Below are 57,671 nucleotides of genomic sequence, written 5' to 3'. Positions count from 1 at the left end.
CGGAAGCATCTAGGTCAAAACCTGTGCCTGTGCTACTGTTGTTTGTGTCCCATCCTAAACCAATTGTAAATTTTGGCGCATTGATGTTTTCTCTTTGTCCTTTTTGTAAATTGATAGCCATAGTTTAATCTATTTTTATTACGTTAATATTTTTTTTATATTCTAAAATTTGATGGTAATTATTGCTAATCGCAAGATGAAATAATTCGTCACACTTTTTGGCAGGTATGTTTGCAACTAAAAATTTAAACTGATCTTCATTTAAGCCTAAAATATATTTTACGATTCTAGTATTATACTGAAAATGATCACTGTTGATTATAGAAACGATATCTTCTACATTGTGCACAGCAAAATAGTTGTAATGATTTTCAATTTTTGGATGAATGTCTTTGTTCATTAATTCAGCGAAATAAACAAAGATAAAATCTCCTTTTACATCGTATTGGTTCAGAATTTTATTTACGGTATGCTCATGACTACCGGTTATTTTAATGTCATCAACAAAAATGCAAAGTTTTCCGTCAATAAAATTGCGGTCTATGTAATACGTATCATTAGAAATTAATTTTACTCTTTCTTCAAAATCCAAATTTCCATAATCGGTAACGTAAGTTTGATTTCTGTAAATTTTGGATTCGATGCAGGCTTTTTTACCATTTTTAAATAAAAATCCATTTAGCTCTTTTTTAAAATAATAACATAGGAAGTTAGAGGCAGTTTGAATTGATAAATAAGGACTTGGCAAAATAACAATCTCAGTTTGAGATAAGATAAGATCTCTAAATTCAGTAACAAATCCGTCAAACAAAACCTTTGCAAATTTCTCGGCATAGAATTTATCTCCAAATTTGAATCGGCTGTATTCTTCTTCTTTAAAAGGGCAAGCGTCTTTATCTAAGATTTTATGTAAACTATAATTTTTATTCACGTTTAAATTTTTAATAGATGTGCATTAAAGCCAAATTTCTGAGCTCCGTTGTAATCGGCAAAAGCATTGTCGCCAATATGCAAAACATCTTTTTTTTCTACTTTTTTATATTTATTTATTTCATCAAATACCAATTGAAAAATTTTCGAATTTGGTTTTGAGAATCCTACTTCGTCAGAATAAATCTGAAATGTAAAATACTGACTCAACTTATAATATTCTAACAGCTTTCTTAATGTTCTGCCTTTTATAAATCCTGTATTGCTCAAAATATTTATTGACATTCCTTGATTCGTAATTTCTTCAAACATTTTTTGAATATTAGAAAAAAGTAATACTGGTTTATATTCCAAAAATAATTCCTCAGTATGATTGTAAAATTGAAATAGTCGGTCTGCCCCATTTTTATCAATATTCACATTCAAAGCGCTTAAAATTAGATAATAAATTTCGTACGTGTCAATATTTAGCCCATTTTTTTCATTAATAGCATTACACAGTACATCATAATAGCGAACAACTTCATTTACTTTTTCAATTCCATGATCAATTTCAAAGAAGTCTTTAAATAATAAATTCCTTTTTTGCTTAAATTCTGGATGTGATTTTATTAGTGTAAGCCATAAATCAAAAGAAAGATGGCTGTAGTTTTCATAATTTATTTTCAAAAGTTTGTATTTTAAAAAATGTATAAAATTTAGGTTAAATAAAAGGCTTCACATTTGTGTGCGAAGCCATATTTTATAAAATTTAAATTTTAGTTTATTTGATAATCTCGCCTGAATAATATTTTTCTAAGAAAAAGCCTAAATCTGCTCTATAGCCTATTCCAGAAGCTTCAAATTTCCATTGATTATTTCTTTTGTATAATCTTCCAAATTCTACACCGGTTTCAATAGAAAAGTCTTCGTCTAATTCATATTTGGCAATTTCCTGACCATTTGAATCGTCAACAATTCTAATATATGAATTTCTAACTTGTCCAAAATTCTGTTTTCTTCTTTCGAAGTCTTCAATTGTTACTACAAAAAGGATTTCCTGAACGCTAGCGTCAATTTTACTTAAATCAACCTTTATAGCTTCATCATCATCTCCATCACTATTTCCACCAGTTGGATCATCTCCAGTATGCTCTAAAGATCCGTCGGGAGATTTTAGGTTGTTGTAAAATATAAAGTAATTCTCTCCAAGTAGTTTACGATCAGAATTAATCATTATTGCTGAAGCATCTAAATCGAAATCTTGTCCAGTTCCTTCATTTGGATCCCAACCTAATCCTATACTTATTTTGGATAAACCAATATCAATTTTTTGTCCTTTCTGTAAGTTAATTGCCATTTAATTCTGCTTGAGTTTAATTATTTTATAATCATACAATAATAATGAATTTTAATACAAATTACAAAATAATGTTAAAGAAGAGTGATAGTCCGGAAATCCAAAAAAGTAAGAAAGGTATTTATTATTTTTAACGGAATTAAAAACTTTTTTAAATAGTTATTTAGGTGAAGTTTTAAACAAAACATTGTAATATGAATTTGGACTTAATGAAACTATGCCAAATAAAACAATAGCTGTAAAAATGCAAAACGTACCTTAAAAATTTACAATACACTAAGACCATATAAAAGCTTAAAAGTAAGAACACCTAATAGTGTCCTTTTAAAGGCTAATCTACCCAATAAATCATAACGTAGGAATAAATAAATTATTTATGTAAATTTTAATTGAAAACACAATAAAAATTTGTCAACCTATTTCAGGACGTTACAAGCTACATTAGTACTTTTAATTATTAACCAAAAAGACCAACTGTTGCATTAAGTTCTTAAATCCACAATTAAATGGAAGCTTAATCATCAGTTAACACACATCAAAGATGATTATGATAAATTTACGGCTCAATAAATAAGTCATAAGAAATGAAAAAATCTTTAATTCTATCAATATCTCTAATGTCTTTATTTAATGCCTGCAACCAAAAGGAAAACAAAGAGAACTCCCAAGAGCAACAAACAGAAGCTACCTCGAAAAAGACAAAAAGATTCGAAAACACAGAAGTAATTACAACTTTCGACATCAACAAAATCCCTGTATCTAAACAAGAAATAGGCACTTTTCCGTATTTGTCTTCACCCGAAGGTTATGTATACAATAATGAAAAGAGTAAAAATTATGAAGAAAAATATTTCTGTTTTAATGATAGCTTAGTAACCAAAATAGGTGGAAAATATTTTTTTAGTAAGATTTTAAAAAAAGAGGACAATAAAAATGAGTATGAAAAGTCATTTGTAATAAAAAGTTATGAGAATGCTATTAAAAAATTGGGAGGTATTCAAATTTATGAAGGAGTATATAATAAGAAAGCCCAGGATTTGATTAGCAAAGAAAACCCAGCTTCTTTTGAAGATTTAAACAATGACCTTTCACGAAAAAACATACAATTCTTACTTAAGGTTCCAAGTGGAAACATTTGGTTTGAATTAAGTATTCACGATAGAGACAATGAAATATTTTTTACTGTTATCCAAGAAGAAGGATTTAAACAGACTATTTCGATTCTAAAAGCCGATGAAATTAAAAAGCAATTAGACAAAACAGGAAAAGCAATATTGTATATTAATTTTGACACCGACAAAGCTACCTTAAAAGATGATGGAAACACGGCAGTATCCGAAATTGCGAAAGTAATGCAAAACGATATAAATCTCAAAGTTTCAATTTAAGGACATACCGATAATACGGGCGATGCCAGCCACAACAAAATCCTATCCACTGACCGAGCAAATACAGTATTTAAAAAATTGGTAGCATTAAAAATTAATGCCAAAAGGCTAAAAAGTATTGGCTATGGTGCACAAAAGCCTTTAATAGCGAATGACACAGAAGAAAGCAAAGCAAAAAACAGAAGAGTTGAAATTGTTAAAATATAGTACTGCCACCACCCTGCGTATGTTGATATGGCGGATTTTGTGTTAAATTCAAGTTCAGTTTTTCAATTGAACTTCGGTATAAAGATGAAGTTTTGAACTTCTATTTTCATCACATCGCCAAGCCGAAAACTATTGGTTGCAATTTAACTAGAAAATCACGAATATAATACTAATAGAATATATTAAAAATGCATATAATCAATTCAAAATTAATTATTTGTATAAATTAATAAATCGTGATTTTCTATTAAGTAAAAATTAAAAATTTTTCAATATCCTTTTTATATAGCGGTTGTTTTATTATTTTAAACTTAATTATTAATAATATTTCATATAAATTGATTCCAATTATATTATTTTACTCTGTAGCAATTTTAATTTTGAACTTACGAGTAATCAAATTAATATTATAAATAATAACTCAAGGGTTTCAAAATCAACGAAAGTAAAATTACTAAAACTAAAACAATATGGAGCTAAAGTCAATAGATTTGATTTTCAGACTTAAAGCCTGCATGTTTATTAGTGCTCAATTATGAAAACATCAATATTTTTATAGCTGTTTTTTGGAAGAATAAAAGCTGAAACAACATAAATGTAATTCAGCTTTTTTAAATAAAATCAATGAGAATTAAATTTTAATACTTTCGCTCCAATCGATATTCTTTTCTGCCCATTCCTTAGCAGAAGTCGTTTTAATTCCTTTTTTAGCATTAAAACTAGTGTTGTAATCCCAAGACACACCTCTTCCCTCTCCAAAAATAGATCTGTACTTGTATACAAAATTTGTTGGGTCATTTTTTAAATCTTTTGCTAATTCATCTAAATCAGAAACAGTACGCTCAAATTTTTGTCCTGACAATGACTCTATAACATCGCCTAATTGTCCGTAAGTAATGGTATCACCAGCGATGTAAACAATACTATTTTCGATTTCTGGTTTTTCAAAAAATATTTCAGCAGTTAACATTCCGATATCATCCGGAGTGGTAACCGTTACTGCAGTATCTAAACTTCCTAGTGCATTCACGACTTTTTTATCGAGATCTACCACACCAAAAAACGGTTGAAACAAATAACTGGTAAACAATCCTGTTGAAATAACAACCCATTTTGTACCCGTTTGCGCTCTAAGAATTTCCCTTACATCTAACTGTTCATCAAATAAGTCTTGTGCACTTCCACGTCCGATAATTTCAAAATCAACGCCAAATTGCCAAGGAAAATATCGTTTTACTCCAGCTTCCAATACAGCATTGGCTAATTTTATCTGAAATCCACCCGCACCGGCTCCGTATCCTGTACAGGAAACAATAGCATCGTAATTTTTAAAAATAGCTACTAATTCTGATGAAGGGGCTGTAAGATCTGCAGCTAGCAATGTTACCTCCATCGTTTTCAATTCGTCAACATCTTTTTTCTTTTCAACCTCTTCTATATCAATAGTTGATTGGCGAAGCAGCACAGTAATGCTTGTATTATAATTTTTTGCTTTTTTTGCCATATTACGGATTACAGGTAAACCTAGTTCACCAGCTCCCAAAATTAAAACTGATTTATTTTCCATCTCTTTATAAAATTTATTAGTTGGAATACATTATTTTTTTGCAAATTTTATACTTTACAAATAAAATTCCTCAACTTCAAAGGTATCAAAAACAAGATGTTAAGACAATAAGGCACCGAAAAGTGTGTTAGTAACCAATAGGTTAGTATTTTGAATACCAATCTCAAAATTAAAAAGTTTAGATATTAATTAACAGCCGTACTTTATATTTAAAACTTACAATTATAAATATCTGTAATAAAATTCCAGAAAATAACATTCTAGCTATATTAAGTTACCTTTATACCAGAGATAAAATTATTGCGAAAAGTAATACATAAAACAGATGAATAATCAAATGAATGATGATGAAATAGAAATTGCTTGGGGTTCTATTTGTAAAGTTTTGAATAAAGATACTGATGATATTAAGAGTGCTATATTAAATCATGTTGGAAACAAATGGTCACTTTACATTATACACGCTTTAGGAATAGATGGGCGAATGCGATTTTCTAATTTGCAAAAACATATTAATGGAATAAGTCAAAAGATGTTGACAAAATCGCTTCGTGAACTCGAACGCGATGGATTAATTTCAAGAACTTTTTATCCAGAAGTTCCGCCAAGAGTTGAATATGAATTGAATTCTCTAGGACGTGGCTTATTAGTTCTGGTTACTCCGCTTTGGTTTTGGATTGCAAATTCCGTCAACGAATTCAAAGAAGCAAGAGCGAATTACGATAAAACAGAATAATTGTTGAAATAATAAAATTGGAATGGTAAAAAATAATTTGCTAAACACTTGAAACCTTTTTGTCGAGATTGAGGATTTAATGAAATTAAAGTTTTTATTCCTATCTTCGTTTTTGTAATAAATAGTAGGATAAAAATTACCCAAAAGCTAAAAACCTTACTAATTTATGTGAAGTTTAATCTTAAAATGAAAATTAAACACAAAATAAGGAATAATTAAATTCAAAAATTAAATTTATGAGCAAAGTGAAAATACAATGTTTAATTGGTTTATTCTTTTTCCTTTCGAGCTACATATTTTTCTCGCAAATCTCTTTAAATACACAAAAATACGTTGACTGGGCACATTGGTTTAATCTAGTTGGAGCTGTATTTTTACTATCTTTTAATTCTATTTTTCCTAGAAATAATATTAGTAAAGTAGCTTCTTTTTTTACATCTTTAGGAGTTATAGCGCATATTGGACTTTGTACAATTGATTTTATTTTATGGAGTTTTGGAGACAACGATACTGCAAGAAATGAGTTAAAACAACATATAAGCAATACTCCTTTAATTTTATATCCTTTTATTATAATTGGACCTTCTTTACTTTTCATAGGACTAGCAACTCATGCTTTAAATTTTATTAAAACAAACACAATTAGCTCACTAATGGTTATTGTAGGTGCGCCACTTGTTGGCATTTCTTTTTTCTTATTAAAAAATGGTAATTTAATGTTAGTAAGTTGTTTTATGTTTACAATAGGATTAGCGCTACTCCTTTTCAGGAAAGGAAATCACAAGGGGCAAATTGAAATTGTCGAAAAAATTGGTCCAAACTAAAAAATAAATATTAAAGCTGAAAATGAAAAATTCCTGATAAAAATTATAATTTCAGATGACTTTTAATTCAAAAAATCCTCAAAATATTGACTTTTAAAACTACTAAATTTTGGGATTCCTATGACGTTTTATCCAAATCAGAAAGTAATAAACATCAATTGTAGAAAATGTTTTTTGGTTAAAAAATAGATGGTCGAAAAGCATTTATAACAATAAAGAAATGTGACAATAAAAATTTAAAATATCGCTTAAAAATAAAAACTTCTATTTAAGACTACTTTAAAAAAAGTGATTACAGTAAAAACAAATAATTATTCTTGTTAGAGTTCAATTATGATTTTAATGTAATTTTAATTTTGAAAATAAGAACATTCTCAAAACAATATTTCATATAAAAAATAAATGAACGAGCAGAATAATTTGAAAGAACTAGCTAAATTATTTTTAAAAATTGGTATTATTGGTTTTGGAGGTCCCGCAGCACATATTGCCATGATGCAAAATGAAGTAGTTGTTAAAAAAAAGTGGTTAAGCGAACAGCATTTTCTTGACTTAATTGGGGCAACAAACTTAATTCCGGGACCAAATAGCACTGAAATGGCGATACATATCGGACATGAAAGAGCAGGTTGGAAAGGATTACTTGTTGCCGGATTTTGTTTTATATTTCCTGCAGTCATTATTACTTTGCTTTTTGCAGTTTTGTACAAAGAATATGGACAGTTACCTGAAATAAAACCATTTTTATATGGAATAAAACCTGCTATTATAGCCATTATCCTTTCGGCTATTTTTCCATTGGCAAAAAAATCCTTAAAGACGATTCAATTAACTATTATTGGAGGATTTGTATTGTTTTTTTCATTATTACAATACAATGAACTAATTTTAATGTTTGGTGCTGGAATCGTAGCATTGGTCATTTATCAATTACAAAATAATAAAAATAATAGTGTAAATGCTATTTTACCAATAAGCTTCTTTGAATTTTCAACTACTCATTTAACTCCGATTACTAATTTAAATTTATTCCTGATTTTTATTAAAATAGGTGCGATTTTATACGGAAGTGGTTATGTCCTTTTTGCTTTTCTAGATGCAGAATTGGTAGCTACAGGAATTTTATCACGAACTCAATTGATTGATGCAATTGCTGTGGGACAGTTTACACCTGGTCCAGTATTTTCATCGGTTACTTTTATTGGTTATCAAATTAAAGGCTTCTCTGGTGCGTTACTTTCGACTTTTGCAATATTTTTACCCTCATTCGTTTTTGTAGCTCTTTTAAATCCAATAGTGAAGAAAATGAGAAATTCTAAATTATTTTCAGTCTTTTTGGATGCTGTAAATGTAGCTTCAATAGCATTTATCATTGCTATTTGTTTAGAAATGGGAAAAGAAACAATAGTAGACTGGCGAACAATATTGATTGCTTTAATAAGTATAATAATAACATTTAATTATAGAAATATAAATAGTGCTTTTATAGTTTTAGGAGGTTCTTTGATCGGTTTTCTTTTGACTTTTTTATAAATAGTTTAAAACTCTAAAAAAAATATTTTAAAAGTTATAATTGCGCTATTTTTGAAAACAATAAACTGATAATTCCTACAACTAAATTTTATGGAGCAACCAACAGCAGAGAGAATAAAAGAAATATTTGACCCGTTTTATCCTGCAAATTTAAGTTTATGGACTGAATTTTCTAAATATGTTCAGCCACGTAAGTTTTCGAAAAACGAAATTATCAAACACTTTAATAAAACTGAAAAACATATAAATATTCTTATTTCAGGTTCTGTAGCGCATTTTGTACTTGCAGACGATAAAGAGGTTTGCATTAATTTATATTATGAGAATCAGATTTTTAGTGAATATTTATCCTTTTTATTGCAATCACCAACAATAATCAAAACAGAAGCTTTAGAAGATTCCTTAATTTGGTCTATAAGCCACCAAGATTTAAATTCTTTGTATTTAAAATCGACCAAAGGATTGTTTATTGGAAAGGCAATATCCGATGCGATGTTCATTAGGAAGCAATCAGAACAAATAAATCTACTCACCCTTTCACCATCAGAACGCTATTTAAAATTAATTAAAGAGCGTCCAGAAATTTTTCAGCGAACTTCTTTAAAGATAATCGCTTCCTATCTTGGAGTAACCGCAGAAAGTTTAAGTAGAATAAGAAAAAAATTATCTTAATTTTTAATTTCTTACCCAAAGTCAATTTTTTAGAAAAATGGAATTTTTAATTTTGAAATGTAATTAAAACTTTAACTTATGAAAACCAAAATTAACTATTTCGCTATTATCACTTTCTATACAATCGCCATAGGTTTGCGTTATTTATCTAATAAAACGACAATATTAGACAACGTTAATAGTGAATTTATAAAAGTAATTTTACAGGCTTTTGGTCCAGCTATTGGTGCTATTGTTGCTTTTTCAATTTTTAAAATAAAACCAAAATTAACTCTGAAAGGGAATTATAAAAACCTTATTATTCCTTTTATCTTATACTGGATTTTTCCAATTATTTTGATATTGACAGTAGAATATTTTACAAAAGGAACTTTTTCAATTATTCCTATTTTTGCCATTTTAATATACGGTCTTTTAGAAGAAATCGGTTGGAGAGGATTCCTGCAACACGAGCTAAGATCATTACCAAAACTATTAAATATTATAATTGTTGCCATTTTGTGGTTTATTTGGCACCTAAATTTCGAGATGTCTAGTGGCAATATATTATTTTTTGGGATATTAGTTTTAGCCTCTTGGGGAATTGGAAAAGTAGCAGACAGCACACAATCTTTTCTTGCAGTATCGGCTTTTCATTCATTAAATAATTTCTTTCCAGAAATGAACACAACCAAAATAATTATCTTACTAGTTTTAGTTGGTACTTGGGTTATTTTGTTAATCGATAGAAAAAAAAGAAATCAAAAAAAAGAAGCTTCTCTATAAAATTCTATTAGATAGCATCCAAGTATAAATTTCATTTTTTATATTTTCTGATATCATCTTGATTTAAATAAATAGGTTAATTTGTAATTATAACAACTTATAAAACAACAACATATTATTTATTTAAAAAATAACATTGTAAAAAACGTATTATAAAGATTACTTTTTTAGCATTATGATTTTAATAAATTCCTTTTTTATTGTATTTTCGTTAAAATAAATTTAGATTTCCTTTAATGGAATCTTCATTACAATTCCGATTTTTTAAAACTTATTTATAAAATAATAAAAGTACATGAAATTAGCTTCAATCGATAATAACACCAGGGACGGACAATTAGTAGTTGTAAATAAAGAATTGACAAAAGCAGTAAAAGTAACTGAAATTGCAGTGACAATGCAAGCTGCAATTGATAATTGGAACGAAACAGAGTGCAAATTACAAACAGTTTATGAAAATTTGAACGCTGGCAAAATAACTAATAGTTTTGATCTTTCTTCTGTAAGGATACTAGCACCAATTCCTAGAGCCTATCATTGGGCAGATGGAAGCGCTTATGTAACACATGTAGAATTGGTTCGTAAAGCTAGAAATGCAGATTTACCAGAATCATTCTGGTCAGATCCGTTAATGTACATGGGTGCGTCTGATGCTTTTATTGGAGCAAATGATGACATAGAGATTGAGAATGAAGATTGGGGAATTGATTTTGAATCAGAAATAGCAGTTATTACCAACGATGTTCCAGCTGGAACTACTGCAGAAAAAGCATTAAGTCACATCAAATTGATTACAATTATTAATGATGTCTCTTTAAGAAATTTAATTCCAAATGAACTCTCAAAGCAATTTGGATTTTATCAATCTAAACCATGGACATCATTTGCTCCTGTAGTAGTTACGCCTGATGAACTTGGAGATTTTTGGACAAAAGGAAAATTGCATTTACCTCTATATTCTACATTAAACGGAAAATGTATTGGTTCTCCAAATGCAGGAATTGACATGACATTTGATTTTGGTCAATTAATTGCGCATGCTGCAAAAACTCGTTCCTTAATGGCGGGAACTGTAATTGGCTCGGGAACTGTGGCCAATGAAGGAAGTATAAATGGTTCTAGTTGTTTAGCCGAAGTAAGATGCTTAGAAATTATAAAACAGGGACAAGCTATTACTCCATTTATGCGTTTTGGAGATCAAATTGAAATTGAAATGAAAGACGAAGAAGGAAATTCTATTTTTGGAAAAATAAATCAAAAAGTAAAAAAATACATTAAAAAATAATTAAAATTCAATTTCATAAATCCAATTCAATACATTTAAGGTTATTACCGATAGACCTAACATTTAAAATTAGTCCAATAAATTAAAGAAATTTAATGAAAATAAAAATTAGTTTTTTAACCCTAATGCTGCTCTTATGTTTTAGTATTCAAGGCCAAACAGAAAAAAATTTAAGCAGACCTGAAAAAAATTTCGAAAAATTTTGGATCACTTTCAAAGATAATTATGCTTTTTTTAAATTAAAAGGAGTTGATTGGGATGAAACCTATAAAATATTTAGACCACAAGTTAACCGCAAGACCAAGGAAAAGGAATTAATACAATTATTTAGCGAAATGGTTGCTCCATTGAAAGATGGTCATATATCAATCTCCAAAAAAGATCAGATAGTATATAAAGTAAAGAAACCTTCGGTGTTTAAAGAAGAATTTAAAGGTCATGAAAAAGAGCTTTGGGAAACTAGTTTTAAAACGCTAGAAAAAAATGGCTTTTCGGAAATTAAAGGAATCGGACCTATTGTAAATAATGAACATTTGTATTATGTATCACAAAATTCAGACATAGGATTTGTCAGAATTTCACGCTGTTTTGGATCTCTTGAAAGTATTTATGATGATAAAAAAGAGATTGAAGACACCCAACTGATGCTATCCTTATTTGATAGTATTTTAAATTCATTTTCTAAAACTAAAGGAATTATTATAGACATTAGAGCAAATGGTGGTGGTCATGGCGGTTTGGAACTTGCTACTCGCTTGGCGAATGAAAAGAAAATAACCCACTACAAAGCAGTACGAATAAAAGGTAATTATGATGCAATAAGTACATTAGAACCTATTTATATAACACCTAACCAGGGAGTGAATTATGCAAATCCTGTAGTAATTTTAACTAATGATAAAACAGCTAGTTCAGCCGAAGATTTTACCATTGCTCTCTATCAGCAAAAAAACGTAACTACGCTGGGAACAAATACAGCAGGAATGCTATCCGATATGCTTAGCACTGATTTGTATCATAAAATTTCTTTCACTCTTTCCAATCAAATTTATTATTCTATTGATAAAATACCTTTAGAAGGAATTGGAGTTCCTGCAAAAATTAAACTGAAAAATTCAAAAAAAGATATCGAAAATGGAATTGATCCTTTGATAATAAAAGCAATTGAAATATTAAATTAAATCTCACTCTTAATAAATAAATTTTGAATACTAATTAATATAAATTATTGATTTTTAATCATTTTTTTGATCTTATAAAAGTTTAAATAAACCATAATGAAATATATTAAACCAATTATTATATTAGTTCTATTCTTTTTTTTGGGTTGTAAAGACAATAAAAAGTCTGATAATTCAAACCAAATTGAGGAAAATAATTTAGAAAAAACAACCGATGTTGCTGAACTTGAAAAACTAACACGCGATCTTTACAAATGGATAGAAACTGAAAGTTCTATTGAAGATTTTGTTCCTTTACAAAAAGAAAAAACCGACACTATTTACACCAAATTAGATTTAGAACTTAATGAAAAAAGAGTAATTGAATTGATAAATACTAATTTCTTTACGAAGGGTTTTATTGAAAATTATAAAAAAATTGTACTTACAATTGATCAAAAAATGAGCAATAAAACACTTGTTTATTATATAGGCGATCTTCCACCCTATGGTAATGATGCTAATCCTTGGTGCAATTGTCAAGATAATCCAGAAGATTATTGGGGGAAAATATCATTAAAAAATATAAAAATTATTAATAATAAAGCAACTTATAAATGGACTTGGGGAGATCAATTTGAATACAAGGTAGAAGCAGAAAAAGAAAACGGAGTTTGGAAAATTTCCTATTTGCAAGGATTTGACTTTAACCAATTTATACCAAAAGAGTAATTTTATAAAAAATAAAAATTAAGTATATTACTCTAAAACCATAATTATATAGCCTTTATATCAATTTTATTTTATGAGAAAATAAAGATTTTAATTCTGAATTTCATCAATTATAGTAGTAATTTACCTTTTATAAAAAACCTCTTGAAATTAATTTAAAAGAGGTTTTTACAAAATACTTTACCTAAAAAAAAATTCCATCTTTATAAAACCATTTTTCATCTTCGTAAATAAAAGTAGACAGTTCGTGATGCGTTTGTTTTTTAAGATAACTATCTAAAAAATAAGCTTTAAATTCGACTGTGTTTTCAGTGCTTTTTATAATTTCTAATTTTAACCACTTGTTCGTTATTGCCCAATGTAATATCTCAGATTTAGTATAGAAAGCTCTTTGAGAAATATGAGTAGTTAACATCAAATAATTGGCGTCATGAATAACATAAGCCACATATCGAGAACGCATTAATTCCGCTGCCGTTTTTGCTTTTGTAATTCCATGAATAATTGGTTCACAACAATCCTCAAATTTTTTTGAAGAACCACAATAACATAAAACTAAATTCATAGAAAGTTGAAAAATTAATTTAAACTTGTTGTTTGACCATTTAGACCAACAATCTTTTGGTGCAATTGATTAAGTAATACTTGATACCTACTTATTTCCATAAGTTCATCGTCTTCTTCAGCAAAATCTAATAACTCATCTAATTCTTCACTAACTTCAACTAGTTTATTTCCAGCTTCTTTTGCGTTTTTTTCTGCAATAAAATCAATGATACTCTGTACCCCATTTTTTATTTCATTAAACTTACTTTTTTCCATGAGTTTTATTTTTAACTATTTTCAGAAGACTTTTGTTCATTAAATTTTTTAGCAATTTCTTTTAGCTTTTCTTTCCTAAGTATCTCTGCTTGTTTTACTTTATCTTGCGCTTTATGCAATTTATCGTTGTGTTTTTTTATATTTCTATCGTTATTTCTACCCATTGTTCGATTTATTAAATTATAAACTCAGTTATTGTACTGAAATTTTTGGGCAAAGTTCGGCTTAATTATTAAATTTAAATTGGTTTTAATTTGATAAATTTTATTTTTTTTATTCTGTTGCAGTTATTTATGTTAACTTTAAAGAAATAAAGCAGTAAAATAATTATTGTTTTACTAAATGATTAGAAAAGAAGCAAAATAATTATAAATGATATTTTTATTTATTGTATTTTTTTTTATATTTATTTTTTTAACTAAATGTTGAAGTTTCCTAAATCCTACTGCTGCTAAATGGAATACCAAAAAAAACACAACATATTCATCAGATGGTTCTTTGACAGACCAAAAACTACAGGCATTATTACGTTCTTATTTTTGAGTTATATAGTTAGTTTTATTGTATTTCAGCAGTATAAAATAACCAAAGAGGATGATCAACGAGAAATGAATACAATTCTTCATGTTATTCGTCAAAATATAGAACAATCATTAAAAAACTGCTACACTGCAACTTTAACACTGGCGCTAACTATTGATGACCATGGTATTCCTAAGGATTTTGATTCTATAGGAAAATCATTAATTCGATCTAATTCTAATATCAGTACGGTACAATTGGTGCCAAAAGGAATTATAAAATACACTTATCCTATTAAAGGAAATGAGAGTGTAATGAATCTGAATATCTTAAAAGATCCTTATCTAAAAAAAGAGGCTTTAAAATCGATTCAAACTCAGAAAATGTATTTTGCAGGACCTCTAAAGTTAAAACAAGGAGGAATTGGAATTGTAGGAAGATTGCCTATTTTTGAGAACAACAAATTTTGGGGATTTTCAGCTGTGATAATAAAATTAGAGACGCTCTTAAAATCAGCAGGAGTTGATGGTATTGATAATTCTAAATATTACTTTCAATTTTCTAAATATAATACTGTTAACCAAAAAGAAACATTTTACCTTCCAAATGTAAGTGATTTTTCCAATCATTTCAATATTTCCTTAAAAATACCAGATGGCGATTGGAAATTATATATTATATCCAAAAAGCAGAATTACTTTCAGTACCAAATAATTATTCCAGGTATCATTGGATTTTTTTTAGCGGCGTTATTTGCATTTTTAATATTTAAATTATTAAGAGTTCCCCAAGAATTACAATCTTTAGTAAGTTTACAAGCCAATAAATTACTTAATTCTGAAATAAAATTTGAAGCTATTTTTGATCAAGCAGCGATAGGAATAGCTCACATTGACTCGTTTACAGGTAGATTTATCCAAGTAAATAATCAATATTGTCAATTATTAGGATATACGCAAAAAGAGATTAAGGAATTAAATTATCAAACATTGACTCATCCTGATGATTTGAGTGAAGATTTGATAAATATTGATAAACTTAGAGAAGGTATAACTAATAATTATGCAATAGAGAAGCGCTACATTACGAAATCAGGAAATATAATTTGGATTAATCTCACTGTTTCGCCACTTTTAAAGAAAGAAGGTAAAGTAATTAGCCATATTGCAATTATAGAAAATATTTCGTTAAAGAAGGAAGCAGAAGAATTAATTAAAAAAAGTGAAATCCGTTTTAAAAGTTTATTTGAAGAATACCCAATTGCTTTATGGGAAAAAGATTTCTCTGAAGTAAAAAACTATCTTGAAAAATTAAATCTTATTGGTGAAAATCCCGAAACCGTATTTTATTATTTGCAGGAACATCCAGAAGTGGTTAAAAAATGCATTTCATTAGTAAAAATCATTGATGTAAATTCGATGTGCTTAGAACTACATGACGTTAAAACAAAAGATGAGCTAACACAAGGCCTTACAAGTCTTATAGATGAAAAATATATCATTGATTTTAAGAAGCAAATTTTTGCCATAACACAAGGTGAAAATCAATTAATAACAGACACATTAATAAAAACATCAAAAGGAGAACTACGAGATGTAAAATTAAGATGGAGTGTAATTCGTGGTTATGAGGAATCTTTGGCTAGAACGATTGTTTCTACAGAAGATATTACGGTTCAGAAATACAACGAAAATATTATTCAAAAAGCACAACAAAGAATTGAATCATTAATTAACACAATTGATGGAATTGTGTGGGAATTTGACCTTAAAAGTGCTACGTATAATTTTGTAAGTCAAAAAGTAAAAAATCTCTTAGGATATATGCCTGAGGAATGGATTAATAATAAATCTTTTTGGCCTGATCACATACATCCCGATGATAAAGAATGGGTATTGAATTATATAAAAATACAAACAGATGCTAATTTGAATCATGATTTCGAATATAGAATGATTGCCAAAGATGGCTCTATAGTTTGGTTAAGAGATATTGTTCATATTGTTTTTGAAGATGGTAAACCAGTTAGTTTACGCGGTATTATGATTGACGTAACTAAAACAAAAGAAGCAGAAAAAGATTTAAATGCTTCGTTTGATTTAGTTTTAGAACAAAATAAAAGGTTGTTGAATTTTTCTTATATTATTTCGCATAATTTAAGATCACATACCAGCAATATTTCATCTATAGTTTCTTTGATGGAATCATCAGAGTCTGAAAAAGAAAGAAATGACATGATGACTTTACTCAAAACAGTATCCTGTTCGCTTGACGAAACCATGTTGCATCTCAACGAAGTAATAAACATTAGAACTAACATTAGTTTAGTATCAGAACCCCTGAACTTGCAAGATTATATTAATAGAGTTACTACTATATTATCAAAGCAAATTTCAAGTAATGAAGTTATTATTAAAACTAACATTCCTAAAAATACTTTAATCAATTATAATCCTGCTTATTTAGAGAGCATCTTGTACAATATTATTTCAAACTCCATTCGGTACAAACATCCTAATCGAAAACCTATTATTGTTATTAGTTTACTAATGGAAAATAATATAAAAATACTAGAAATTTCGGATAACGGAATAGGAATTGATCTTGATAAAAATGGCGATAAAGTTTTTGGGATGTATAAAACCTTTACTGATAATTTAGATTCAAAAGGTATTGGATTATTTATCACAAAAAATCAAGTGGATGCAATGGGAGGAACAATTACTGTAGAAAGTAAACTAAATATAGGAAGTACATTTAAAATTTATATTCAATGACAAAAAAATCAATTTGGGTAATTGACGATGATGTTATTTACCAAATTATTATCAACAAGATAATTCAACGATCAGAGATGTTTTCTAGTACTTCTTCCTTTAAAAATGGAAAAGAGGCAATTGATAGTTTAAATGATTCATTAAAAAATAATTCTGATTTACCGGATATAATATTATTAGACATAAACATGCCTATAATGGATGGGTGGGAATTTATGGAAGAAATGGGATTAATTAAACCAAAACTAAAAAAAGATATTATTGTTTACATCGTAAGCTCTTCTATAGCTATTGAAGATAAAAACAGATCCAAAACCTATGCAAACATATTGGGATACTTATCTAAACCTGTAACAGTAAACGACTTAGTTCTAATTGCATCCAGTGATTAAAAGTTCGAAGTTATAGTATTTTTTTAGCTGAACTGTTTTTTTATTTCTTCTAAAGTCTTATTGGTATAAATTAGATCATTAATGATTTTTTGTCTTAAAAGATCAATATCATCGCAATCAAAATACTTGGCCCAAGAAGTTAAATTTAATAGATTACGAACTTGTTTAATTCGTTTTGTAGTATCAGAACTAGTTCTTAAAATAGCTTTATTATTGTAAATAGGATTATTTTTATGTTGATAATTTGTCGTTTTTTTTACAAAATTCACTTCTAAATAATACAGTTCATCGATAGCATTATCAGGATAAAAATGATCCCAAGAAGCATATCCTAATTTAAATTTTGATTCCGTTTCTGGTTCTAAAGGCTCTAAACGCCATTTACTATTTGCCAGTCTTCCCCAATGATTAGACAAACGAAACATACCAGATTTAGTGTAATAATACGTACTTCCAGACTTACTGTTATACTGTATTTTTAAATGATTAATGGCATCCAAAGGCATTTCATCAAATACACAAAAAGTATTCTTAAACGAATTAGGACTTGGGCGAAAATCTTTTTCCATGTTACAAAGGTAATCAGAAAGAGTAAATCATAGTTAGACAAACAATATTTCATTAACTTTGCCACCAAGAATTATTTTAAACAAATTGATTATGACTAAAGCTTCTGAAGAAAGAATGTTGCAAAAAGGGGTTTACACCGGAATAATGGAAAAAGATGAAAACAACAACTTTTTTTGTGGTGAATATCTATTAGACTATAGAATGGCTACCAAATATGCTGTTGGAGAATGGATTACAATAAAATCTATCATTGAAAATCCAAGTGACATCAGTTATAATAAATATCCAAAGAAATCAAAAAATTTCGATAAAGCGAATAATAAGCCGCAACAATAAGTTTTATTTAATTTCTTACTTTTAAAATCTTGTAAAATAGACTTTTTTATTAAAAATTATTTGGCATAAACCAAAAAATTAAAAAAAAGTGTACCTTTGCAAAAAATTTGTCGATTTTGAAATCAAATTATATTGATTTTATAGTAAAAGACAAGTAGTTACCTTATTTATGAAAAAAATAGTTGAATACCGCAAACTGCTTAATGTAGACAAAACTGCAGAGCTTAAAGATTTGAAAACCATTTATCGCAATGCGATGAAAGAAGCACATCCTGATAAATTTCAGGGAGATGAAGCTGGATTAAAAGCAGCAGAAGAAAACAGTAAAAAAATTATTGAAGCCTACCACTTTTTAGTAAGCATCAATCCAGAAACTACAAAACTGAACTTACCTGAATATACTGAAACTATATCAACTTCAACTATTTCAGATTATAAGTTTGTTGAAGGTAGATTAATCATTAATTTTTCAAATGGTAGTGTTTATGAATACATTAGTGTTCCTAAAGCAACCTATGTAAAAATGGTTAATGCTGATTCTCCTGGAAGATTTGCAAAAAGACACATTTTAAATTCTTTTACTTGGAGAAAAACAATCAATCAAGATTAATTCTCTTTTAAAAGTATAAAAATAGTAAAGCATCCTTATCGGGATGCTTTTTTTATGTTTGAAATTTACAGATTTAAATTAGTTATAAAAATAGTATCTAAATTAATTCTACTACCCTACTCTATATAAAACTAAATATGAATTGATGTTATTGAATGAATTACAAAAACATTTAACAACTTTAAAAAATCTAATTACAGAATAATGTAAAACCCTAAAAAACAATACTTAAGTCATAGTAAATTATAACAAAATTTTAGGCTCAAAAATCATTTGAATTTTGATAAATTTAAATACTTTTGCACACTTAACTCAATTAACTAATTAATAATGAAAAAAATAATTTTATTGCTTTCGGCAGCTGTAGTTTTAATCGCTTGTAGCAAAGTTGGTAAAGACGAATACATCATTACAGGAACTGCAACAGGAATTGAAAATGGTAAAACAATCATCTTAGAAACACAAGATGAAAGCGGTATGGGATTACTAGCTAAAGATACTGTAAAAGTTGAAAATGGTAAATTTGAAATGAAAGGTAAAATTACTGAGCCTGCATTTTACATGATTCAATTAGAAGGTGCTCAAGCAAAAATTCCTTTGATACTTGAAAATGGTGAGGTAAAAATCACGATTGACAAAGATAGTATTCAAAATTCTAAAGTTACCGGTACCTATAATAATGATGAGTATACTTCATTTGTTGCCGAAACTACTAAGATCCAAAAGAAATTAATGGATTTTCAAAATAAAAACATGCAAGCTATGAATGCTGCTCAACAATCTAAAGATACTGTGGTAATCAATGGTTTGATGAAAGAATTCAATAAACTGCAAGAAGAAGTGAGTGTTACTTCAAAAGCTAAATATGTAACTTATGCTGAAACGCACCCAAAATCTTTTATTTCTGCTTTGATTATTCAAGGGATGTTAAATGATCCAACAGCAGATGTTGCAAAATCTGAAAAATTATACAATAGTTTAGAAGAGTCATTGAAAAATACTAAACCAGGTAAAGCAATAAAAGCAAAATTAACTGAACTAAAAGCACCTACAGGTGTTGGAGCATCTGCACCAACAACTGACGGTAAATGAAGAGCAGATTTTTCAGCTCCTAATCCAGAAGGTAAAGTAATTTCACTTAAGGAAAGTTTAGGGAAAGTAACAATAGTAGATTTTTGGGCATCTTGGTGTGGACCATGTCGTCAAGAAAACCCAAACGTTGTTGCAATTTACAAAGAATTACATGCTAAAGGTCTTAACATTATTGGAGTATCCTTAGATAAAGATGCTGCCAAATGGAAAGAAGCTATCGCTAAAGATGGATTAACTTGGACACAAGTTTCTAATCTAAAATTTTGGGATGAACCAATAGCAAAACAATATCATGTAGAATCTATTCCTGCTACTTTTATTCTTGATGCATCAGGACATGTAGTAGCAAAAGATTTAAGAGGTGATGAATTAAGAGCAAAAATAATCGAACTTTTAGCGAAATAAAAGCTCCATTTAATACAAAAATAAAAAATCTCCCTAGTGGAGATTTTTTTATTTTATTCAATACCAATACGTTAAAAATAATAGTAAAATTAAGTGTAAAATAAGTTTGCAGAAACAAAAACTGTTTCTATATTTGCACCGCTAACAACAAGCAATTGTTGTACTCAAAGGCTTAGGGGAGATACTCAAGCGGCCAACGAGGGCAGACTGTAAATCTGCTGACTACGTCTTCGTAGGTTCGAATCCTACTCTCCCCACAAAATTTATCTTGCCTAAAAATCTTTTGATTTTTAGGCTTTTTTGTTTTTGTACTTTTCTAAGCTTTTATAAAATGTTGAAAATTTTGGATTATACCGAAAACCTGTGAAGTATAAAAAAGAGGCATAGATGTTAGTTAGCCTAAAAAGGAAAAACGCTATGTTGCTTACTCCTCTAAATTGAAATCTAAAAGCTTTTATTTTAGTATTTAAAGATTCCGCTGAAGCATTGGTGCTTTTGTTATCAAAATAGTTTAAGATTGTTTGATAATGATTCTGTATTGATCTAGATATTATATTAAATGATTTAAACTCAGCTTGAGCTACCTTTTAATGCCATTTAGCTAATTTGCTCAGATCGTAAATTTTATCGGTATTATTCTAAATAATATTTCTTAAGTCATAACATAGCTGGTATGTTTTTTTAATATCAAGAAATAATTTAAATAAGAATCTAGCTCTTTTAGTTTGGTTCTATTGCTATTTTATATTTTTATTTGATGCTCATGATATCACTTCGCTAATTTCAGACCATTTTGATTTGTTTTTATATAGTATACAGCCGCTTTTAGCTAGCAGTTTCTTAACGGAATCGCCGTTTGATAGTATTTTGTATTCTAATTTAGTTTTTGTGGATTTAGCTTTTCTAAAGTGTCCTTATATTTGTAGTTTACAATATCAACCTATTTATTTTAAAACAGATGAGTGAACTAACCGATCGTGTTACCAAAATGGAAAATATTCTGGACGAATTGACTTTGCTTGTAGAAAATTCCAACAAAGCACTCAATGATTTAGAAGGAAGCGTGGAAAAGCTCAACGAGCTTAAAGTGTATTACAAAAAACAATATATGTTGGATTTTCAGGTTGATGAACGTGGTGAAATTCCAAAAGATTTAAAACGTGGTGTTTTGAGCGAAGATTTAGTCCACATTCTGCTAACCGATCTTTTTGAACTGTCGCATAAGATGAAAAAATTAAGCAAAGTAATAAGATAGCTTTTATTTTTAAATTTTAAATAATCTAAAATTTTTAGAACAGTTATTGAAATACAACTATCAAAATTAAAACTATATATAAAATGAAAAAACAAATTTTGACTTTCGCAATGTTGACCGCATTAATAGTTACTTCTTGTAAGGAAAAAACTCAAAAAGACGAGAGCGTGGTTACAACAGAAGCGGTAGAAGTTAAAAATGAAGACGTTGTTACATCGACTTTGTCCAACAAAGAAGGCAAACAATTAGAAATGAAATTTGACAATAGCAATGGTACTGCCACAATCAATTTTGACGGTGAGACCAGCGAATTAAAAGCCCAACGATAAGGTTCTGGCATTTAGTATAAAAATGAACAATTCGAACTGAGAGGAAAAGGAAACGATATAGAACTTACAAAAGATGGTAAACTCGTTTTTGAACACAAAGACGAAATGGGTTCACAATCCTTAAAAGATAAAAACGGACAAACTTTAGATTTGACGTTCAACAATACTGAAAATACCGTAAAAGCGTATTTAAACGGTGGTGAACAAATTGATTTGGTTGGCGAAAAACCAGCTTCGGGAATTTGGTATAAAAATGACCAATACGAATTGAGAGGAAAAGGCGATCACCTTACTTTGACAAAAGACGGTAAAACGGTTTTTGAGAATTAAATAAAATAGGATTTGTCTGAAGCCAAGTTTATGGGTAATCAGATGGATGGACTTATAATTTTAGCGGTTAGAAAGACACTTTGTTTTTCTAACCGTTTTTTTATGCACCATCGACATAGATGTTGTTTATAATTCAGAAATTACTAAATTCGCTTTTCTCTTTCACGTAATTTCTTTCTTCAAAATAACAACAAACAGACTAGAAGCTTTTAGCGACGGCGTTTTGGCAATTATCATTACTATTATGGTATTGGAACTCAAAGCTCCTGTTGACACGGATTTGAACTCTTTACTTGCAAAAACGCCTGTTTTTATCAGTTATATTTTCAGTTTCATTTACGTTGGAATTTATTGGAATAACCATCATCACCTCTTTCAAATTACCGAAAAAGTAAACGGTAAAATTCTGTGGGCCAATTTGCATCTCCTCATTTGGCTTTCCCTTATTCCATTTACCACGGCTTGGATTGGAGAAAATTATACAAATCTTTTGCCTGTCATGGCTTATGGCGTAGTATTGCTTTTTTGTGCGATAGCGTACTTTATTTTACAAGCCATAATTATAAAATTCCACGACGACCAATTTGCTTTAAGACAAGTTATTGGTTCAGATCGAAAAGGAAAAATATCAATGGCATTGTACCTCTTGGGAATTGCATCCGCATTTATTTTTCCGTGGGTAGCTTTAATTTTCTACGGAATCGTTGCTATAATGTGGCTGGTTCCCGACCGAAGAATTGAAACAAAAGTATAATTAATACCCACCTCCTTTTAAGATTCTAATTAAAGCTAGTAATGACTGCCGTAAAAACCTATAAAAGCATAAATAGTAACCAAGAAAATCTTCATTTTAGTATTGCTAAAATGCAGGATATTTACAAGCTTCGAAACGGTAAAGTAGATGAACCACATAGGCATAATTTCTATTCTGTTTTAATTATCAATAAAGCAAAAGGTATTCATAAAATAGATTTTAATTCCTATGAATTGTCTGAAAATCAAATCTTTTTTATTGCTCCAGGACAAGTACATCAAGTAATTGAGAAAGAAAAATCTGAGGGGTTTTCGATGACCTTTTCTAACCAGTTTTTAGTTGAAAACTCCATTCCAATCTCATTTATAGAAAGCTTAAACCTATTTCAAAATTACGGACAAAGTCCACCGTTACAACTAGAAAGCAAAGATTTTGAAAGCATCGAAAATTTCGCCAATGAAATAGTCGAACTATTTGATAGTAATGCTGCAATGAAATTTTTATCCATTGGCTCGTTTTTAAAATTAATACTAATTGCATGCAATACTTGTTGTGCAATCAATCCCATGGAATCGGATATTGCTATTTCCGGAGCTTCTTTAATTCGGAATTTTAAAAATGCGGTAAACCAAAATTTCAAAAAAGAACATTCAACCAGCTTTTATGCCAGTCAGCTTTTTATTAGTCCGGATCATTTGAATCGAACATTTAAAGCCAAAGTAGGCAAAACTGCCAAAGAATTTATTCAAGCACGAATCATTACAGAAGCTAAAAGACTCCTCTTTTTCAGCAGTTTAACCAATAAAGAAATTGCCTACCAATTGGGGTTTAACGAACCTGCCAATTTTAGTGCTTTTTTTAAAAAACACACCAAGTTATCTCCTTCTCACTTCAAGAAACGAGAAATTAAATAGGCACATTTCTATAAAAATCGGAAATTCATACGTTTACACTCCATTTTCATATTCCAGACTTGAAATAAGAAAGCCATCTTTGTAGTACTAACAAACGGCAAAATTATGGATCGTAAGAAATTCTTAAAAAATATTCTTCTTACAGGTGTAGCAGGAACCATTGCACCTCAAATCATAAAAAAAGCAGAACAAACAGTTATCGCATCTACTTATGATCGATTGATGGAACAAGTAGGATTCAATCATTTGACCAATAAAAACATAAAAACTATGAATACAGTTATTCACAAAGCAGCTACGAGAGGAAATGCAAATCACGGATGGCTTAACTCTTATCATACTTTTAGCTTTGTCAATTATAACAATCCTGAACGAATGAACTTTGGCTTATTACGGGTTTTGAACGATGATAGTGTACAAGGCGGAATGGGTTTTGGCACACATCCACATGATAATATGGAAATTATTTCAATTCCTTTAGAAGGTGATTTGGAACACAAAGACAGCATGGGAAACATTACAGTAATCAAGCAAGGCGATGTACAAGCTATGAGTGCTGGAACGGGAGTTACCCATTCTGAATACAACAAAAACGGTGATAAAGAGGTAAAATTCTTGCAGATTTGGATTTTCCCAAACAAAAAAAATGTAACACCAAAATACGATCAGATTTCACTAAAAGATATTGCAAAAGAAAATGAGTTCTATCAAATTCTTTCGCCAAATAAAGACGATCAAGGTGTTTGGATACATCAAGATGCTTGGTTTCACCTTGGTCAATTCACAAAAGTAACTAGCGAGACGTATAAGATAAAGAAAGAAGGTAACGGAGTGTATGCTTTTATTTTAGAAGGAGAAGCTACAATTAACGATCAACCACTGTCAAAAAGAGATGGAATGGGGATTTGGAATACCGACTCCATTCAAATTAAGGCAAATCCAGAAGTAAGGATATTGTTGATGGAAGTTCCAATGACCCGATAAGTAGTTTTTATAAAAATTGCGGTAATTGATTTAGTAAATCAATAATTTCGTAAATTAACGTTCTAAATTTCTTTTTAAAAAACAACACAAATTACGGTAGATAAAAAGAAACTTAAAAGACAGTCGTGAGCTCCTGGAGACGACAATCAAAATGTACAAACGGCAGGAACTCGCGGCCCGATGTTAATGCAAGATGCTTGGTTTCTGGAAAAAATGGCCAACTTTGATCGAGAAGTAATCCCAGAGCGAAGAATGCATGCTAAAGGTTCGGGTGCTTTTGGAACATTTACTGTTACGCACGATATTTCGCAGTATACAAGAGCCAAAATATTTAGTGAAATCGGTAAAAAAAACGGAAATGTTCAGTCGGTTTTCAACAGTAGCAGGAGAACGTGGAGCAGCCGATGCCGAACGAGATATTAGAGGTTTTGCATTGAAATTTTACACCGAAGAAGGTATTTGGGATTTAGTAGGAAATAATACGCCAGTGTTTTTCTTTCGCGATCCAATGAAGTTTCCCGATTTGAATCATGCGGTGAAAAGAGATCCTAAAACCAACTTACGAAGTGCAAACAATAACTGGGATTTTTGGACTTTACTGCCTGAATCTTTACACCAAATAACCATCACAATGAGTGATCGTGGGATTCCAAAAGGATATCGTCACATGCACGGTTTTGGAAGTCATACCTATAGTTTCATTAATAAAAATAATGAGAGAAATTGGGTAAAATTTCACTTCGTTACACAGCAAGGCATCGAAAACTTATCGGATGAAGAAGCGATGAAAATAGTAGGTTCGGATAGAGAATCGTCACAACGAGATCTTTTTGATGCTATTGAAAGAAATGATTTTCCAAAATGGAAAATGTTCATTCAGGTTATGACAGAAGATCAAGCTAAAACCTACCGCTTCCACCCATACGATTTAACAAAAGTGTGGTCTAAAAAAGATTTTCCACTAATTCCAGTGGGAGAATTTGAGTTGAATCGAAATCCAGAGAATTATTTCCAAGATGTCGAACAAGCTGCTTTTAATCCAACCAATATTGTTCCTGGGATTGGATTTTCGCCAGACAAAATGCTACAAGGAAGACTCTTTTCTTACGGCGATGCACAACGTTATCGTTTAGGTGTCAACCATTTTCAAATTCCGGTAAATAAACCAACTTGTCCCTACAATTCTTTTCATCGTGATGGTGCCATGAGAGTAGATGGAAATTATGGTGGAGCCAGACATTATGAACCAAACAGTTTTGGCGAATGGCAAGAACAACCCGATGCGAAAGAACCGCCATTAGAATTAAACGGAGATGCTTATGCTCATAATTTTAGAGATGACGACGAAGATTACTTCACGCAACCCGGTAATTTATTCCGAATCATTAAAGCAGATGGAAAAGCAAATTTATTGTTTGCCAATACTGCAGCACAAGTGGGTGGTGCGGAAAAATTTATCCAAATTCGCCACATTAGAAACTGCTTTAAAGCCGATCCGGAATATGGAGAAGGTGTGGCAAAAGCGTTGAATTTGACCATGGAAGAAGTAAATAACTTTGACCTGACGCCATACAATCGTTGGGCACCAAAGCCAACAAACGGATAATATAAATAATGAAAATTAAAAACCAATGCCTTAATGATTAGCAAATTCAATAATTAGTACAAGGTTTCTAAAGTATTTATCCAACCTAGTTCTGCTTGAACTGCGAAAATTTAGAGTTAATTATAAATTCATATAAAATAGTAAAAATGAAAGAAGATAAAAAGTTGATAGTGATAACAGGTGGAGCTGGAGGAATAGGTCAAGCTTGTGCAAGAGCATTTAAAAACCAACCTATAATTATCACCGATTATTCACAAGATCATGTCGATGAAACCGTACAATCTTTTGAAAAAGAAGGATTTGATGTGGCAGGTATTGCTTGTGACATCACCGATAAAAACGACATTGAAAAACTAACCAAATTTGTTTCCCAAAAAGGTCAATTAAAAGCTTTTGTTCATACCGCTGGTGTCAGTGGAACCGTAAAAGATTTGAAAAAAGTGTACAGCATTGACTTAATTGCAACTGAACTTTTAGTAGATGCGTTTTTCGACATTGCGAAAAAAGATTCAGCAGCTATATTACTTTCGTCAATGATGGCGCATTCGGTTCCTCCAAATCCTGAATATGATGACGCTTTGGCTAATCCGCAGTCTTCAGGTTCTTTTGAGACGGTTAGTAAGTTTGTCAAAGATTCCGACACCATGTACAATTTTGCCAAAAGAGGTGTTCAATTGTTGACACACAAACACGCTGATAAGTGGGGACAAAAAGGGGCGCGAATTGTTTCCGTTTCTCCCGGAGTAATTGAAACTCCTATGGCATTAAAAGCCGCAGAAGAGCATCCCGAACGTATGGAAGCGATTTGAAAAGCCACACCGATGCAGCGAAACGGACAAGCAGAAGACGTTGCCAACGTAGTGTATTTCCTAGCCAGTGATGCAGCAAGTTTTATTACAAGCACTGATATTTTAGTGGACGGTGGAGTGATTCACAACATTAAAAAAATGAAATAAAAATTAATTTAAAAAAGAGATATATGAAAAAATTTAAAATTGGCGTACTCGTAGGAAGTCTTCGCAAAGAATCATTCAACTTGAAAACCGCAAAAGTGTTGATGGAAGTTGCCCCACAATCATTAGAATTGGAATTAATTGACATTTCAAATATCCCAATGTTCAACCAAGATTTAGAAGGAACACCGCCAGAAGAATGGACGACTTTAAGAGAAGCTGTAAAAGCGGTTGACGGACTTATTTTTGTAACGCCTGAATACAATCGTTCGGTTCCCGCTGTCTTAAAAAACGCAATTGATGTGGGTTCTCGTCCTTATGGAAAAAATGTTTGGACAGAAAAACCAGGTGCTGTAGTAAGTGTTTCTACAGGAAATATCAGCGGATTTGGAGCTAACCATCATTTGAGACAATCATTGGCTTTTGTCAATGTTCCTACAATGGCTCAACCCGAAGCTTATATTGGTGGAGCAGCAGATCTTTTTGATGAAAAAGGTAATTTAAAAAACGATTCAACTAAAAAGTTTCTAACCACGTTTATGGAAGCTTTTGAAAAATGGGTTCAAACTATTGTAAAGTAATAACTATTATAATGAAAAATTTAACAGGTAAAGTAATAATCGTAACTGGCGGAGCAGCAGGAATTGGAGGAGCTATAACATCTGAATTAACAGAAAGAGGAGCCTTTGTTGTAGCAGTAGATTTAAATGAAGAGGCTGGAAAGAAAAAGGTAGCTTCCAATCCAGATCAGATAGCATTCCTAAATGGCGATATCTCGAAAGAATCCGTAGCAAAAGAGGCGGTGGCATTAGCCATTTCTAAATTTGGCAAATTGACAAGTTTAGTAAATAATGCACACGCTTCACGTCAAAAACCATTATTGGAACTTACCGAAGCTGATTGGGCACTATCCATGGACACTGGTTTAAAAGGTACTTTAAATTTCATGAAGGCGGCTTATTCAGAGCTTAAAAAAAATAATGGAGCAATTGTGAATTTTGGTTCTGGAGCAGGATTATTGGGTCAAAAAAATCAAGGAAGTTACGCTGCAGCAAAAGAAGCTATTAGGGGATTATCTCGTGTGGCAGCAAATGAATGGGCAGGAGATGGCATTCGTGTAAATGTCGTTTGTCCATTAGCATTTACTGAGGGTGTTAAACAATGGAAAGAAAATTTTCCTGAACAATATGAAGAGATTGTTAGTAAAAACCCGATGCAACGTTTTGGAGACCCTCAAAAAGATGTCGCACCAATTGTCGCTTTTTTATTAAGTGATGACAGTCAATATATGACAGGTCAAACACTTATGGCAGATGGTGGAGACATAAAATTAAGATAGATTAAATAGGTAGTAAGATATTGGCAGTAAATCAATTATTAACGTAAAATAAATCAAACATGAAAAAGAAGTTTTTTAATGCAAAAATTTATCGCAACGACACTGCTACTGAAATGATTGTGGAAAACGGAAAAATCATACACATTGGCACTAATTTGCCAAAATGTGACGAAGAAATTGACCTTAACGGGAAGCTTGTGATGCCTCCTTATGTTGATCCGCACTTGCATTTGGATTATGTTTATACTTTATCGGAACTTGGACAAGAAGGAGCTGGTTCTGGAACTCTATTTGAAGCCATTAAACTATGGCCACAATTCAAAAAAACATTAACTGTTGAAAGTGTGAAAAGATTGGCAATGAAGGGAATTAAAGATGAAGTTTCACAAGGTGTACAACACATTCGAACTCACATTGATGTTACTGATCCCAACTTTACGGCACTAAAAGCGATGCTGGAATTGAAAGCAGAATTAAGAGATATTGTTGACATACAAATTGTGGCTTTTCCACAAGAAGGGATGTACATGTATAAAGGGGGACGCGATTTAGTGGAAGAAGCACTCAAAATGGGAGCTGATGTTGTAGGTGGAATTCCGCATTATGAACCTGCAAGGGAATTTGGCGAAAAATCCATTCACGATATCGTAAAAATGGCTATGAAATACGATAAACTGATTGATGTGCATTGTGATGAAACAGATGATCCCCACTCCCGATTTGTAGAATTATTAAATGGACTCGTTTACATGGAAGATTACGGAAGTAAAACTACCGCAAGTCATACGTGTTCCTTTGGTTCGGCAGATGATTCGTATGCGTTTAGAATGTTAGATATATTCCAAAAAACAAAATTAAACTTTATAGCCTGTCCAACCGAGAATGCCTATTTGCAAGGTCGTCAAGACACGTATCCAAAACGCCGTGGACTAACGCGAGTGAAAGAATTTATAGAATACGGAATTAATGTTGCTTTTGCTCAAGATTCCATCAATGACCCTTGGTATCCAATGGGTAATGGTAATATGATGAATATTCTTGATAATGGAATTCACTTGGCTCAAATTATGTCTTCGGAAGACGTAAAAACAAATTTCGACTTAATTACTTACAATGGAGCTCGTTGTTTAAATATTCAAGACAGTTATGGTTTAGAGGTAGGTAAAGCTGCGAATTTCATTGTTTTAAATGAAAGCTCGGTTTATGAAGCAATGCGAAAAAGAGTCGATGTCTTGGCATCTGTACGTAATGGAAATTTCTTATTCCGTCGAAAAGAGATGGCGTACGATATTCCATTAAGTCTTTAATCATAATCAAAGTACTTCACATTGGTTGTTTCAGAACAATTGAACTACTTAATGTGAAATACTTTAAAAACTATAATTACCTAAAATCAAAGTTATGACTAAAGAGTATAGTGTTTAAAAAGCCAAAAGCGTTTTTCCTTGGCTGATTATGATGTCCTCTGTAACTTTCGTAGGAATATTATCAGAGTTGATGCCTTCCGGCGTGTTGCCATTAATCATGGATTATTTGAATATAGTGCAGTGCAGACTGGAAATTTGGTTGAAGTCTGTACTAGTTGAACAACTTAAAAAAACAAAGCCGTTAGAATAAGCACTAAAATAAACATGGAGGAATTTGCTACTTCTGAAAAAGTCAATAAAGAAAAGCATGGTGTTAAAGTAAAATTTCTTTAAATTACAAATAAATTTGTTAAGCTTGACCGCTTTGCAAGATCAATTAAAAACTAAAAATATGAGTACTGAAACGAATAAAGTCAATCCGCTTTTATGCGATATCGAAACCGGTATGTGCGAAATTGGATCAGATACGACCGATAACACAACTAAAAACACACAACAATCGACAGCAAAACGCGTAAAACTGGTTTATTATACCGATCCAATTTGCTCCTCTTGTTGGGGAATTGAACCGCAATTGCGTAAATTGAAATTAGAATACGGCGATGCCATCGATATTGATTACCGCATGGGTGGTTTATTACCCGACTGGAGTTACAACAGCGGCGGTATTGGAAAACCATCAGATGTTGCAACCCATTGGGACGAAGTCAGTGCTTATTATGACATGCCTATTGACGGCGATTTATGGTTGGAAGACCCGCTAGATTCCTCCTATCCGCCATCGATTGCTTTTAAAGCAGCTCAAATGCAAGACGAGGAAAAAGCGGTGCTATTTATGCGTGAAATGAGAGAAATGGTTTTCCTGAATAAGAAAAACATTGCTAAATGGGAACATATTGCAACTGCAGCTCAAAACGTAGGATTGGACGCTGACCAATTAAAATCAGATTTTGAAAATGATGCGAAGAAGCGATTTGAAGAAGACTTGCAATTAGGAAGAACACTTGGAGTTCGAGGGTTTCCTACAATTTTCTTCTTTGACGAAAACGGCACCAAAGAAACGGTTCATGGTTCAAAACCCTATGCTTTTTATGAAATGGCGATTCTGAAGTTAAAACCAAATGCGGTAAAAAAAGAATACCGTAAAGATTGGGAAACGCTTTTTGCAAAATATCCTTCGCTTACAGCAAAAGAATTTTCGGAACTATCTGGAAATCCAAGAGTGGAAAGCGAAAAAATGTTGAATGAACTTTCAAATAAAGCGATATTAGATAAAGTAACCACAAAGAATGGTTCGATGTGGAAAATATTGAAATCTTAAGTTATCGTATCTTTAAGTTTTAAAAATCATTTAGGAAAAATATACCAAATCGGCAGAAGTCATCAACGGTCTTCCTTTGAAGGGTAAACGCACAATTTTAATATTGAACAGTATTGCATCATTTGTCTAGGAAAAAATGTAGAACTAAATCCAGACGATTTTGAAATCGATAAAATTATACGTTTTCAAGAAATGTGAGATGGGAATAACAAAAGTTTAATCTATGCCATTTCTGCGATCCACTAAGATCTAAAAGGCTTTTCAATTAATGCGTACGGAATGTATCTAAATACGGCATTGGTTAAACTAATTACCAAACTAAAAAAACATTAAAAAATATTTAAGCACTATGTCAAATATCCAATTAATAATAGAAGAACGAGCTGCCACGATTGGGAAATTTATGGTGGGACGCTTATTGCCTTTTCGACAAAAAAGGATGGTTGGGCCTTTCATTTACATCGACCACATGGGGCCGGTAAAATTGAATGAAAGAGAAAACTTTGATGTTTTGCCCCATCCACACATTGGATTATCAACATTAACATTTTTATTTGAAGGCAGCATAATGCATCGCGATACTTTAGGAAACAATGTTGAAGTAAAACCAGGAGCTGTAAACTGGATGACTGCGGGAAAAGGGATTGTTCACTCTGAAAGAACGCCAGAATATTTGCGAGAATCAGAATTATTTATGCACGGTTTGCAAATCTGGGTAGCATTACCCAAGCATTTAGAACAGATGGAGCCCGCTTTTTCGCATATTGAAGAAAGCGAAATACCATCATGGACTGAAGGTGATTTACAATTTAAACTGGTAGCCGGTGAAGCTTTTGATAAAAAATCGCCCGTTCCCGTATTTAGTAAATTGTTTATGATTGAAATAAAGAGTAAATCAAAACAATCAGTCAATATTGGTCATCATCTTTACGGAGAGGCTGGTATGTATATTTTAGAAGGAGCTATTGAAAGTGAAGGTAATCTCTACGGTCCAAAACAATTATTAGTGGCAAATGAAAGTACACTTTGCGAATTTACCATTCATGAAAACACTTCGATTTATATTTTTGGTGGTGAAACTTTTGCTGAAGAACGCTTTATCGACTGGAATTTTGTCTCTTCATCTAAAGAGCTAATTGAAATCGCCAAGAACAAATGGAAAGAACAATTGTTTCCAAAAATTCAAGGAGAAGAAGATGAGTTTATTCCTTATCCAAGTTTACCTAGAAAATAAAACCGAAATACTTAGGATTTTTAGGGGATGATGCAAGTTCATCATACATTAAAAAAAATTGATTCAAATGCTGTTGACTGTGATCTATATCAGGTTGCTTCAACAGTATTTATTTTTTTTTCTAAAAAATCAATAATAACATTGTTGTTCCGACTTCATCATTTCGCTTCTAAGTGCTGATGGATATGCAATAAAAGGAAGAGTTTAAATTAAGCGATATTTTTGTAAATATTTGATTGATTTTTTAAATTCATTTTTATCCTATATTTCAAATCCGAATTTTTTATTGTATTCGATTTCAATCTATTCAAAAAACATGAAGTTTCATTTATTCTTTTGGATTCCGATTATACTACAATTAGAAAGAAAAGATCTAATAATACTTGACGATTTTGGAATGCAGTCATTAGATGCACATAACCGAATTACACTTTTATAAATCATTGAACACAGGCATAATAATGGTTCTATAATCTTAATATCACAAATACCACTGCAGGGTTGGTATGATATTATTGGAGAGAAAACCATAGTTCATGCTATTTTAGATAGACTCATTCATCAGTCACACCGGCTTGAACTAATTGGAGAATCCATGAGGAAGAAAAGAGGCATAAGCAAACAATATTATTTAGGTATTTTGCCAATTTAACTTTTACAGTAAATAATTACTACTAGAAATAGTTATTCACTGAACAATTTAGTTTAAAATTTATCATTTAGAAAACAACTTTGAACTATGCTTATAATGAATAATTTTTCCTTTTTTTTATAAAACTTATTACTTTTGTTAACTATATAAACTTTTGAAAGTGAAATAATTAGTGTGCCTGTTCTTAAATAGTATCTTTTACCTCTTGTAAGTACTAGAAAAATAATAAAGTTAACGGTACCTCTTTGTCCGTAATCAAAAATTTGCGAAAAAATTTTTAGGCTTTTTTGTTTTTGTATTCTTCTGAGCTTTTATAATATATTGAAAAATTCTCTAAACACATTTTATATCTGAAATTAAAATTTACTATTCAAATTATCTCTGTAATTCTAAAAGATAATAGAATAATAAAATGTGATAGTAGATTAGCCTGAATTTTTCCAACAATAAAGAAACAATTCTTTTTCTAAAAACGATTTCATAATCCTATAGATTAATAATTCCTCCTTAAAAAATTTATTCAATTTATAAATTAAACAAATCTCATTATCAATTCTTTATTGTAATTTTTTAGAAATATCATATTTTTAAAGAACTAATTTTATGTTTTCTACGTAAATACCTTTAATCACTCATTTATATTGGATTAAAATAGTCCGCAACAACTAAATAAGTTTTAAAACATTTAATAAAGTATTTACCTTTAAAAAAAATAACATGCGAATTTATCTCTCTATTTTTATTTGTATTTTTTCGATAGGAATTCAGGCTCAAGGCAATATTCCTAAAGCGCTTAAAGAACTGAATAAAGAAACAGTTCCATATATCATGGTAAATGAATTAAAAGGGAAAAAAAATATGGTTTTCCTTGATGCAAGAGAAGTAAATGAATTTAAAGTAAGCCATATCAAGGGAGCAATTTGGGTAGGATATGATCGCTTTAAAGCAAAACCTATTGTTAAAAAAATTAGAAATAAGAAAACCAACATAGTCGTATATTGTTCTATTGGGGTTCGGAGTGAGAGAATTGGAGAAAAATTACAAAAATTAGGGTATAAAAATGTATACAATCTTTTTGGTGGAATTTTTGAATACAAGAATTCTGGTGGAAAAGTGGTGAATTCAAAAAACATAGAAACAGATAGTGTGCACACTTACAATAAAGAATGGAGCGCTTATTTAAATAAAGGAATAAAAATATATGAAGACTAATGCCTTACTTATTTTTACTAGAAATCCAGAAATTGGGAAAGTAAAAACAAGACTCGCAAAAACAATTGGTGATCAAAATGCTTTGACTGTGTACAATGATTTGCTCAATCATACTAAAAATGTAACTGAACATGCAGATTGTGATAAATTTGTTTTTTATGACAGTCATGTAAGTAAAAATGATTTGTGGCCGGAATCAATTTATCAAAAAAAGCTACAAATTGAGGGTGATTTAGGCCAACGAATGCAAATTGCTTTTGATAGTCTTTTTGAAATGGGCTACGAAAGATGTATCATTGTAGGCAGTGACTTATTTGACTTAACAAAATCTATCATTGAAAACGCTTTTAAACAACTAAACACTTATGACGTTGCTATAGGACCGGCCGAAGATGGTGGTTATTATTTGTTAGGATTAAAGAAAAAAAATGATACTGTTTTTATAAATAAAAAATGGGGCACTGATAGCGTGTATGAAGCGACAATAAAAGATTTAGAGCATTTTAAAATTGCCATTTTACCAACATTGAATGATATTGATACTTTTGAAGATTTAGAACGGAGCGGATATGATTGTAAAAATATCAAGATTAATACAAATGCAGAAATATCAAGTAAAGAAGTATAAAAATGGATAAATACATTGCTATTTTAATAAATTCCTATAGTGGTTATTTCGATTATCTAAAAAACGAAGTATTGTACTGGAAATGGGATAATTATTTCTACGGATTAATCGCTATTTCTGTTACAGTTTGGTTGCTTGAAATTTTGTTTCCATGGAGAAAAAATCAAGCTATTTTCCGAAAAGATTTTTGGCTGGATTTATTTTACTTGTTTTTTAATTTTTTCTTACTCAATCTCATTTTATTAATAGCGCTATCAAACATCACTGAGCAGTTTATCAATGATTTATTGCATTTCTTTGGATTCGAACTAACATCTATTCGGCTCCTATCAATATCTAAACTTCCTCAACCAATTTCGTTACTATTATTTTTTGTTATTAGTGATTTTATTCAATGGAATGTACACCGCCTTTTGCATACAATTCCGTTCTTGTGGAAAATTCATAAAACTCATCACAGTGTCAAAGAAATGGGTTTTGCTGCTCATTTTAGATACAATTGGATGGAACCACTGGTTTACAAAGTCCTACTTTACATACCCATTATTTTGATAGGTGGAATAAATCTTCAAGATGTGTTTATTGTACATTTTATATCAATTGCAATTGGACATCTAAATCATGCTAATATTGGCTGGGATTATGGTGTTTTTAAATATATTTTTAATAATCCTAAAATGCACATTTGGCATCACAGTAAAAAAATACCAAATAAAAATGGGGTCAATTTTGGAATTTCATTAAGCATTTGGGATTACCTTTTTAAAACCAATTATATTCCGAATGATGGTAGAGATATTGAACTTGGTTTTGATGATGATGATAAATTTCCAGAGGATTTTATAAAGCAAGAACTTTTTCCATTACAATAACAAATTCTAATTGGCACAAGCCTAATTACTAAAAATTAACTTTAAATAAAATATGAAAAAATACCTAATTATACTGATCCTTTTACCAATGATTTCTTGTGGGAAAAATAAAGAGCAGGTAAAACTTACTTCAACTTCTACTGTATCAGAAAAAGTACTTGATGAGGCTACAGATCATAATAAGTGGAATGCACTTTTGCAAAAAAATGTATCAAAAGATGGAACAGTAAATTATAAAGCTTTTCAAAAAGATGGTAAAGAGTTACAATCTTACCTAGATGAATTATCCGCTAGAGTTCCCAATAGATCTTGGTCAAGAAATGCAACTTTGGCTTATTGGATTAACACTTACAATGCTTTTACTGTTAAATTAATTTTAGATAATATGCCCATAAAAAGTATTAAAGAAATCAATAATCCTTGGGGTAAAAAATTCATTTCTTTAGCTAATAAAAAATATAGTTTAGAAGAAATCGAACATGAAATTTTACGAAAAATGGATGAACCTAGAATACATTTCGCTATTAACTGCGCCTCGTTTTCTTGTCCAAACTTGTTGAATAGCGCTTACACGGAAACAAAATTGGAACAACAACTTAATACCGTAGCAAAAAGTTTTATTAATGATAAAAGTAAAAATAGCATCACAGCTAATAAAATTGAAATTTCTAAAATATTTGATTGGTTTGCAGGTGATTTTAAAAAAGAGGGTTCTGTTATTTCATTCTTAAATCAATATTCTTCTATTAAAATAAATCCTAAAGCAAAATTAAATTACAAAGACTACAATTGGAGTTTGAATGATTAAATTATCAATACTAATTCCGTGTTTTAATAAAGTTTATTATAACAATAAATCAGTAGAAGATTTTGAAAGTAAGTCCTTTGATAAAAAATAACTGGAGATAAATATTATACTTCAAGTACAATGTGATTTGATTGTTTAAACTGTACAAAAATTTACAAAATTAATAAGTTTAAAATACTAAAAATCAATACGTTAAAAAATAATTTAAAAAATTTTATATTTTTTTAAAACCATAATTAATCTTTTTTCGTAAATCAATTTAAATTAAACAAAAACACATTATTATCATGATTAAAAAACAATTACTATTCATTTTAGCTGTAACAACATTTGGATATGTTAACACAGCTCATTCTCAGAGTCCAATTAGTGGATTCATGCAAGGAAAAGGCAAGGGAAATGTTTCTCTTTCTTTTAGTTCAGAAAAATATGATGAGGTTTATTTTATTCCAGAAAAAGTAAAAGGCGTTCCTGTTTTTAACGAAACAAAAATCACAAGTACTTCTATTTATGCCACTTATGGAATTAGTGACCAAGTTGATGTAGTTTTAGTATTACCTTACGTAACAGCAAAAGGGAATGCGACGCCAGAAGTTTTAACAAATTTAAATTTAGAAAACGAAAGAAAAGGTTTTCAAGATGTTTCAGTTTTTGTTAAATACAGTCCGTTTTATTTTGATTTTGGTTCTTCTTCGTTACGCTTAATTGGAGCTTTAGGATTAAAAACACCATTAGGCAACTACAAAGTTGAAGAAGGATTCCAATCAATTATTGCCATTGGAAATAGAAGTACAACAGTTAGTACAACTGGTATGGCAATGTACAAAATGAATTCAGGAATTTTTGCATCGGCGCAGTTAGCTGGAAATTACGCTTCAAATGATGTTCCTAACTCTTACGCTACAGAACTTAAAGTAGGTTATGCAGCAAGATTATTTTACGGGGACGCTTTTATAGCGAATCAAAAATCAACTGGTGGTGTAGATATTTTTGGACAAGGTTTTACAGGCTTTTTCCCAATTACAAAAGTAAATTATACCAAAATAGGTTTAAATTTATATACTCCTGTATATAAAGATCTAGGTGTTTCTGTTGGAGCTAGTACATTGGTAGCTGGTAGAAATATTGGTAATTCGACAGGTTATTACGGTGGTATAGTTTACAAATTTTAAAAAAATATAAAATGAAAAATACAAATATAAAAAACGCTTTTTTCGCAGTAGCTTTAATGTTATCTATAGTTTCATGTGATTCTGAGTACAAAGATGAAACACCTAGTATTGCTGGAATTGCAGTAGCTAATCCTAATTTTAGCACACTTGAAGGAGCTGCAGTACAAGGTGGTGTAGTTGGAGTTTTAAGCAACCGTAATCCTAATGATCCTTCTGGACATTACACTGTTTTCGCTCCTACAAATGATGCTTTTGCAAGACTAGGATTAGTTGATGCAGGAACTTTGGGAGGATTACAAAATAGTTTTTTGACCAATACCCTACTGTATCATGTTTCTAACGGGGATTTACTTTCTAATCAAATTATAACTGGTAACACATCAAAATCTGCTTTAGGACCTAACAGACGTTTTATAAGTAGAGGAAAAGATTTATACATCAACGGTTCAAAAATAATATTGACAAATGTAAATGCTAGTAATGGTACCGTTCATGCTATAGATAAAGTGATGATCGCTACTGGTGTAGATATTGTACAATCTGCGATATTATTACAAACTGCTAAAGTATTCAAAGCGCCTGAACTTACTTTTTTAGTGGCAGCGGTTGTAAAGTCGGGTTTAGCACCAGTTTTAGCTGATCCAAATGCTAACTTTACTATTTATGCACCAACAGATGCAGCATTTAAAGCGGCAGGATTTGCAACTGTTCAGGATGTTACCAATGCACCAGCATCAGTTTTAGCACAAGTTTTATTAAACCATGCAATTGCAGGTGGAAAATTTACATCAGAACAAAATAGCACTACAGTTGCTACAGCAGGTGGAGGAACATTGACTTATAGCCCATTTTTAAACGGTACTTTTACTATAAAAAGTAATGGAATTACAACTCCTGCTAATATGGTTATTCCAGATATACAATGTAGTAACGGAATTGTACATGTTATAGACAAAGTTTTATTGCCATAATAATATAAAACAAAAGAAAACAGTTACAAGTTTATAATTGCAACTGTTTTCTTTTAAATTATTGCTTTCTAAAAAAATAAAGATTTTAGTTTTTATAATATTTTATAATTATACTTTCTAATTAATATTTTTTTCTAAAAAGAATTGAAATTTTATGAATTGTTAATCATTATGGTTTTAACTTAAAACTATATTTGCGGTCAGATAAACAAGCACGTAATTCTATTAATAATTAAAAAATACATTTGATTTTATTAAATTGATGTAGATCCAAAGTATTGGTTTTTAAAATGATGATTAAAATAGTATCTTTTTAATCAGCTAACAAATTATTTTTTCAGTAATCGAATACTCAAATATTTTATATGGAACATATTGTAATCATTGGAAATGGAATTGCGGGAGTCACGCTTGCACGACATATCAGAAAGAAATCTGAATCAAAGATTACAATTGTATCAAATGAAAATGAGTTTTTCTTTTCACGAACAGCGTTAATGTATGTTTTCATGGGACACATGAAATTTGAGCACACACAACCTTATGAAAATGATTTTTGGAAAAAAAACAAAATAGAACTTACACTAGGGCAAGTTATACAGGTTGTTCCTTCTGCTAAAGAAATTATTTTGGCAAACGACAAAAAAATAAGCTACGACAAATTAGTATTAGCAACTGGATCAAAACCTAATAAATTTGGCTGGCCTGGCGAAGAACTAAAAGGCGTTACCGGGTTGTATCATAAAAAAGATTTAGAATCATTAGAGAAGTGGTCTGTAAATGCAAATCGAGCTGTCATTGTTGGAGGAGGTTTAATAGGAATCGAATTAGCAGAAATGCTTCGCTCTCGTGACATACAAGTTACTTTACTTGTTAGAGAAAAATCGTTTTGGGCAGGCGTTTTACCTTTTGACGAAAGTCAGATGATTAACCGTCACATAGTAGAACATAATATTGATTTGAGATTAGAAACCAATTTAGTAGAAATTCTTTCAGACGAAAGCGGAAATGCTAAAGGAGTTGTAATGGATAAAGGAGAAATAATACTTTGCGATATAGTAGGTTTGACCGCAGGTGTATCTCCAAACATTGATTTTTTAAAAAATTCAGGAATAGAATTAGGAAAAGGAATAAAAGTAGATCGTTTTTTAGAAACAAATATAAAAGACATTTACGCAATTGGTGATTGTGCTGAACAACGTGTTGCTATTGGAGAAAGAACAGTTGTTGAGGCTGTTTGGTATACGGGTCGAATGATGGGAGAAACTTTATCACAAACATTATCAGGAATACCCACAGCATATAATCCAGGAAATTGGTTCAATTCGGCTAAATTCCTAGATATAGAATACCAAACTTACGGCTGGGTTTGGGCTAAACCTAAAGAATACGAAGCACAGTTTTATTGGGAACATCAGCAAGGAAAGAAAGCAATACGAATTTCTTTTGATAAAAGTAATCGCACTTTTTTAGGTATTAATACTTTTGGTATACGAATGCGTCATGAATTTTTTGATAAGGTTTTGACTGAAAAGAAAACGGTAGAATATGTTATCGAAAATTTACTTAAAGCTAATTTTGATCCGGAATTTTTCACTTCGCATCATAAAGAAATTCAAAAACAATTTTACAAACAATTCGATAGTTTTAAAACCGCATAATTATGACTAAAATAGGTGAAAATATATCGATTGCTTCTCATGAAAATATGCAGATGAATGGCATGCAAAAATTAAGTGTTACTTTAGGCATATTGGGTTTATTTATTTTGGTACTAGCATTATTTAATGTTAATTTTCCAAATAAAGAAATTTGGCTTGCTACCGCTATAGCTTTAATTTTAGTAGGTGTTATTACTTATGCAAATAAAACATATCTCAATCAGCCTGCAGGTATAAAAAACAATGGCGTTTGGCATACAAACTTTACCAACAAAGGTACTTTGGCTTGGATGACTGGTATTGTGTTAACTTCATTTTATGTAGTTTTATATTGGTATCCTCAGTATTTAGGGCTTAATCAAGAAGGTGGAAAAAATAGTGGAATTGTTGCGTTTTTTGATCCACTAAGTCTAATTTTAAACGGAAAATCGGCTACTCAATGGTTTGTTTATGGTACTTTATATACTGTCGCTATTTTAGGGTTAGGTTATAAATTTATTTTAAAATACAGACATAATAAGTACCAATTAGTGCGTACTTTATCAGTAATGTTTTTTCAATTAGGATTTGCTTTTTTAATTCCCGAAATCTTAGAAAAACTGAATCCAGAAAAAGCTTATTTTGCTAAGGATTTAAAAAATATGTGGCCACTAAACTATTATTTTTTTAATGATTGGCACTTAAAAAACATGTTGGAAGGCGGTAATTTAGGCATGTTCATGTTGATCTTTGGTATAGCAATGATTTTTATCATATCCCCTGTCCTTACCTATTTTTATGGTAAAAGATGGTATTGTTCTTGGGTTTGTGGTTGCGGAGGTCTCGCAGAAACTGCTGGTGATAGCTTTAGACATTTGTCAAGTAAATCAACAATATCATGGAAAATTGAACGATGGATGATTCACAGTGTTCTTGTATTTTCATTTATTATGACAATCGCAGTAATATTTACATTTTTATCTGATAATCCTCAAATGAGTTTTATTACAAAAGATCAATTTATTTTTGGTGTAGTAATTTTCTTAGCCTTATTTACAATTGTACTGTATGTTTTTAAAAGAAAAGATATGGATACCGATGCGATTTATACAATGCTTTCATTAGTCGCTATAATTATTATATCTTTGCTGCTCAATTATTTTTCTGGAAAACAAAATATTCTGTTTTTAGATAGTAATTCATTGAGAGAATGGTACGGCTTTGCTATAGGAGCTGCATTTAGTGGCGTCGTGGGAGTTGGGTTTTATCCTATTTTAGGCAATCGTGTTTGGTGTCGTTTTGGATGTCCAATGGCTGCAATATTAGGACTGCAACAACGCTTATTTTCGAGATTTAGAATTACTACAAATGGCGGACAATGTATTTCATGCGGTAATTGTTCTACCTATTGCGAAATGGGAATTGATGTGCGTAGCTACGCTCAAAAAGGAGAAAATATTGTGCGTTCTTCTTGTGTTGGTTGTGGCATATGTTCGGCAGTTTGCCCTCGTGGCGTTCTAAAATTAGAAAATAACTCCGTATCAGGTAGAATAAATGCTAATGAAATTTTACTAGGAAATGATGTTGATTTACTAGATTTAATAAATAATAAATAGAAAATTTTTAAAATGAAAAAAATTATTTTAGCGCTTTGTTTTTTGGCCTTACCCTTATTATCACAAGCTCAAACAACCGAGCAATTTTTTGAGCAAGCAACTGAGTTTCTAAAGAAAAATGTAACTGAAGATGGAAAAGTTGACTATGAAACTATTAAAAAAAGCCCTGGCGAGTTAATATACATATTAAGTAACATTCAAAAACTTGATACTAAATTTAGCGATAAAAAATTAGCAAAAGCATTTTGGATTAACGTATATAATCTTCAAGTAATAAAAGGAGTAATTGATGTATATCCTATTACTTCTGTAGAAAAAATACCAGGTTTCTTTACTGAAAATAATTTTGTTGTAGGTAATCAAGATTTAACACTTGATGATATAGAAAACATTATATTAAGAGACTTGTTCTTTGATCCAGCAATACACTTTACATTATCTAGTGCAGCAAATGGTGGAGCTCCTTTATTGGATACCGCTTATATGCCATTAAGAATTGATGAGCAAATAAAACAAAGAGCTACGTTTGTGATTAACTCTAAAAACTACGTAATAGTTAAGAAAGAACAAAAAGTAGTAGAGTTACCAAAAATATTTGAATGGTATAAAAAAGATTTCGCAGTAAACTATTTTAACGAAATCGATTTTATTAACATCTTTTTAGAAAAAAAACTAGATAGTAAGTTTACAATAAAAACATATAATTTTGATTGGTCTTTGAACCAAAAATAATATCTAAAAAAATAGCCTTTGCTAGACTAATACTTGATAAAAAATGATTAAATCCGTTTTCATATTAATTTTATTTTATGTTTTACCCGTTTCTGGTCAAAAAACGTATTGCAAAAATTATTATGAAAACGGAAATATGAAGTCAGAAGGATGGCTTTCTGATAATAAGAAAGTTGATTATTGGTTTTATTATTACGAGAATGGCATAAAAAAAGAAGAAGGACATTATGCGGATGATAAAAAAACCAAATGGTGGTTGATTTACAACACCAATGGAAAAATCCAAAAGAAAGTCGAATTCAAAAATAATCTCCCCGAAGGGCTTTGTATTTTTTACACGAATGGAAAAATCATAAAAGCCGCCCGATACAATGCAGGAATTAAAACGAATGAATGGAATTCAATCTCAAGTTATCAGAGAGACAATCCGTGATAAATAAAAAATGAATATAATAAAAGTAATTATTCCTGCTTACAATGAGGAAAAAGCGATAGCAAATGTAATTGGTGAAATACCAAGTTTTGTTTCCGAAGTCATCGTAATTAGCAATAATTCTACTGATAACACAGTTCTTGTAGCAACTAACGCTGGTGCTACAGTACTAACCGAAAAAAGAATGGGCTACGGATATGCTTGTTTGAAAGGACTTGAGTACATTTCAAATCAACCAATAAAGCCCGATATCGTAGTTTTCCTTGACGGTGATTACTCTGATTATCCAGAAGAATTGATTAAACTTACCACTCCTATTATTGAGAATAACATTGATTTTGTTATTGGCGCCAGAGTAAAAAACTTGCGTGAAAAACATGCAATGACTCCTCAGCAAATTTTTGGAAATTGGTTAGCAACTACTTTAATGAAGCTGTTTTTTAAAGCTACTTACACGGATTTAGGTCCTTTTAGAGCTATTAAATATTCAAAATTAGTAGCATTAAATATGGAGGACAAAACTTATGGTTGGACCGTAGAAATGCAACTTAAAGTTTTAAAACAAAAAATGTCCTATTTAGAAATTCCTGTTCGGTATAAAAACAGAATTGGTGTTTCAAAAGTTTCAGGTACTGTAAAAGGAACCGTTATGGCAGGAATAAAAATAATAGGATGGATTTTTAAATATACCTTTAAATAAATTCTTCCATAAATGGTAAAATAATAACATGCTACTACTTTCTTATATTGTTGTAATTTTATACAGCCTAGCAATTTTTCTTTTATTTTTATATAGTTTAGCCCAATTCAATTTACTTTTGAACTATTTGAAAAGTAAAAAAAAGGAAGACCAATCTTTACAATTTGATCTTTCTCTAGAATCTGAAATTCCATCCGTAACCATTCAGCTTCCAATTTATAACGAAAAATATGTAATTGAGCGATTATTAAATACCATTTCTCAAATAGATTATCCAAGAGGACTTTTAGAAATTCAAGTATTAGATGATAGTACAGATGATAGTATTATAGAAACTAAAGCTTTAGTTAACAAACTTTTTGCTACTGGTTTAGATATAAAACACATTACACGCACTGATAGAAAAGGATATAAAGCAGGAGCATTAAAAGAAGGTTTACAATATGCTAAAGGAGAATTTATAGCTATTTTCGATGCTGATTTTGTACCACAAAAAGACTGGCTTTACCAAACTATTCCTTATTTTAAAAATCCCAAAATTGGTGTTGTTCAAACACGTTGGGGCCATTTAAATCGGGATTACTCTGTATTAACAAAGATTCAAGCTTTTGCCTTAGATGCACATTTTACATTAGAACAAGTGGGTCGTAATTCAAAATTACATTTCATAAATTTTAATGGAACAGCAGGTGTTTGGAGAAAGAAATGCATTATAGATGCGGGCAATTGGGAAAGCGATACCCTTACTGAAGATCTCGATTTAAGTTATAGAGCGCAGTTGAAAAATTGGGAATTCAAATACTTAGAAAATGTAGTTACACCAGCAGAATTACCCGCGATAATTAGTGCTGCTCGTTCACAACAATTTAGATGGAATAAAGGTGGCGCTGAAAATTTTAGTAAAAATGCCAGAAGAGTAATTGCCTCCAAATCTATTGGATTTAAAACTAAAGCACATGGTATTTTACACTTGCTAAATAGTACCATGTTTTTAGCTATTTTTACAATGGCAATGTTAAGTGTACCAATGCTATACATTAAAAATGAATTTCCTGTATTTGAAAAAGTATTTGATATACTGATCTTTTTCATCATAACTTCTATTCTGTTTTTTATTAGCTATTGGACCACTTATAAAAACATACATGGTGGCGGTTTTAAAAACTTTTTTAAATACATTTCTTTATTCCTTACTTTTTACACTATTGCAATGGGTTTTTCATTTCACAATACCATCGCTGTACTCGAAGGCTTATGGGGCAAAAAAAGTGAATTTGTAAGAACTCCAAAATTAAATATTGAAGGCCTTAAAGAAAAATGGAAACAAAACACATATCTGACTAAAACTATTTCAAAAAATATTTTTGTTGAAGGAGGTTTAGTACTTTACTTCTTGTTTGCTATTTACAGTGCATTTGTATTAAAAGATTACAGTTTAATAGCGATCCATCTAATGCTTTTTCTAGGTTTTGCTTTTGTATTTATAAAATCATTGCAAACAAATAGATGAGTTTTGTAATATCAAATAAAGTAAAGACATACTTGTTTGTACTTCTAAGTATATTACTCTACTTGTACATTGCTTATTTCTTAAAGAGAAATGAATTTATAAATTTAATAGTTTCTTTTACTTTTTTGTTTGTTTGTTTTTATTACATCGTTAAACTTCAAAAAGATAATTTTGTTTTTCTAATTGTAGCAGCAATACTATTTCGTTTGCTTTTTTTGGTCGCTTTACCCAACTTATCCCAAGATTATTACCGTTTTATATGGGATGGAAATCTCATCTTACAAAATATAAGCCCTTATTTACATTTACCGCAAGACCTTATTAAAGAAAACAGCTTTAGCATTCCAAATGCGAATGTTTTGTATGAAGGAATGGGCAGTTTAAGTGCGCAACATTATTCTAATTATCCTCCTGTAAATCAATTTTTATTTGCATTAGCAAGCTTTTTGGGTTTACAATCTGTTTTAGGAACTGTCATTATGATGCGTGTAATAATTATTGCTGCAGACCTAGGAACATTATATTTTGGAGGAAAATTATTAGCTCGATTAGGGTTAGAAAAAAATCGTGTTTTTTGGTATATTCTAAATCCACTGGTACTTGTAGAACTCTCTGGAAATTTACATTTTGAAGGAGTAATGCTCTTCTTTTTTATATGGTCTCTTTACCTCTTAGAAAAAAACAAATGGAAAACTGCTGCTGTAGTATTAGGATTTTCGATTTCGGTAAAGTTATTGCCACTTCTATTTCTTCCTTTATTCTTAAAAAAATTAGGTTGGAAAAAAGCTGTTTCTTTTTACGCAATAGTGATTGGAGTCACTATTATTTTGTTTCTCCCTTTTCTTTCAAGACAATTAATTCATAATTACAGTGAAACTATTGGACTTTGGTTTACTAATTTCGAATTTAATGCTAGCGTGTATTATATTATTCGCGAAATTGGTTTTTGGATTAAAGGATACAATATCATTCATACCGTTGGAAAAATTATTCCTATTTTTATTATTCTTTATATTGCTTACCAAAGTTTTAGAGAAAAAAACAAGAGTAGTATTGAATTGCTTCATACAATGCTAATAGTATTGTCTGTTTACTTTTTTATGGCAACAACCGTGCATCCTTGGTATGTTATTAACCTTATTTTAATAGCTACTTTTACGTCCTATAAATATCCGTTCCTGTGGAGTTTTACCATCATTTTAAGTTATAGTGCGTATTCTAATACTGTTTTTTCAGAGAATTATTGGTTAATTGCTATCGAATATATCGCTGTTTTTAGTTTACTTTTCTATGAGAAATGGATTAAATTAAAAAATAAATCTCAATTGACTACAGCTTAACTTTTTCAGTTTTAACTATTTTATTCTGTAATTTATTTTTTAAAAATTGAACATTATGAAGTTAAAAAAAATCATACTTAAACTTTGTATCATTTTACCTCTTTTGGTCATTTGCTATTCTTTTTATAAAAGTGAAAACAAAACTAATTCGAAAACAAATATAGAATTCAGGGGAATGAATTTAGTTGCTCCTATAAGTGAACTAAAAAATGAAACCTTTGAAACCTTAAAACAAAATAATGTCAATTACATTTCACTTATTCCTTATGCATTTGTCAATTTAAGTCAAGCCACCGTTTCTTATAATCACAATAAACAATGGTGGGGAGAAACTTCTGAAGGAATAGCAGAAACTATTAAAAAATCACATCAATATCAAATACAAGTGATGCTTAAGCCTCATCTTTGGATTAAAAATGGCTTATATACTGGTAATTTAGACTTTGCAACAGAGAAAGAATGGGAAAAATGGGAAGAAAATTATGAAAAATATATAATTGAATTTGCTGAATTAGCTCAAAAAGAAAATGTAGCTCTTTTTTGCTTTGGCACAGAACTTGGAAATCCAATAGCAAAACGGCCTAAATTTTGGTTTGATTTAATTAGTAAAATCAGAAAAGTATATAAGGGTAAAATAACTTATGCCGCGAATTGGGATGATTTTGAAAAAATTCCTTTTTGGAAAGAACTAGATTATATAGGTATTGATGCTTATTTTCCGTTATCGGATGCTATCACACCAACCGTATCTGATCTAAATAGTGCCTGGCAAAAACACCTCTTAAAGATAATTCTACTCCAACAAAAAATAAATAAAAAAGTCGTTTTTACGGAATTTGGATACCGAAATTCAGATTATGCTGCAAAAGAACCTTGGCTAGAAAATCAGAGTAAGATAAATAATATTGGGCAAGCCAATGCCTATGAATCACTCTTTGAATCTTTGATTAAAAAAGAATGGTATGCGGGCGGATTTGCTTGGAAATGGTACGCAGATGATTATTATAAAAAGTCAAATCCTATTGATTATACTCCTCAAGAAAAACCAGCGTTACAAATTATTAAAAAATGGTATAAAGAAAGGTAATGAAAAGTTAGCTATTAGGTTTTAATTTACCTTTATAGTCATTTTTAAATTTTTCATATCGGGGCAAGGAAACTCCTCTAACATAAGGTTGACTCGGATTGTTTTTTACATAATTTTGATGATACGATTCGGCTTCGTAAAAATCGCCAACAGGTAATACTTCTGTTACAATAGGACTATTATAAATCTTATTATCTGTAAGTTGTTTGATTTTTTCCTCAATAATTTTCTTCTCTGTTTCATTTTTATAAAAAGCGATAGAACGATAAGAAGAACCCCGATCTGGACCTTGCTGGTCTGGTGTTGTGGGATCTTGTGAAATAAAAAATACGTTTACTAATTCTTGGTATGAAATCACCTTTGGATCATAAAACACAGCAACCGACTCTGCATGTCCTGTTTTATTAGAACTAACATATTCATAGTATGGATTTTTGATTGTTCCGCCTGTGTAACCAGAAATAACATCATCAACGCCCACAAGAGATTCAAAAATATGTTCTGTACACCAAAAACATCCTGAAGCAAAAATCGCTACTTCTTGGCCTTTTTTGGGTTTTAATGACAATTTTTCTGTTTTATTAGTACAACTAACAAGCAATACTAAAATCATAATATAACTTACTATTTTCATCTTAAAGTCTTTTTTTAATAAAGAAACCTCAAAACATCTAAAATAATTCTGATGATTTTGAGGCACACTTTATTAACAATTTAATATACAGTAATTTACGTGTATTTTATTTATTTAGCTTTAGAACAAGTATTAAAGTTTTGTTACTTTTTTACACTTAGAGTTTCTAATATTTTCTCTTCAAATCCTTGTAGAGCGCGTATGGCATAATCTACTTTTTTCTTAGATTTAAATTGATATGAAACCTCTAGAAAATTTTTATAAGGTGTTGTAGGTTGTATCTCTAGTGCATCATTTTTTTTGTAATTGACTTTGATAGGTATGTCCTTATAATATGTAAAATAATCTGGATGTGTAATTACACCAAGTGTAGAACAGTCAAAAGGAATAAAACCTCTCACACCAAAATATTTTTCATTGTTCTCCATCCAAGGTTGTACAATATCAAAAAGCCATTTATCTGCTTCTTCATTTTGATCCAAACTGGCCAAATCAATATTCCCAATATGCGTATAAGAACTGGGTTCATAACCTGCAAAAACTAAGGGAATACTTGATTCTAAAAGCACATTCATAGAAGCATTATCCAATTCATAATTATAGTCAAATACATTTAATTTTCCATTTCCTGGATTAAACACTTGACCAGGAGTTCGTGCCGCACATATTGAAATTTTCTCGATTTGCGGAATAATATCAGGATGATTCTGAATTAATGTTGCAATATTAGTCATTGGACCAAGTGCTAAAATCGTTAATTTCTCTTTTTTAAGTGCCTGATAAAGTGCTCTTGTTGCGTCATTTTCTACACCTAAATCATCTGCTTTTGGAGAACCTTTATAAACCGGAATTGATTCTCCTTTATGATGCCATTTTAATAATTTCTGAATAATATCGTAGCTATAATCGACATACGTAATCGAACTGATTCCTACAATATCAATTTGAGGCTGCTTTAAAGCCATAATTAATGTAATTCCATCATCAACTTCACGAGCCGTTTTATCTGGCATTCCAATCATCAAATCAGTATCAAACCACACTTTTGTTTGCGCTTGCAGTGCACAAGTAAACAAAAGTGCATAAAATATCATTTTAGTTTTCATCTTTTTATTTTAAAATTAAAGTCCGTGCAAAAGTCAATAAATTAGCTTTAGTTTCTAAATCCATTTTCAATGGCAATTGGGCCAAACCAATCAATCTTCGCATAATTTCAGTTCCTATAAAACCATTTAGAATTTCACTATTTAGTTCTGAAAAATAAAGATAATTATTTTTTATATAAGCAATCTTAGATTTCTCTTGCTGCGTAAGATACAAATGCGCAATAAAAACGGCTAAATCAAATTCGCGCAAACCATAAAAACAAAATTCAGGATCAATTATCTTAATTCCGTTTTCGGTCTTTAACCAACTTCCAGGATAATAATCACCATGCAATAAATATTTCCCTTTAGAAAGATATAAAGAGCCCAAACTTTCTATTTTAAGTTTTAATTCAACATCGTTTTTATAAGTTATTGCTATTTCTTGAAGTCCTTTTTGCACTGTATTCAAATCAAAACCAGTATCGTCTCTATAAGGAAATTCAAATATATGCTCGTAATTTAGCGCTCTCATTGCAGAGTTTGACAACTCCTCATCGATAATTTCTTTTTGAAAATTTTGGTGCAAACCATTCAAATAACCAACTAATTGATGTAGTTCCTTTTCTTGTATTTTTTCTTCTAAATCATACAAAAAAGTAAAATCATTTGACTTTCCTAAATCTTCTAAAAGAATTAAATTATTGGCCTCATCTATTGCAATTATTTTAGGCATCGCAGCTTGAACATCAAAATCAGCAGCAATTTTGGTATAAAAAGCTCCTTCTGTAAGCACTCGATTTGCTGGAGCCAAAACTTGCGGATATTTTTCTACATACCCACGAGATTGTTTTATGATAAAAGAATGTTTTGTGGTCACGATTCGCAATACATAATTCATATTTCCCTCTCCTGGTTTGGCTATAGAGTTAATCGTTTCATTTTCTTCTAACCAATTATTTTCTCGCAAATAAGCAGCCAATTCTGTTGGCTCATTTTCGTTTAGTATAAACATAATTATTTTCTATTTTTGGGGCATTGCCTAAAAAGGCCCGGGCTATACGCTTTATCTTTTGTTCCGCTAACGCTTTACAAAAGGATACCGCTTCTATCCCTAATGCAAATTAAAAATATCCTGCAAATTAATGTAATCTGCAGGATATTAATTGCTATTAGAACAAATAACGCACTCCAAACTGAAACTGTCTTGGTGGCGAAGCATTTCTTTTAGTAAATAATCCACTGGCAACAGAACCACCTTGAATTTGGTTACTTTGAGTAGCATTATTACTATAACCACTTAAATTTTCAGCATTAAAAATATTAAAGATATCAGCACGCAATTCTAATTTATTATTTGCTGAAATTTTAAATTGATGTTGCAATCCAAGGTCAAAAGTAGCACTCCACGGCAATCGGTCATTGTTTCTACTTTCCCCAGGAAAACGATCACTATTTCCTTGATACGCATCCGAGAAACTAGAACCATCTCCGTTCAAATCAGTAGTACCAAAACCAAGTGGAATTCTGTTTATAGGTTGTCCACTTTGCAATAAACCAGCCATCGTAATAACTGTACCTTTAAAAGGGTAATAGCTATAAATACCGTTAATATTATGAGTTCTGTCGTTTATAGAAGGTCCCCATTCGTTAGCATAATTGTTGGCATCCGATGGTCTAAAGTTGATGTCATCTGTATTGTTTTTGCTAGAGGACAAAGTATAATTCAATCGATAAGAGTAATTATCCAATCCTCTTGCTTTTTGATAATTCAAGCTCATGGCGTAGTATCTCGATTTACCTTCGTTTTCTGTTACAATTACATTTCTAGCAACTCCAGTAAGGTTCTGACCATTTATAGTTGCGCTGCCGTTAACAATAGGAATTGGTCGACTAGCATCTGCCTGTGCTTGCGTTCTAATAACTACATTATTAGGATCTACTGTATATTCGGCTGCAGCATTAAGATTGCGCAAACGACTTAAATTTTCACCTCTATTGTGCACGACATCAATAAAAAATAATTTATCTTCTTGAACTTGCAGTTGATAACCCACTACAAATTGATGTGAATAAGGATTTTTGTATCCATTTGGATTCAAAATTCTGCGTTCACCAGAAAAAACATTTTCTCTTTGCACTTGCAAACTTGCAGCAGAAGGACCTTGCAAATAATTCACTCCCGATACTGAAGCGGATAAATTTCCGTCGTAGGTAATTTTATCTATGTTAGTGTTTGCAGGCAAAATTCCCAATCTTTTAAGCTCTTCTAATTGTGTTTTATAGCTTTGAGAAGTCGTATTTTGTTGTAGAGCATCACTGTAAATAGCATAGTTTACTTTGTCATAAGCAATACCATAACCACCTCGAATACTACTTGAATTATTTAATTTATAATTAAAATTAATACGAGGAGCTAAGTTGTTAAAATCACCTTTATCGCTTCCTCCTTTTGATAAATTATCATAATCGTAACGCAATCCTAAGGTAAGATTCAATCGATCGGTAACAGACCATAAATCTTCAATATAAGCCGAATAAATATCCTGATGAGTCCCAAAAGAAGTTGGTCGCAATTCTACATTATAATCTAAAACTTGAACATCCTGAGGAATATCATTTAGATCTAGTGCGCCTGCTACTCCACTATTTTTTATAATATCTATTTGATTTTGATTCAATTTAACTCTATAATTACCCACTGGATTTCCACCTCCAAATAGCTGATGATTACCTCTAATAAAATTTAAACCTGCTTTAAAAGTATGATTTTCAGAATAATATTTCAATTTTTGTTGCAATTGGATTGTATTTTCAAACGAATCAAATACATATCCAGGATTTCCAATCACACCTAATGTTTCATCATTTACGCCTAATATCGTTACTTGAGATTGATTAGGATTAAATGGTTTTGCATAATTCCATCTAAAACGGCTGTATTGAACATTTGTTTCCCCAGAAAAATTACCAAATTTATAATTGTTTTTCAAGGCAACTAAAATACTATTTCGCGCTTGAGTATTTCCTGCAGAGTTAAAAGTAGAACCACCATCGAGCCCACCACCTTGACGCTCTACATCAACTCTCCCAACGTTTGCTCGAAAAGAGGAATTGAAATTAGTATTCCAGATTTGATCTATTTTAGCCGAAAAGTAATCAAATGTATTGGTTCCTCTTACCGACTCTGAAACACCTAATTGAGGGACATTTAATAAATTATCTTTAATGTCTGTTGTATGTTCAAAGTTAAAATAATAGAACGTTTTATCTTTAGCAAAAGCGCCTCCAATTCCCGCACCAGTTTGATAACGAGCAAATCCGTTTTTAACTTGATTACCAGATAAATCACGTTGCGCAAAACTTGACTTTCCGTCAATTGCTGGGCCTGGTCTTGTGATAAAAAATGCTTCTCCCGAAGTTTCGTTAGAACCAGAACGCGGCGTAATATTTATGATTCCACTTCCTGTTAAACCATATTCAGCAGAAAAATTATTGGTTAAAACGGTTATATCTTTGACAAATCCAGAAGGAATAGCAAATTTTTGTCCACCTAAAAAGCGTTCGTTATTATCTAAACCATCAATTAAGTAAGAAGTGTTTTGAGAACTTGCTCCATTGATACTCACATTTGCCGCTTCAGGAAAAAATCCTGTAGCCTGCGAAACATTTGGCAAACGATATAAAACTCTTGTAATATCACGACCTTCAACTGGTATTTCCTGTATTTCAGCTGCTTTTAATTCAGAAGAAACCTCAGCATCACTCCTATTAATCTTTGAAGTTGATTTAGAAGATACCACAATTTCATTTAGTTCCTGCGCATTAGCTTTTCTTAAAACTAAAGTTACATTTGGATTCTGATTGGATCGAATACTTATAAAATTAGAATTTTCGGCTGAATAATCTTGAGTTGCCATAGCATTAACTTGATAATTATCAAGCGCTTCCAAATTTCTAAAAATTGCTTTCCCTTGTGTATTGGTAATCTGGCTTACTGCTAGATTTCTACTTTTATTGATTAAAGTAACAGCTATATTAAAAATGGGCTTTTGTGTTTCTGCATCGATTACAGAAACGGTTAAATCTTGTTGAGCGACTGCTATTGTTGATATAAGTAGCACTGCCCAAATATAAAATTGCTTCATTTGGTTGAGAATAATTAATTAAAAAAAAGTTGTAAAAAGTATTTATAAAGGAAAGGGAGATCCTTTATTAAAATTGACCGCTTGATAAGCAGTAGAAATAAATTTTATTTCACTATTCTTTTTAACTTTTAATGAATTAAAAAAAGAAAGTAATAACTTTCTAAAATCATCAGAAAATGACAATTTATGAATTGCTTTTTTAAAATCGGAAGCATCATCACAATCATTCAAAAATGGAAGATAGGCAATGGATTGTTCCTTGTAAAGACTTTGTAAAGCAGTAAAAACATCTTTACTTTGCCAAGGAATACGCTGAAAATTAGCAGAATTGAAGGTAGATTTTCTAACTCCTATTAAGTAAGCACCTCCAGAATAATCTGAACCAATAACCAAAGAATTTGTTTTTAAATCTCGATCGACTTGTAATAAATGATGCGATTTTAATTCAATACAGTCATTACCTATAACAATAACTTTCTCGAATCCTTGATCGAATACATGCTGAATAGCATTTGTTATTTTTTCTCCAAAACTGGTTCCAACTTGATTTTTTTCAGTTGATATAAAATAAGATAATTTAGTTTTCTGAATGGTTTTTAAAGCATTTCCATTCATTTTCTTCCACAACAATAAATTTTGCTTAGCGCTAGGAAAAATTGGCTTAATAATACTTTCAACATTTTCGCTTTGTGCAAAAAGAAGAATAGCAGTTCGTGAATTAGAATCCTTTACTAAATTCATTATTTATAAGTCAAAATGATTTGTGGTTGTGGTGAAAGTAATAAAAAGTAATTTGAATATACTATCACAATAATCATCTACGTATAAATAAAGAGTTTAGTTTTAAAATATTTTAAAATTTTATAAAAAAAGAAGTAACTTCCTATAATTCTATTGATTAAACAATTATTAAAATTCTTATTTTATTTGAAATCAATTTCGATAAGCAACTAATACCTAATTTTCAGTATTATTAAACATTTAAAATAAAAGATAAAAACTTGGAATATTTTATAAAAAATAGCATCACTTATCAATTGTTCTATTAGGAACAAAATTTTGTTCATTGTAAGATAGAAAATCCTAATGTATACTTACTTTCAATAAAAAAGCGTTTAAATAAATTTTATTTAAACGCCTCTTTTAATATGGTAATTGATCCAAATTAACACTTCTGATACGGAATAAATATTTCAAAAGTAGCACCTTCATTTAAAACTCCAGTAGCGAGAATACGTCCGTTATGATTGTCAATAATCCTCTTAACAATTGCTAATCCAATACCAGTACCTTCAAATTTTTCTTTACCATGCAAGCGTTGGAAAACCTCAAATATTTTTTCAGAATACTCTTCTTCAAATCCAATTCCATTATCTGTAAATTTAATATAACAATACTCTCTATCTGGGTCTAAATCATGAGTGACTATTTCTGAGTTTAATGCCAAACGAGAATCTATAACGATGTTACAATTTTGATTGGGTTTTGTAAACTTTAATGAATTACTAATCAAATTAAAGAGTACTTGCCTAAATTGAAATGGAATAATATCAATTTCGCAGTCATTCCTGATTGTTATGTTTGAATTTTCTCCTTCAAAATCTTCCTCTAAGTCTTCTTTTACCTCATCAATTATATCTGAAAGTTTTGTTTTTTTGAAAGAGCGTTCTTGCACGCTGGTTCGGGAATAAGCAAGCAAATCTTGAATTAAAGTTTGCATTCTGTCTGCAGCAGATCGCATTCTATGAAATTTATCAAGCCCTTTATCGGATAAGTTTTTGGCTTCACTCTGTTGAAGTTGAGTTGCAAAAGTCTGAATTTTTCGCAAAGGTTCTTGTAAATCATGACTCGATATATAAGCAAAAGATTGTAGTTCCCTATTCATCTTTTCTAAAGCTTCGTTTTTGTCGTAGATTTCTTTTGTTCTTTCAGATACTTGTTTCTCTAATTCGTTGGTAAACATTTTTTGATCCTGAATATCAGTACTCGTTCCCACCCACATCGTAATAACACCAGATTTGTCTCGCTGCGGAATTGCCCTACTTAATTGCCATCTGTAGGTTCCGTCATTTTTGCGAAAGCGATGCTCAATTATAAAATCTTTCTCTGTAGAAACTGCTTCAATCCATTTAGTTCGATTTTCTTCTTTTTCCTCATCGTGAACGATAGAAAGCCATCCTTTTTCAATCATTTCCTCCTTAGAATATCCTGAAAAATCATAGACCGCTTGATTAAAATACGTTAATTTTCCTTCTCGATTAGCAGTCCAAACAAATTGAGGCATAGAATCTGCCAAAAGTCTGAACTTTTGTTCTCTTTCTAAAAGTTCATTTTGTATGTTTTTCTCATCGGTAACATCGCGCAAAGTTCCGATGATACGAAGTGGTTTTTTATCTAAATCGAAAAAAACTTTTCCTTTAGCTTCTATCCAATGTATTACCTCATCAACAATTATTCTAATCTCATAATAAAGAATACCATTCTTTAGCGCTTCTTTAAAGGCGGTTTTTCTTATGATTAAATCATCTTTATGCATCTTACTAGAAAGTAGTTCGCGATTGTATTTTTTTTCACCAGGCAATCCCAATATTTCTAATGCACGTTGAGATACCTTTGTTTCATTATTTTTTAGATCTAATTCCCAAACACCTAGTTCACTTGCATTTATAACAATATTTAATCGCTGTTCCTTATTTTCTAATTCTTTCTTTGCTATAACATTTGCTGTTACATCTGTAGCTACTACAATAATCCCTACAACAGTATCGGATTCTATTAAAGGTTGATACACAAAATTAAAATAGCAATCCTCTTTATTACCAAAGCGTTTTAAAACTACAGGAAATTCGTAGCCATAAAAAGCTTTTTTGGTTTGATAAATCCCCTTAATTATAGGATCAATAGATTGTTCTACTTCGGGTAAAGATGAAAATAAGGGCTTTGATAAAAATTCTGATTCCGTTTTATCAACTAATTCTAAATAGGGAGCATTAGCCATTTCTACAATGTTCTCTTCTCCTCTAAAAATAACTATGGCAACAGGAGCTTGATGCACCGAATCTCTAAATCTTTTTTCGCTTTCTTCAATTCTTTTTTTAGCTTCGTTTAATTCTGTGACTTCTGCAGCAGTATTCATTACACCATAAATAGTTCCTAATAAATCCCTTAGAGGTGTAAAACTGTAATTAAAATAAAAACTTTTTAGAATACCGTTCTTTAATATGTCAACTTTTTGATTTTTTGCATGAAAGGGTATTCCAGTAGCAAAAACTCCGCTTATTTGTTCATAAATATTTTGATTTTCTAATTCTGGTAATACTTCTTTATATAATTTGCCAATTACACCACTTCCCTTTCCCCAAGCCTCTATCATAGACTGAT

The 57,671-nt window shown here is 30.6% G+C and carries 56 protein-coding genes, 1 tRNA gene and 5 pseudogenes (2 of these 62 only partly in view); 46 read left to right on the top strand and 16 right to left on the bottom strand.

The features are described 5' to 3' along the window. The 4 genes from H2650_RS09520 to H2650_RS09505 all read right to left on the bottom strand — a co-directional run. Nucleotides 1-121, bottom strand: the 5' portion of a protein-coding gene (locus tag H2650_RS09520; protein WP_188050563.1) for a TerD family protein. It extends 434 nt beyond the left edge of the window; the window shows 121 of its 555 coding nt (coding positions 1-121); its start codon is at nt 119-121; its stop codon lies off the left edge, out of view. A gap of 3 nt (nt 122-124) precedes the next feature. After that, on the bottom strand, nt 125-931 hold the full coding sequence (locus H2650_RS09515; protein WP_188050562.1) for a phosphoribosyltransferase family protein: 807 nt from the start codon (nt 929-931) through the stop codon (nt 125-127). A 2-nt stretch (nt 932-933) separates the two neighbouring features. After that, on the bottom strand, nt 934-1,599 hold the full coding sequence (locus H2650_RS09510) for an HAD family hydrolase (RefSeq protein WP_188050561.1): 666 nt from the start codon (nt 1,597-1,599) through the stop codon (nt 934-936). 94 nt (nt 1,600-1,693) lie between these two features. After that, nucleotides 1,694-2,269, bottom strand: coding sequence for a TerD family protein (locus H2650_RS09505; protein ID WP_188050560.1), 576 nt, complete (start codon nt 2,267-2,269; stop codon nt 1,694-1,696). A 584-nt stretch (nt 2,270-2,853) separates the two neighbouring features. Here H2650_RS09505 and H2650_RS09500 point away from each other — a divergent pair. Both H2650_RS09500 and H2650_RS09495 read left to right on the top strand, forming a co-directional pair. Beyond that, nucleotides 2,854-3,657 (top strand): hypothetical protein, encoded by an 804-nt coding sequence (locus H2650_RS09500; RefSeq protein WP_188050559.1) that lies wholly within the window; start codon nt 2,854-2,856, stop codon nt 3,655-3,657. Between the two features lie 12 nt (nt 3,658-3,669). Then, nucleotides 3,670-3,864: pseudogene (locus H2650_RS09495) on the top strand (OmpA family protein); the annotation flags it as partial. A gap of 631 nt (nt 3,865-4,495) precedes the next feature. On the opposite strand, the gene H2650_RS09490 reads toward H2650_RS09495, so the two are convergent. After that, a complete protein-coding gene (locus H2650_RS09490) occupies nt 4,496-5,431 on the bottom strand; it encodes an aromatic alcohol reductase (RefSeq protein ID WP_188050558.1) in 936 nt (311 codons plus the stop codon). Between the two features lie 325 nt (nt 5,432-5,756). On the opposite strand from H2650_RS09490, the gene H2650_RS09485 reads away from it, so the two are divergent. The 8 genes from H2650_RS09485 (at nt 5,757) to H2650_RS09450 (ending at nt 13,138) form a co-directional block, all read left to right on the top strand. Continuing rightward, nucleotides 5,757-6,167 (top strand): helix-turn-helix domain-containing protein, encoded by a 411-nt coding sequence (locus H2650_RS09485; RefSeq protein ID WP_188050557.1) that lies wholly within the window; start codon nt 5,757-5,759, stop codon nt 6,165-6,167. A 236-nt stretch (nt 6,168-6,403) separates the two neighbouring features. Further along, nucleotides 6,404-6,991: a hypothetical protein gene (locus tag H2650_RS09480; protein ID WP_188050556.1), complete on the top strand. Its 588-nt coding sequence runs from the start codon at nt 6,404-6,406 to the stop codon at nt 6,989-6,991. A gap of 402 nt (nt 6,992-7,393) precedes the next feature. After that, entirely contained in the window at nt 7,394-8,524 is a 1,131-nt protein-coding gene (gene chrA, locus H2650_RS09475; RefSeq protein ID WP_188050555.1) for a chromate efflux transporter, read from the top strand. A 90-nt stretch (nt 8,525-8,614) separates the two neighbouring features. Further along, the gene (locus H2650_RS09470) at nt 8,615-9,196 is read left to right on the top strand and encodes a Crp/Fnr family transcriptional regulator (protein ID WP_188050554.1); all 582 of its coding nucleotides are present in this window, start codon (nt 8,615-8,617) and stop codon (nt 9,194-9,196) included. Between the two features lie 78 nt (nt 9,197-9,274). Continuing rightward, the gene (locus tag H2650_RS09465) at nt 9,275-9,961 is read left to right on the top strand and encodes a CPBP family intramembrane glutamic endopeptidase (RefSeq protein WP_188050553.1); all 687 of its coding nucleotides are present in this window, start codon (nt 9,275-9,277) and stop codon (nt 9,959-9,961) included. Nucleotides 9,962-10,256: 295 nt separating this feature from the next. Continuing rightward, nucleotides 10,257-11,246 carry a fumarylacetoacetate hydrolase family protein gene (locus tag H2650_RS09460; protein WP_188050552.1) on the top strand — a complete coding sequence of 330 codons (990 nt, stop codon included), beginning with the start codon at nt 10,257-10,259 and terminating at the stop codon, nt 11,244-11,246. 95 nt (nt 11,247-11,341) lie between these two features. Next, nucleotides 11,342-12,427 (top strand): S41 family peptidase, encoded by a 1,086-nt coding sequence (locus H2650_RS09455; protein ID WP_188050551.1) that lies wholly within the window; start codon nt 11,342-11,344, stop codon nt 12,425-12,427. A gap of 96 nt (nt 12,428-12,523) precedes the next feature. Then, nucleotides 12,524-13,138, top strand: a complete 615-nt coding sequence (locus H2650_RS09450; protein ID WP_188050550.1) for a hypothetical protein — start codon at nt 12,524-12,526, stop codon at nt 13,136-13,138. 184 nt (nt 13,139-13,322) lie between these two features. On the opposite strand, the gene H2650_RS09445 is transcribed toward H2650_RS09450, so the two are convergent. The 3 genes from H2650_RS09445 to H2650_RS09435 are packed head-to-tail and all read right to left on the bottom strand — an operon-like array spanning nt 13,323 to nt 14,124. Beyond that, nucleotides 13,323-13,703: a YchJ family protein gene (locus H2650_RS09445; protein ID WP_188050549.1), complete on the bottom strand. Its 381-nt coding sequence runs from the start codon at nt 13,701-13,703 to the stop codon at nt 13,323-13,325. Nucleotides 13,704-13,717: 14 nt separating this feature from the next. Continuing rightward, the gene (locus tag H2650_RS09440; protein ID WP_188050548.1) at nt 13,718-13,960 is read right to left on the bottom strand and encodes a hypothetical protein; all 243 of its coding nucleotides are present in this window, start codon (nt 13,958-13,960) and stop codon (nt 13,718-13,720) included. Between the two features lie 11 nt (nt 13,961-13,971). Further along, on the bottom strand, nt 13,972-14,124 hold the full coding sequence (locus tag H2650_RS09435; RefSeq protein ID WP_188050547.1) for a hypothetical protein: 153 nt from the start codon (nt 14,122-14,124) through the stop codon (nt 13,972-13,974). Nucleotides 14,125-14,415: 291 nt separating this feature from the next. On the opposite strand from H2650_RS09435, the gene H2650_RS09430 reads away from it, so the two are divergent. Together H2650_RS09430 and H2650_RS09425 are read left to right on the top strand one after the other, a co-directional pair. Beyond that, nucleotides 14,416-17,259, top strand: a complete 2,844-nt coding sequence (locus H2650_RS09430; protein ID WP_188050546.1) for a PAS domain S-box protein — start codon at nt 14,416-14,418, stop codon at nt 17,257-17,259. After that, complete coding sequence (locus H2650_RS09425) at nt 17,256-17,651, top strand: response regulator (RefSeq protein WP_188050545.1); 396 nt, start codon at nt 17,256-17,258, stop codon at nt 17,649-17,651. The genes H2650_RS09430 and H2650_RS09425 overlap by 4 nt, the downstream gene beginning before the upstream one ends. A 23-nt stretch (nt 17,652-17,674) precedes the next feature. On the opposite strand, the gene H2650_RS09420 is transcribed toward H2650_RS09425, so the two are convergent. Further along, nucleotides 17,675-18,220 (bottom strand): hypothetical protein, encoded by a 546-nt coding sequence (locus tag H2650_RS09420; protein WP_188050544.1) that lies wholly within the window; start codon nt 18,218-18,220, stop codon nt 17,675-17,677. 91 nt (nt 18,221-18,311) lie between these two features. On the opposite strand from H2650_RS09420, the gene H2650_RS09415 reads away from it, so the two are divergent. The 5 genes and pseudogenes from H2650_RS09415 to H2650_RS09395 all read left to right on the top strand — a co-directional run bounded on the left by H2650_RS09415 (nt 18,312) and on the right by H2650_RS09395 (nt 20,921). Next, entirely contained in the window at nt 18,312-18,557 is a 246-nt protein-coding gene (locus H2650_RS09415) for a hypothetical protein (protein ID WP_188050543.1), read from the top strand. A 169-nt stretch (nt 18,558-18,726) separates the two neighbouring features. Beyond that, nucleotides 18,727-19,167, top strand: a complete 441-nt coding sequence (locus tag H2650_RS09410) for a KTSC domain-containing protein (protein ID WP_188050542.1) — start codon at nt 18,727-18,729, stop codon at nt 19,165-19,167. A gap of 330 nt (nt 19,168-19,497) precedes the next feature. After that, nucleotides 19,498-20,259: a DUF4369 domain-containing protein gene (locus H2650_RS09405; protein ID WP_188050541.1), complete on the top strand. Its 762-nt coding sequence runs from the start codon at nt 19,498-19,500 to the stop codon at nt 20,257-20,259. Between the two features lie 18 nt (nt 20,260-20,277). Then, nucleotides 20,278-20,664: pseudogene (locus tag H2650_RS16015) on the top strand (peroxiredoxin family protein); the annotation flags it as partial. A 175-nt stretch (nt 20,665-20,839) separates the two neighbouring features. Continuing rightward, nucleotides 20,840-20,921 (top strand) — tRNA-Tyr (locus H2650_RS09395). 33 nt (nt 20,922-20,954) lie between these two features. Here H2650_RS09395 and H2650_RS15785 read toward each other — a convergent pair. Continuing rightward, a pseudogene (locus H2650_RS15785) lies at nt 20,955-21,236 on the bottom strand (transposase); the annotation flags it as partial. Nucleotides 21,237-21,622: 386 nt separating this feature from the next. Between H2650_RS15785 and H2650_RS09385 the strand changes: the two are divergent. The 29 genes and pseudogenes from H2650_RS09385 to H2650_RS09250 all read left to right on the top strand — a co-directional run bounded on the left by H2650_RS09385 (nt 21,623) and on the right by H2650_RS09250 (nt 48,423). Further along, the gene (locus H2650_RS09385; protein WP_188050540.1) at nt 21,623-21,919 is read left to right on the top strand and encodes a DUF4298 domain-containing protein; all 297 of its coding nucleotides are present in this window, start codon (nt 21,623-21,625) and stop codon (nt 21,917-21,919) included. A gap of 83 nt (nt 21,920-22,002) precedes the next feature. Next, a complete protein-coding gene (locus H2650_RS09380; protein ID WP_188050539.1) occupies nt 22,003-22,248 on the top strand; it encodes a hypothetical protein in 246 nt (81 codons plus the stop codon). Between the two features lie 105 nt (nt 22,249-22,353). Then, nucleotides 22,354-22,578, top strand: coding sequence for an MliC family protein (locus H2650_RS09375; protein ID WP_188050538.1), 225 nt, complete (start codon nt 22,354-22,356; stop codon nt 22,576-22,578). 184 nt (nt 22,579-22,762) lie between these two features. Further along, a complete protein-coding gene (locus H2650_RS09370) occupies nt 22,763-23,332 on the top strand; it encodes a TMEM175 family protein (RefSeq protein WP_188050596.1) in 570 nt (189 codons plus the stop codon). A 41-nt stretch (nt 23,333-23,373) separates the two neighbouring features. Beyond that, the gene (locus H2650_RS09365; RefSeq protein WP_188050537.1) at nt 23,374-24,246 is read left to right on the top strand and encodes an AraC family transcriptional regulator; all 873 of its coding nucleotides are present in this window, start codon (nt 23,374-23,376) and stop codon (nt 24,244-24,246) included. Between the two features lie 270 nt (nt 24,247-24,516). Next, nucleotides 24,517-25,230, top strand: coding sequence for a pirin family protein (locus H2650_RS09360; RefSeq protein ID WP_223151094.1), 714 nt, complete (start codon nt 24,517-24,519; stop codon nt 25,228-25,230). Nucleotides 25,231-25,320: 90 nt separating this feature from the next. Next, nucleotides 25,321-26,836 (top strand): annotated as a pseudogene (locus H2650_RS09355) (catalase). A gap of 146 nt (nt 26,837-26,982) precedes the next feature. Then, nucleotides 26,983-27,792, top strand: a pseudogene (locus H2650_RS09350) (SDR family oxidoreductase). A 23-nt stretch (nt 27,793-27,815) separates the two neighbouring features. After that, the gene (locus H2650_RS09345) at nt 27,816-28,370 is read left to right on the top strand and encodes an NADPH-dependent FMN reductase (RefSeq protein WP_188050535.1); all 555 of its coding nucleotides are present in this window, start codon (nt 27,816-27,818) and stop codon (nt 28,368-28,370) included. Between the two features lie 11 nt (nt 28,371-28,381). Then, nucleotides 28,382-29,128, top strand: coding sequence for an SDR family NAD(P)-dependent oxidoreductase (locus H2650_RS09340; protein ID WP_188050534.1), 747 nt, complete (start codon nt 28,382-28,384; stop codon nt 29,126-29,128). A 59-nt stretch (nt 29,129-29,187) separates the two neighbouring features. After that, nucleotides 29,188-30,435 carry an amidohydrolase family protein gene (locus H2650_RS09335; RefSeq protein ID WP_188050533.1) on the top strand — a complete coding sequence of 416 codons (1,248 nt, stop codon included), beginning with the start codon at nt 29,188-29,190 and terminating at the stop codon, nt 30,433-30,435. A gap of 451 nt (nt 30,436-30,886) precedes the next feature. Continuing rightward, entirely contained in the window at nt 30,887-31,816 is a 930-nt protein-coding gene (locus tag H2650_RS09330; RefSeq protein ID WP_188050532.1) for a ClpXP adapter SpxH family protein, read from the top strand. 349 nt (nt 31,817-32,165) lie between these two features. Then, nucleotides 32,166-33,050 carry a pirin family protein gene (locus tag H2650_RS09325; RefSeq protein ID WP_188050531.1) on the top strand — a complete coding sequence of 295 codons (885 nt, stop codon included), beginning with the start codon at nt 32,166-32,168 and terminating at the stop codon, nt 33,048-33,050. Between the two features lie 316 nt (nt 33,051-33,366). Beyond that, nucleotides 33,367-33,489 carry a hypothetical protein gene (locus H2650_RS15880; protein WP_255462856.1) on the top strand — a complete coding sequence of 41 codons (123 nt, stop codon included), beginning with the start codon at nt 33,367-33,369 and terminating at the stop codon, nt 33,487-33,489. Continuing rightward, complete coding sequence (locus H2650_RS16010; protein WP_188050595.1) at nt 33,490-33,702, top strand: ATP-binding protein; 213 nt, start codon at nt 33,490-33,492, stop codon at nt 33,700-33,702. 717 nt (nt 33,703-34,419) lie between these two features. Further along, nucleotides 34,420-34,914 carry a rhodanese-like domain-containing protein gene (locus H2650_RS09315; RefSeq protein ID WP_188050530.1) on the top strand — a complete coding sequence of 165 codons (495 nt, stop codon included), beginning with the start codon at nt 34,420-34,422 and terminating at the stop codon, nt 34,912-34,914. Further along, entirely contained in the window at nt 34,904-35,542 is a 639-nt protein-coding gene (locus H2650_RS09310; protein ID WP_188050529.1) for a TIGR04282 family arsenosugar biosynthesis glycosyltransferase, read from the top strand. Before H2650_RS09315 ends, H2650_RS09310 begins: the two co-directional genes overlap by 11 nt. Nucleotides 35,543-35,544: 2 nt before the next feature. After that, on the top strand, nt 35,545-36,414 hold the full coding sequence (locus H2650_RS09305) for a sterol desaturase family protein (RefSeq protein WP_188050528.1): 870 nt from the start codon (nt 35,545-35,547) through the stop codon (nt 36,412-36,414). A 52-nt stretch (nt 36,415-36,466) separates the two neighbouring features. Further along, the gene (locus tag H2650_RS09300; RefSeq protein ID WP_255462855.1) at nt 36,467-37,222 is read left to right on the top strand and encodes a DUF547 domain-containing protein; all 756 of its coding nucleotides are present in this window, start codon (nt 36,467-36,469) and stop codon (nt 37,220-37,222) included. A gap of 287 nt (nt 37,223-37,509) precedes the next feature. Beyond that, a complete protein-coding gene (locus H2650_RS09295; protein ID WP_188050527.1) occupies nt 37,510-38,394 on the top strand; it encodes a hypothetical protein in 885 nt (294 codons plus the stop codon). Between the two features lie 11 nt (nt 38,395-38,405). Continuing rightward, nucleotides 38,406-39,365, top strand: coding sequence for a fasciclin domain-containing protein (locus H2650_RS09290; protein WP_188050526.1), 960 nt, complete (start codon nt 38,406-38,408; stop codon nt 39,363-39,365). 365 nt (nt 39,366-39,730) lie between these two features. Continuing rightward, nucleotides 39,731-41,026, top strand: a complete 1,296-nt coding sequence (locus H2650_RS09285; RefSeq protein ID WP_188050525.1) for an NAD(P)/FAD-dependent oxidoreductase — start codon at nt 39,731-39,733, stop codon at nt 41,024-41,026. A gap of 2 nt (nt 41,027-41,028) precedes the next feature. Then, the gene (locus H2650_RS09280; protein ID WP_188050524.1) at nt 41,029-42,621 is read left to right on the top strand and encodes a 4Fe-4S dicluster domain-containing protein; all 1,593 of its coding nucleotides are present in this window, start codon (nt 41,029-41,031) and stop codon (nt 42,619-42,621) included. Nucleotides 42,622-42,633: 12 nt separating this feature from the next. Then, nucleotides 42,634-43,353 carry a DUF547 domain-containing protein gene (locus H2650_RS09275; RefSeq protein ID WP_188050523.1) on the top strand — a complete coding sequence of 240 codons (720 nt, stop codon included), beginning with the start codon at nt 42,634-42,636 and terminating at the stop codon, nt 43,351-43,353. Between the two features lie 43 nt (nt 43,354-43,396). Then, nucleotides 43,397-43,786 (top strand): toxin-antitoxin system YwqK family antitoxin, encoded by a 390-nt coding sequence (locus tag H2650_RS09270; protein WP_188050522.1) that lies wholly within the window; start codon nt 43,397-43,399, stop codon nt 43,784-43,786. 10 nt (nt 43,787-43,796) lie between these two features. Continuing rightward, nucleotides 43,797-44,486, top strand: coding sequence for a glycosyltransferase family 2 protein (locus H2650_RS09265; protein ID WP_188050521.1), 690 nt, complete (start codon nt 43,797-43,799; stop codon nt 44,484-44,486). Nucleotides 44,487-44,514: 28 nt separating this feature from the next. Then, entirely contained in the window at nt 44,515-45,996 is a 1,482-nt protein-coding gene (locus H2650_RS09260) for a cellulose synthase family protein (protein WP_188050520.1), read from the top strand. Continuing rightward, the gene (locus H2650_RS09255) at nt 45,993-47,336 is read left to right on the top strand and encodes a glycosyltransferase 87 family protein (RefSeq protein ID WP_188050519.1); all 1,344 of its coding nucleotides are present in this window, start codon (nt 45,993-45,995) and stop codon (nt 47,334-47,336) included. The genes H2650_RS09260 and H2650_RS09255 overlap by 4 nt, the downstream gene beginning before the upstream one ends. 55 nt (nt 47,337-47,391) lie before the next feature. After that, nucleotides 47,392-48,423 (top strand): hypothetical protein, encoded by a 1,032-nt coding sequence (locus tag H2650_RS09250; protein ID WP_188050518.1) that lies wholly within the window; start codon nt 47,392-47,394, stop codon nt 48,421-48,423. Between the two features lie 7 nt (nt 48,424-48,430). Here H2650_RS09250 and msrA read toward each other — a convergent pair whose 3' ends face one another. From msrA to H2650_RS09220, 6 genes are all read right to left on the bottom strand, one after another. Next, nucleotides 48,431-49,057, bottom strand: coding sequence for a peptide-methionine (S)-S-oxide reductase MsrA (msrA, locus tag H2650_RS09245; protein ID WP_188050517.1), 627 nt, complete (start codon nt 49,055-49,057; stop codon nt 48,431-48,433). Between the two features lie 143 nt (nt 49,058-49,200). Continuing rightward, nucleotides 49,201-50,163 (bottom strand): nucleoside hydrolase, encoded by a 963-nt coding sequence (locus H2650_RS09240; RefSeq protein ID WP_188050516.1) that lies wholly within the window; start codon nt 50,161-50,163, stop codon nt 49,201-49,203. 4 nt (nt 50,164-50,167) lie between these two features. After that, nucleotides 50,168-51,157, bottom strand: coding sequence for a phosphotransferase (locus H2650_RS09235; protein ID WP_188050515.1), 990 nt, complete (start codon nt 51,155-51,157; stop codon nt 50,168-50,170). A 157-nt stretch (nt 51,158-51,314) separates the two neighbouring features. Beyond that, nucleotides 51,315-54,290, bottom strand: coding sequence for a TonB-dependent receptor (locus H2650_RS09230; RefSeq protein WP_188050514.1), 2,976 nt, complete (start codon nt 54,288-54,290; stop codon nt 51,315-51,317). 42 nt (nt 54,291-54,332) lie between these two features. Then, nucleotides 54,333-55,031: a DUF2064 domain-containing protein gene (locus H2650_RS09225; RefSeq protein ID WP_188050513.1), complete on the bottom strand. Its 699-nt coding sequence runs from the start codon at nt 55,029-55,031 to the stop codon at nt 54,333-54,335. Nucleotides 55,032-55,455: 424 nt separating this feature from the next. Then, nucleotides 55,456-57,671, bottom strand: the 3' portion of a protein-coding gene (locus H2650_RS09220) for a PAS domain S-box protein (RefSeq protein ID WP_188050512.1). It continues 1,753 nt past the right edge of the window; only the last 2,216 of its 3,969 coding nucleotides appear in the window; the start codon falls outside the window, past its right edge — the gene reads right to left on this strand; the stop codon is at nt 55,456-55,458.

The organism is Flavobacterium sp. GP15 (assembly GCF_014281985.1).
Classification (GTDB): Bacteria; Bacteroidota; Bacteroidia; order Flavobacteriales; family Flavobacteriaceae; genus Flavobacterium; species Flavobacterium pygoscelis.
The sequence above is the reverse complement of the archived record's forward strand: the minus strand, read 5'-3'. Positions and strand labels throughout refer to the sequence as shown.

Excerpts from the sequence above, each read along its gene's own strand:
- H2650_RS09505 (WP_188050560.1), bottom strand. The coding sequence starts at position 2,269 with ATGGCAATTAACTTACAGAAAGGACAAAAAATTGATATTGGTTTATCC.
- H2650_RS09500 (WP_188050559.1), top strand. The coding sequence starts at position 2,854 with ATGAAAAAATCTTTAATTCTATCAATATCTCTAATGTCTTTATTTAAT.
- H2650_RS09490 (WP_188050558.1), bottom strand. The coding sequence starts at position 5,431 with ATGGAAAATAAATCAGTTTTAATTTTGGGAGCTGGTGAACTAGGTTTA.
- H2650_RS09485 (WP_188050557.1), top strand. The coding sequence starts at position 5,757 with ATGAATAATCAAATGAATGATGATGAAATAGAAATTGCTTGGGGTTCT.
- H2650_RS09480 (WP_188050556.1), top strand. The coding sequence starts at position 6,404 with ATGAGCAAAGTGAAAATACAATGTTTAATTGGTTTATTCTTTTTCCTT.
- chrA (WP_188050555.1), top strand. The coding sequence starts at position 7,394 with ATGAACGAGCAGAATAATTTGAAAGAACTAGCTAAATTATTTTTAAAA.
- H2650_RS09470 (WP_188050554.1), top strand. The coding sequence starts at position 8,615 with ATGGAGCAACCAACAGCAGAGAGAATAAAAGAAATATTTGACCCGTTT.
- H2650_RS09465 (WP_188050553.1), top strand. The coding sequence starts at position 9,275 with ATGAAAACCAAAATTAACTATTTCGCTATTATCACTTTCTATACAATC.
- H2650_RS09460 (WP_188050552.1), top strand. The coding sequence starts at position 10,257 with ATGAAATTAGCTTCAATCGATAATAACACCAGGGACGGACAATTAGTA.
- H2650_RS09455 (WP_188050551.1), top strand. The coding sequence starts at position 11,342 with ATGAAAATAAAAATTAGTTTTTTAACCCTAATGCTGCTCTTATGTTTT.
- H2650_RS09450 (WP_188050550.1), top strand. The coding sequence starts at position 12,524 with ATGAAATATATTAAACCAATTATTATATTAGTTCTATTCTTTTTTTTG.
- H2650_RS09445 (WP_188050549.1), bottom strand. The coding sequence starts at position 13,703 with ATGAATTTAGTTTTATGTTATTGTGGTTCTTCAAAAAAATTTGAGGAT.
- H2650_RS09440 (WP_188050548.1), bottom strand. The coding sequence starts at position 13,960 with ATGGAAAAAAGTAAGTTTAATGAAATAAAAAATGGGGTACAGAGTATC.
- H2650_RS09435 (WP_188050547.1), bottom strand. The coding sequence starts at position 14,124 with ATGGGTAGAAATAACGATAGAAATATAAAAAAACACAACGATAAATTG.
- H2650_RS09430 (WP_188050546.1), top strand. The coding sequence starts at position 14,416 with ATGGAATACCAAAAAAAACACAACATATTCATCAGATGGTTCTTTGAC.
- H2650_RS09425 (WP_188050545.1), top strand. The coding sequence starts at position 17,256 with ATGACAAAAAAATCAATTTGGGTAATTGACGATGATGTTATTTACCAA.
- H2650_RS09420 (WP_188050544.1), bottom strand. The coding sequence starts at position 18,220 with ATGGAAAAAGATTTTCGCCCAAGTCCTAATTCGTTTAAGAATACTTTT.
- H2650_RS09415 (WP_188050543.1), top strand. The coding sequence starts at position 18,312 with ATGACTAAAGCTTCTGAAGAAAGAATGTTGCAAAAAGGGGTTTACACC.
- H2650_RS09410 (WP_188050542.1), top strand. The coding sequence starts at position 18,727 with ATGAAAAAAATAGTTGAATACCGCAAACTGCTTAATGTAGACAAAACT.
- H2650_RS09405 (WP_188050541.1), top strand. The coding sequence starts at position 19,498 with ATGAAAAAAATAATTTTATTGCTTTCGGCAGCTGTAGTTTTAATCGCT.
- H2650_RS09385 (WP_188050540.1), top strand. The coding sequence starts at position 21,623 with ATGAGTGAACTAACCGATCGTGTTACCAAAATGGAAAATATTCTGGAC.
- H2650_RS09380 (WP_188050539.1), top strand. The coding sequence starts at position 22,003 with ATGAAAAAACAAATTTTGACTTTCGCAATGTTGACCGCATTAATAGTT.
- H2650_RS09375 (WP_188050538.1), top strand. The coding sequence starts at position 22,354 with ATGGGTTCACAATCCTTAAAAGATAAAAACGGACAAACTTTAGATTTG.
- H2650_RS09365 (WP_188050537.1), top strand. The coding sequence starts at position 23,374 with ATGACTGCCGTAAAAACCTATAAAAGCATAAATAGTAACCAAGAAAAT.
- H2650_RS09360 (WP_223151094.1), top strand. The coding sequence starts at position 24,517 with ATGAATACAGTTATTCACAAAGCAGCTACGAGAGGAAATGCAAATCAC.
- H2650_RS09345 (WP_188050535.1), top strand. The coding sequence starts at position 27,816 with ATGAAAAAATTTAAAATTGGCGTACTCGTAGGAAGTCTTCGCAAAGAA.
- H2650_RS09340 (WP_188050534.1), top strand. The coding sequence starts at position 28,382 with ATGAAAAATTTAACAGGTAAAGTAATAATCGTAACTGGCGGAGCAGCA.
- H2650_RS09335 (WP_188050533.1), top strand. The coding sequence starts at position 29,188 with ATGAAAAAGAAGTTTTTTAATGCAAAAATTTATCGCAACGACACTGCT.
- H2650_RS09330 (WP_188050532.1), top strand. The coding sequence starts at position 30,887 with ATGAGTACTGAAACGAATAAAGTCAATCCGCTTTTATGCGATATCGAA.
- H2650_RS09325 (WP_188050531.1), top strand. The coding sequence starts at position 32,166 with ATGTCAAATATCCAATTAATAATAGAAGAACGAGCTGCCACGATTGGG.
- H2650_RS15880 (WP_255462856.1), top strand. The coding sequence starts at position 33,367 with ATGAAGTTTCATTTATTCTTTTGGATTCCGATTATACTACAATTAGAA.
- H2650_RS09315 (WP_188050530.1), top strand. The coding sequence starts at position 34,420 with ATGCGAATTTATCTCTCTATTTTTATTTGTATTTTTTCGATAGGAATT.
- H2650_RS09310 (WP_188050529.1), top strand. The coding sequence starts at position 34,904 with ATGAAGACTAATGCCTTACTTATTTTTACTAGAAATCCAGAAATTGGG.
- H2650_RS09305 (WP_188050528.1), top strand. The coding sequence starts at position 35,545 with ATGGATAAATACATTGCTATTTTAATAAATTCCTATAGTGGTTATTTC.
- H2650_RS09300 (WP_255462855.1), top strand. The coding sequence starts at position 36,467 with ATGAAAAAATACCTAATTATACTGATCCTTTTACCAATGATTTCTTGT.
- H2650_RS09295 (WP_188050527.1), top strand. The coding sequence starts at position 37,510 with ATGATTAAAAAACAATTACTATTCATTTTAGCTGTAACAACATTTGGA.
- H2650_RS09290 (WP_188050526.1), top strand. The coding sequence starts at position 38,406 with ATGAAAAATACAAATATAAAAAACGCTTTTTTCGCAGTAGCTTTAATG.
- H2650_RS09285 (WP_188050525.1), top strand. The coding sequence starts at position 39,731 with ATGGAACATATTGTAATCATTGGAAATGGAATTGCGGGAGTCACGCTT.
- H2650_RS09280 (WP_188050524.1), top strand. The coding sequence starts at position 41,029 with ATGACTAAAATAGGTGAAAATATATCGATTGCTTCTCATGAAAATATG.
- H2650_RS09275 (WP_188050523.1), top strand. The coding sequence starts at position 42,634 with ATGAAAAAAATTATTTTAGCGCTTTGTTTTTTGGCCTTACCCTTATTA.
- H2650_RS09270 (WP_188050522.1), top strand. The coding sequence starts at position 43,397 with ATGATTAAATCCGTTTTCATATTAATTTTATTTTATGTTTTACCCGTT.
- H2650_RS09265 (WP_188050521.1), top strand. The coding sequence starts at position 43,797 with ATGAATATAATAAAAGTAATTATTCCTGCTTACAATGAGGAAAAAGCG.
- H2650_RS09260 (WP_188050520.1), top strand. The coding sequence starts at position 44,515 with ATGCTACTACTTTCTTATATTGTTGTAATTTTATACAGCCTAGCAATT.
- H2650_RS09255 (WP_188050519.1), top strand. The coding sequence starts at position 45,993 with ATGAGTTTTGTAATATCAAATAAAGTAAAGACATACTTGTTTGTACTT.
- H2650_RS09250 (WP_188050518.1), top strand. The coding sequence starts at position 47,392 with ATGAAGTTAAAAAAAATCATACTTAAACTTTGTATCATTTTACCTCTT.
- msrA (WP_188050517.1), bottom strand. The coding sequence starts at position 49,057 with ATGAAAATAGTAAGTTATATTATGATTTTAGTATTGCTTGTTAGTTGT.
- H2650_RS09240 (WP_188050516.1), bottom strand. The coding sequence starts at position 50,163 with ATGAAAACTAAAATGATATTTTATGCACTTTTGTTTACTTGTGCACTG.
- H2650_RS09235 (WP_188050515.1), bottom strand. The coding sequence starts at position 51,157 with ATGTTTATACTAAACGAAAATGAGCCAACAGAATTGGCTGCTTATTTG.
- H2650_RS09230 (WP_188050514.1), bottom strand. The coding sequence starts at position 54,290 with ATGAAGCAATTTTATATTTGGGCAGTGCTACTTATATCAACAATAGCA.
- H2650_RS09225 (WP_188050513.1), bottom strand. The coding sequence starts at position 55,031 with ATGAATTTAGTAAAGGATTCTAATTCACGAACTGCTATTCTTCTTTTT.